Genomic DNA, 57,671 nt, shown 5'->3' with positions numbered 1-57,671 from the left:
GGCTGTTGGAGCAAGACGAGAATTTCTATTTTATCGCCGGATGTACGGATGGCGGCTTCCCGTATGGAATCACGTGGGAGGAATATGAGGCGGAACAACGCGTCGGATCAATTATGAAAGAGAGGGTAAAAGGAGGCCATATGAAAGAATTGAAATTGACCAAGCAGCAGTTTCAGGAGATTGTGGATGCATACGACATGTACGTAGAAGGAATAGAGTCCTTCCTGAATATCGAAACTGGAGATGTTGTCACGTTGCGAACGTTTGACCGGGATGAAGAGGACGAAGAATTAAGCGAGGTCATTGAAGAAGGCTTTAATGAAATTTATTTTCGGTTACCGAAACGGGAGTCGGATGAAGGATATACCGACATGGTTGATTTTGCGGAAACGGTTGAAGATAAAAAGCTGCAATCCACTTTGATGCACATATTGAGCGGCGGCAAGAAAATATTCCGAAGATTCAAGGATGCGTTATCTTCCGACAGCGAGCAGTTAGAGCGGTATTACCAGTTTGTTGAAGAGCAGAATCGCAAACGTGTTTCTGATTGGTTGGAATCCATTGAAGTGAAGTTGATTCTCGAGTAATAAAGAAATGTTTGGGCAGGGGATACCGGTGAAACGTTCTTCAAGACAGACGATGATTAAGCTGTATGCTCAAGCGGTCATTTCGGAACTTCAACAATTAGGTTATCCCAGTGATCAAGCTAAAGCAGTCTTTTTTCGACACTATCGAGACATGAAACGCTTATTTGGTCTTGAGCAGAATGTATGCGATTTTGCAAAGATGATTGATGAATTTGAACGTGCCATGCAGAAGAAGCATGACCCGAGTGATCCCAATTCAATTGCTGTTGGCCATCTAAACCACTTGGCTAAAACATACATCCTTAAGCATAAAAGCAACAAATGAGCAGGATTATTTTCCAATCGGTAACCGATATACGACCTGTGTCGCTGTCACCATTTCTAAAAGATGAACATGTCGACGCTGCGGCAGATCAACATATTTTCTTCTTCACCACTGAGCGATCTTATCAGGTGTTCATCGACTATTGGAATTCCAAGATGGAAAGAAGCATCCAAAGGGGGTGGTCCTCTTGAATTTATCCGATTTTTCCAGATACATAGATCCTGCAGTTGTACACAGAGGGAAGGAATACGCGTCCGAAGGACGGGTAATTTCCTTGAAGTCCATTGCCGATGAAAAGTACACTGCGGTTGTGCGCGGGTACGAGGATTATGAGGTTTATGTAAGGCTAGACAACGAGAACAACATAATGGAATCGGAATGCGATTGTCCGTACGATTTCGGGCCGGTATGCAAGCATCAAGTCGCCGTATTCCTCGAGCTTAAGAATAGAGAAGCAGACGGGGCATCTTCACCGGAGCCTTCTCTCCGGCAACTGTTGGAAGCAGAGAGCAAGGAGAAATTAATCGAATTGCTGCTCTCGATTGCATCGGATTCATATACCGCGGAAGAGCGCATTAGAATTCATTTGTCGAAAAGGGGCGCGGATCAGGAGTTGGACGCCTGCCGACGGTTGATTCGATCCTACATTGACACATATTCGGATGATCATGGCTTTGTGTCTTGGCGGAACGTAAGCCGCGCGGTGGAAGGTGCGGAGATCGTCGCTGAAAAGGCTCTCTCCGCCTTCGATGAAGAGGAATGGTTGCACGGGCTGGCGATTCTGTTTTGCATCATCGAAGAGATGATTGAATTATTGCAGTCCGCCGACGATTCGGACGGTGGAGTCGGGATCGTGATCGAAAGCTGTCTGGAATCGATCTTCAAGCTGGTTCAGGATCACCATCATATTCCGGCGGAAGAACGCTTGAAGATTTTCCGCCAGTTGTTGGAGGAGACACACCAGCCTTATTACGACGGGTGGTCGGATTGGCAGCTCGCGCTCCTCGAGGCGGCGGGCGCGCTGATCGAGTCGGAACAGATGCAACATCAATGGGATGATGCGGCGGATTCGCTCCTGGGTCATACGTCCGGAAGCAATTGGTCGCGGGAGTACACAGACGAGCGGGTAACTGTGCTCCGATATGGTCAAATTTTGGAACGTTCAGGTGAAGAACAGGCGAAAGCTTATTTGTATAAACATCTGCATTTCCCGGAAATTCGGGAGATTGCGATTCGAGCGGCGCTTGAGCAAGGCGATACCGAGGAAGCGATCCGATTGGCGGAGGCCGGGGAAGCTCAAGATCAGGGGCTGCCGGGGCTCGTCTATCGCTGGAAGAAATATCGGTATGAGGCATACCATCGCACAGGACAAGTCGAACAGCAGCGGAAACTCGGGATGGAGCTGATTGTGAACGGAGAGTATGCGTATTATCGCTCTGTGAAGGATACATTTTCCGATGAGGGAGAATGGACTTTGTATTTGCAAGATATGTTAGATCAATTAGAGCAGAGCCCGAGGGGAGAACATACGTATACCCAAATTCTGGTGGAAGAGGAGATGTTCGCACGGCTTTTGGAACATGTCCGCAAGGCACCTTACCGAATTGAATCGTTCTATGAGCAATTGCTTCCGCATTACCCGGAGGAGGTGAAGGCGCTTTTCGTGGCATATATCGAATTCCGGGCGGATCAATCCAGAGACAGTCGAGATTATGCCGATGTTTGCCGGATCATTCGAATGCTTCAACAGGTTGGCGGGCGGAAAGAAGCGTTCACCGTCACACAAAAATTGTTAACCAAATTTCCGCGAAAACCGGCTTTCCGGGAGGAGCTGGGGAAGATTCGTTTTTGAACTTTATGGGAATAAGAAGTAACGCGATTTGAGCATAGCTTGATTTTTGTGAGTGGGTGGACAAACTGGTATGCGAGGCCTGTAATTTTGATCTGAAACGAGTATGTTATAATAATGGCAAGATTAAGTCGGGTTGGATGGTGACCTATGATGGATCGTATTCAAGATTTGCAAAAACTGATCAAACTTACGGGCGATCGCGCGAAACTGGATGCAAAAGCGAACGGAACTTATATTGTCTATCAAACGGAAAAAGGCCAGATTGTCAAAGAATATGCAAACGGTGTGATCGAGCCAATCGACAATCCTGGGGTTCATCATGAATGAGTACTCCACAGTGATGGTTGTATTCGCCGGCAATAACGGCAGCGGCAAAAGCACCATTCGCAATTTGATAGTGGACAGGCTTGGTATCAGTGTCAATATAGATCCCGACGCTTTAGCTCGGAGCATTGATTCTGACCATCCGGATCGCCGCAAAGTATCCGCAGGCAAAGAAGCGATTAAACTTGCGAGAGATTGTATCCATCATAAACGCGATTTTTCTGTAGAAACGACTTTGGCCGGCGGTAATGCGATACGACTGATACGGGAAGCCAAGGCGAACGGCTTTGAAGTGACGATGTTTTATGTGGGTCTAAATGATGTTCGGCTCAATATCGAACGTGTTGCCGCCAGAGTTCGAAACGGCGGACATCATATACCGACTGAAGACATCATTCGGAGACAAACCACATCCATGCAAAATCTGCTAACTCATATCCATCTCATTGATCATTTGATTGTGATTGATAATAGCGAAGTTTCCGGTAAAATCGTTATGCAAGCTGAACATAGTATTTTAAAATATCAGGCCGAATCTCTTCCAAAATGGGTGCATAAGATCAAGGATCAGTTACATTGATTATGGAGAATCATATGAAGTTTGAAATTAGCAAATCTATGGAAAACAAAATTAATAATTGGGATAAATGTGAACCCAAAGATGTAACGGGAGCAAAGTTTGCGTACATATTTATACCAACAAGTCTAGGATTGGTTATCAAGGTCCAGTGTGATGTTTGTAAAAGGGAATTACTACTAACCGAAGATGATTAAATCTTGAATTTTACATTTTTCCCAATGTGAATAAGGACTTCTACGCGACTGGATTAGATCTGGTCGTTTTTTTGTGCAGAACATATATTCGCTGACAAAGTGTTGTCATGACTTAACTATAAAATAAAAATATACTAGGTGATTTTTAATCCATTACCGGTGGTGTTGAAATGCAAATTGATAAGAATGATGTGAGGGATTGTTTGTTAAACTTAATCGCAGGTTTGTCGCAGTGGGGAGAAGACTTCAGCGAGCCGCCGGCTCTATTGCGTCAAGGACATATGCAGTTTGTTCGACTCCTGATGTTGGAGGGAAAAAAAGCTCCAATTGATTTGCATTCACTTATTCAATTGTTGCAAAAACCGGCAGAAGAATGGGGAATTGTAGTAGCCGGTATCTATCCGGAGGAAGCGCCGCTCTTGATTCCGGACCTGGGCTTGTCACCAGACGCACGTGAATTTAAAATCATGTACGATTCGCCGGAAGAAGCTCAGACACAAGAAATAGTAGAGATATTGCGCTACTGCCGAGGGACAATGCCGATGCTAGAGGAGAAGTACCGAAAACTTCGAGAGTTCCTTATTACCAATCCGGTTGTATCTGCTTACCGTTTAATGGAGTTTGGGCTGGAGCTTAAGGATACAGAACTGATGAAAAAGCTTAGTCGCTGTTATGAAGAAATTTCGGACGATGTAGAACGATATCGCAAATGTCCACGATGCGGATGGACGCTGGAATTTCGTAACGATCACTGGCAATGCGGGGCAGAAGATCTTTGTGGGAAACTGGCCAGTCGCGGAGAGCTTAAGAAATGGGAAATCCATGAGCCCATGCATCGATTGCGTTATGGAATTTATCGGTACACGATGTTGCCAGGGTTGGCTGAACTTACAGCTAAAGATTGGCTAACGAAGAAAGGTTACAAAGTTCAACTCTTTCCGCAAGTAGACCGGTTTGATTTAGCCGTCGAATTGGATACGCATATCGTCTATCTGGATATGAAGGATTTTAAGCACCCCCTACACCTGGCTAACTTCTTCAATAAAATGCAACCCCACCAACTAGAGAAATATCGAGACCCACATGTATATATTGTCATTCCGCAATACCGAACGAAAATATACCCCGGTTACTCGAAGCTTGTTAAACAAGCACTTATGGCTCATGCGAGTCATCTGAAAGTCATAAATGAGCGGGATGTGCAGAAGCATCTGGCTGGGGAGGCAACGGAGAGATGAGAGTATCGTATTGGACCTATTTTGAGCAGTTCCTTCCGCGTCTCTTGCCATCTGGATTGCCGCGGCAAAACATTGAAACCATTTATACTGTGGAATTGTTCGTTACAGGATGTTTGATGGTTGATTCTTCTATGGATATCCGCGAAGGTTATACGATTTTATCAGGTTACGACTCACCTATTCTTCCCAAGCATGCTCGGAAGGAGATTGCACACCGTTTAAGAGTTTTATATAGTGCTTTGCGCTCAAGGATGACATGGGACAACTTATTCGAACGATATGAAGAAGTTTCGGTTGAATATAGATTATATGAAAACGACGGTAGTCATTGGAGACTCCGGACTCCTGCCTTGTTCGCCGATCGCAGGAAATGGTACGAGCAATTATTAGAACAAGCTGTTGCCCATCTGTCTAAAGACATACACTTTGCTACATCAGGCAAGTTCCACTATTACAAATATAATCAGGAACAAGAGTCCATTCGTTATGGCGGAGAAATTCCACCGCCGTTGGTTAATACGTCAACATTTCCGAGATATAGACCGAAGGGGAGATTTACACTTCATCTTGGAGACGAGCATACTTATCAGACAGAGGGGATGCGAGAAGCTTCGGCAGCCTTGGAATGGAAGGAACGGGCCGGAATTGGACTTAAACTAAAATCATTGACTAACCCCAGTATCCGACAGTTTGAGTATAAGGGCTTACAGCATATCGTAGGGGGACTGGGGTCGGGAAAATCCACATTTATGGTGTTGGAAACGGATCGATTAGTCCGAGCAGGAGCTCGTGTCGGATTCATTGAGAGCAGTGTCCCTCAAGTATTAAATCGAGTTAAGGAACTTCGTTTATTGGGAATTAACGCTGTTCCTGTAATTGGAAGATCGGGTCGCCGTAAACATCAGAAAGATTATATATCCGCCCGTCGCCATCAGATTCGGGATGTAACGGATTGGGGGCAGGATTCTTATCTGGAACTCCGACATGTATCCGATTTTTGCATCATCCATGCCCTTGCCAATGACCATGAAAATACGACAGATTATCCATGTCGTCAGTTAATACAGCAGGAGAAAAAGTGCGTATGCCCCTATGCAGCCAGTTGCGGAATCTATTGCGATTTCGCAGCCCTGGTCCAGGCGGAAGTATGGGTTACAACCTCAGCAAGCATATTGAAAACAAAACTACCTGTTATGCTGGACCCTTATGAGAGAACAGTCTATGAAGCGATGTATGACTTGTTAGACATCATTTTCGTTGATGAAGCCGATGCGGTTCAGAAGCAATTCGACGATTCCTTCGTCTCCGAGATTGCATTGTTTGGTAACTCTCAGCATCTCTTTGAGAAGACCCTGTTAGAATCATTTCGAAAAACGATAGGTTATTATGGTAAGTATGCACATGACGAGGTTGTACAAGACTGGATGGATGTTCTGAATCGCCTTGAAAGCACCATCCGCCGCGGTGTATATCGTACATTGAATTTAACGCCTGAATTCGCTCAGTTTTTGTACCGGAAGCTATTACGGCTCTCTACCGAAGCTTATCGCATCAGTGGTGCTTTCGCCAAGGACGAACAGAATCGGGAGAGAATTGAACAGGAATTACGCAACTATGCGGATCATCCGCTGGACCACCCTATCTATGCAGATGTAACGAAAATGCTGCAAGCTCGAACGAAGAAGGAGCGGGAACAAGCTCTAACTACCATTCTCCATAAGTTGGGCGGTGAGACAAACCCTGTTGGAAGATTGAAATTCCCGGTTCATTCGTTGGAATTATATTTATGTCTGGCACTTATCGATCATGATATACAAGTGTTCATGGATCTTTATCCGCTAGTTCAAGCCAAATTAGGAAAATTATCTGAATTCGAGGGACTTTACACGATTCAACGTGAGTTTTCAGCAATTATGAAAGATGCGATGACAGGACGTATGACCGGGTATCTGTATGAAGTAAAACCTGGGAATGACACAGGTACATTCAAAGCCGTTCAGTATTCAGGTGTCGGTCGACTTCTCCTTGAAGACTGGCAATCGATCTACGCTGGAATAGATGGATATGAAGGTCCTGCGGTTGTTCTGCTTTCAGGTACAAGTCTGGCTCCAGGATCAGCCCATTATCATATTGCATCGTTGCCTGGATGGCTGTTGGAATCCAATCTGGGTGTTCCAGTCATTCACCAGGAATATTATCCGATCTATGAGCACGGGAAGGAAACCCCTATCCAAATATCCGGTGAGATTGAGGATAGGAGAGAACGAAATCTACGTGCGCTAACCGCCAAGTTAATGTCCAAGATTGAACAAGAATTGCTGGAGTGGCGTTACTCGGGTGCAAATCGTAAAGTGCTGTTGATTGTCAACTCTTATGAGGACGTTGCTGATGTCGGAGCCGTATTTGCATCACATTCTTCTTGGAAAAATAGATACCGCCAGTTAACGAGGGACCCGGATCCTTTTCATGAAGCCGAGTTTTCAAGAGCAGAATTAGAGCGGTTTGCTAACGAAAACGCTGATGTGCTGATCGCCCCGTTACTTGCGATAAGTCGCGGTTATAACATTCTGGATGATACGAAAGGTTCATTATTCGGATCTGTGTTTTTTATGATACGGCCATATCCGATACCGCAGGACATGACCTATCTCATCCAACTTTTGCATGCCAAACTGCCTGACTTCATTGAACGTGCCGATTTTGAAGGCAAGCTTTATAGGCAGGCACTGGACCTCATTCGCAGCGAAAGTAATAGCTTGCTCCACCGGATGTACCGCAAACCAGACTATTGGTCCGTATTAAATCCTGCGGAGAGAAAGACCATAGCCTGGTATACGTTTATTCCAGTCTGGCAAACGATTGGAAGGCTTCTTCGCAAAGGCACACCGGCGAGAGTGTTCTACTGTGATGGTAAATTTCTAGCTCAGCCCATGCGCACGGATGTTGGGGAATCGATGTTGGATTACTGGCTGAAGATCATGGTGGATCATGAATCAAATCCAGCATTTCGCAGTTTATATGGACCATTTATAGACAGTATGAAAGTCATGATGGAAAGGAATGAGGCCCATGAGTCGGACTGGTAAATTGCTGCAGCTGTATGCTTTCGAGAGCGACCAAAATGCTTGGAATAATAAGCAGATCTATCTACTGGATATACCAACGGTTTGGAGAGAATTTATTCGTCAATTTTATAATGGCGTTAAGCTGCCCTTTGCGATTAAGCCATTAGGTAAAAAACTGCAAAGTATATTTCCACAGATCGTCTCGGTCAATAACCAATTTTATCTGGATGAAAACCGTCCGTGGCTCATTGCAACGCAGCCAGTCCCGGTTGGAATGACCCTATTACTGGCTAAGGGATGGATGAACCAAATAGCAACGAGGCAAGGCGTAGCTGCACCGGATGATTTGGATACGAGTACAATGGACTGGCGAAGCGAGGCGGTAGATTCCATTTTGCATCGTGATTCAAGGTTAAAATATGAATTGCTTCCTGCTCTAGTTGCACATCAATTTTGCTTGATTCCGAAACAACTACTGCTTGATAACCGGGATGAGCCTGTTGAGCTTATGTTCTCGCAGGTATATGCCACGCAAAAGGCAGAGTGCATGTCTGAGCCCATAACCACTAGATCTGGTACTTTTTCTTATGTCGTCCGATTTCGGTTACAATATAGGGCCGGTGAGCCGGAACGACTATTATTGATGGTTTCGGCTGGAATAAGACGGTTTATTACGAAACCACAGGAGACCAAATATCTGAAAGGCGGCATTAATAGCACGTTATTGGTTTCCATGGACAATCCTCTGATCAAAGATCAGGGAATGGGATTACGTTCGTACGCGAGTTTATCTTTTCGCAGAGAAGGTGGAACTGAGCCTTATACACGTTGGTCTGAAGGGCTCGACGAATTGTTTTGTGATGTCTTATGGGGCAATCCGTTATCGACTGAGGATATCTTAACAAATCCAGTCAAGTATCACTCAGATCGTTCCCCTAAGATATGGGTCGTTCATAATAACAGAGTCTTTAACCCCCTATATGTTGAAGCGGGAATCAGCATTCAGGAGAAAATGAGATTTTACGAGATGGTACGGGAGAATGTATCCGACTGGAGATCGCTTACGCCGTTGCCACTTGTGCCGAAGCCTAAGCTAGAAGGGACAAGGAGGCGAGTAAGAGAACCGATCCCACCCGTATACTGCGGTCATGATAAAGATTTTGTGCTTGAAGTGTGGGGACCGGACTCTCTTTATCAATGTGTCGTCGAAGCATTGAAGGCTAAAAAATATAAAGGAAAGTTGCTGGCTGAACATGTTGACGGAGAAGTTTTTAGGTTGAACTCTTCCTCTCGAAACCGCATCATTGTGGTCAAGTGTGACAGGAAGGACTATGTAGATGGCTTGGATCGCGGAGCACTTAAGGACCTGGCGGATGAACATCGAACCAACAAAATCCTCCGAAGCATCGAACATGTTAAAGGGAATCAAGCCATAACTTGCTCATTGATTGAAATATTACCTAAAGACGACTGGAAGAAGCTTGGCGAAGGAATAGATCCCAAGCAAGCCGTACGCAAAGGGTTTCAATTAACGGGGAGGATCACTCAATTCGTCTATCCCGAAAACGGGGCAAAGAAGTCTAAACGTAAGAAAGATAAACCGGAGTCAAGCTATATTCACAAAGTCTTCAACTGTATTTTGGATTTATTGGGGGATGCGGGAGTTATCGATTACAAGGCACATATGGATGTAAATGAACAACGCCCAATCATAGCCTATGATCTGGTTTCAGGTGATAAAGGAACTTATGCGATTCTTACGAAATTGGAAGACGGTGTATTAATGGTAAAAAGCCGGGGCAGTGAGGAATGGTTGAGTTTATCAGAAGCTGTGTTGAAAACAGATCAATTTGATCCGCTTCCCAAAGCCCCGGATGCGCTAAAGAAAGAGGTCGCTCGTTGGTTCGGTGAGCAGTTAAGAATGGAACGAATGAGTGGCAAGGAGCCGATCGTATTAGTTGAAGCGGAGCTTCGATATAAAGGGTTGGACGGCATTCAAAACAACAAAATTGGCCGTGGTAAGAATCCTGACTTACCTGGATGGATACAGAACGATCATGGGATGACCGTTATTCGTGTTAATTCCAATGATGACGTTCCAGCCTATGGTTTTCGCCCCATGTCATTCTCTATAGGTGTCTATTCTGATAACGAGTCAGGACTGTATTACGGTGTAGGAACCAAACCCAAGACCCAGAGGAACATTGCCAAATCTATGACCAAGTACGATAACCCTGAAACGGCATTTCAGCAACCCCGAGTTGTGGAATATATGCCATTAGGTCCGATGGATAGGCAAGACCGAGAGCGCTTAGCTTGGATGGTGCATCGCTTACGTGAAGTGTGCATCACCTTTGAATCGACTACGGCACAACCTTATCCCTTGAAAATGACGGGTACGTTAAAGAAATACTTACAATTCAAGGAATATGAGATCACTGAGGCAGAGGCAGAGTTTTTGGAGTTGTAGATGGGGGTGAAAAGAATGACTTTGATTAAAGATCTGAGTACGAATGATGAATTCGTCGGCTTCTATTTGCTGAAAGAGCTGGAGCTGAAGCAGACCAACACATCCCCGGCAAAGGATTACTTCGATTTGGTGCTGTGTGATGCCAGCGGCCAGCTCCCTGCAAAGTATTGGGATGTGAAGGAAACGGAAAAAGACGACTTTACTCCGATGACGCTTGTCAAGGTTCAGGGAATCGTTCAATTGTATCGGGAAAAGCCGCAGGTTAAGATCACCCGGATTCGCAATGTAAGCAATGAAGACGGTGTGTCTCTAACCGATTTTATTCGGGCGGCTCCAATTGAATCTGCGGAATTATTAGAGGTCATATACAGAGTAATCGAGAGTATTTCGGACCCGGTCATTCGTGATATTATAAGCTTTTGCGTCGATAAGGTGAGTGAGAAACTGGCTCATTATCCGGCAGCCAAAATGCACCATCATGCTTACTTTGCCGGACTGGCTTATCATATCGTTCGTATGCTGGAAATTGGTGAGTTCCTATGCAAGCAGCGGCCATTTCTGAATGCAGATATGATCAAAGCCGGGATTATCCTGCATGATATCGCGAAGCCCGAGGAGATGATCGCCCAGCTTGGGGTCGTGACAGACTATAGCGTACAAGGTAAGCTGATCGGTCATATCGCAATGGCAGCCGGTTGGATCACAGAAGCTGCATTGCGGCTGGAACTTCCGCTTGATTCGGAACAAGTAATCGGATTGCAGCACCTTATTCTCTCTCACCATAACCTCGGAGAATGGGGGAGCCCGGTACAGCCGCAAACGGCAGAAGCGGTAGCATTGCACTATATTGACGCACTGGATGCCAAACTCCAGATGGCGGAGGACGCACTAAGCGCCACTTCGGACAAGGAGTTGTGGACACAGCCGGTTCGAGGGCTGGAGAATAAAGCGTTGTACAGGATGTCATTGTAGAAATTAAAATATACGAAGAAAATGCAATGAAACAAAAATACTTTGCGGCAAAATAGCGGCAATGGTACAATGTTATTGAGGAAGGTGATGTTATGTTTACACCCAAATATTCAATAACGGACACCATAGCCCGCAGACTAATGGATATACAACGAGCCAGTGTTGTGGTGGATTTGCTTCCATTGCCCGCATCTATTCTGGATATGCTTAAGAAAGAATCCATGGAAAAGACGGTCATTCTTTCAACGAAAATTGAAGGAAACACGCTTGACGAGGCGACGAAGCGAAAAGTTTTGTACCAAACCAGCAATGACAATGAAGAGCAGGAAGTTTATAACTTAATGAAAGCTTTGGAATATCTGGATGAAGCCGAAAAAAGGCAGCTCCCGGTCACAGAGGAATTTATTAAAAAGCTGCATGCTATTATCCGAATATCACACGGACGAAGACCGCGTGTTAGCGAGTATCGCGAAGAACAGAATCAAGTAGGCAGCCGCAATGCCTCCGGTTTTTATTTGCCGCCGGAATGGAAAGATGTCCCGGTATTAATGGAGGATTTGGTTGCCTGGGTGAACTCGCCGGAAACCTATTCGGTTCCGGTTCCTATCAAGGCTGGCATATTCATGTGGCAGTTCCTAACGATTCATCCGTATTTGGACGGGAATGGCCGAACGGCCCGGATGATCACGACATATCTTTTACGACGCGGCGGATATGGCTTAAAGGGGTTATTTGTACTCGAGAATTTCTATGACCGCAACTTGGCTGAATATTATCGCCGACTCCAGTTGGGTCTCCATCACAATTATTATTTTGGGCGGAATGAAGCTGATTTGACGCCTTGGCTGGAATTCTTTATCGATGGTTTGGCGGAGGTTTTTCAAGAAGCCGCTGCCATCGTAACCGAGAAATCTGCTCAAATGACGAAAATCGAACCGGATCTAATTCGCAGGTTAGATCCCCAGCAAAGAATGGTGTTTGCTCAATTAACCTTTAAACAAGACACCCTAACGACAAGTGAAATGAGGGATCTGCTGCGCTTGTCGGATCGTTCAATAAGGGAAAAGGTTAGTCATTGGAGAGAAGAAGGATTCATTGAGCCGCGCGACCAAGACGCCAAAAGAGTTCGTTCGGTCAAATTATCCGCGGAATACGAGAAGTTGGCTCAAGACATTCGGAATGCGCCTGATCAGTTTGCCCATTTTCTTAAATGAATGCAGCACTGCAATCTCAAGTTGAGATGCCGCAGTGCTTTTTTTGTGCGCAGAACATATATTCGCTGACAATCTATGGTCGTTGCGATCCGTCATAATGAAGGAAAGACATGCGGGAGTGAGTACAGTGGATCAACCGATCTATATCGCCATCACAGGTACGCAGCATTACTACGGAGCAACATTTCTAAAGCCGGGTCAAATCGTTCACTTAATCAAAGACCCGAATAATCCGCATGACCATGAAGCGATGAAAGTAGAAATGACCCCAATAGGCAAGATCGGTTATGTCGCCAACAGTCCGCATACCGTACCGAAAGGATGCCGCAGCGCCGGCCGGATTTATGATACTTTCGAACATCATGTTTGCGGCATGGTTCGATTTGTTGTGAAGGATACAGCCATTGTTGAACTTACACCGGGTATAGAGGAAATGTACATCATCAAAACGACGGAGGACGTTGTGTTTTCTCCTTGTCTAGGCAGGAAGGACTAGGTAAAACGTAGAATCCCAAATATAATTGAATTTACATTATATATGCCAAGATGGGAGATATCGCATGACGGATAAAGTAATACGACTCTTTAAAATGCTTCTTGCCATTCAGGCTAATCCGGGGATTTCAGCCAAAGAGCTGGCAGATAAATGCGAGACAACGGATCGAACGATTTACAGAGACTTGAGGATATTGGATTTAATCGCACCGATCACGAACGAGGGGTATGGGAAAGGGTACCGTTTTGTCGGTAATTTCGCCATGTATCCACTGAATTTCACGGAGCAGGAAGCTTTGGTATTTTCTGTCCTGCCTTCCGTGTTGGACACCAGCAAACTGCCTCCAGGCTTTGAATCCGCTTACGACAAGGTGATGGCTACGCATGTGAAAGAAACCCGGAAGCGGTACGATACATTGGAAAATGTGGCGGACATGATCCAAATGGGCACCCCGGCTTATCGGGAGAACAGTGCCAACTTTTTGCTGCCCATCATGGAAGCGATTATCTTCAGCAAGACGATCAGGGCTGTTTACCATACCCAGAGCCGGAATGAATTGACGGAGCGCGAAATTGATCCGTACTACCTGGTTCCAAGGGATCAACGGTTCTACTTGATCGGTTATTGTCGTGCCAAGCGGGAGATTCGCACATTTCGAATCAGCCGTTTCCGGCATGTAGAGCTGACAGGAAATCATTTTGACAAGGGCGATTTCAGCATCGCGCAGTACATGAAGCACACTTGGTCCATAGAACGCGGGGATTCCTTAATCACCTTCAAGATTAAATTCCATCCCGATGTCGCCCGCTATGTAAAGGAAGAAGAATTGTTCGTGAGACCGAAGATGACCGATCTGCCAGACGGCAGCTTATTATTTGAAGTAACCGTCAACCACGAGCGCGAATTTATGAACTGGGTGGTTCAGTACGGACCTTCGGCGGAGATCCTAGAACCTGCATCTGTGCGGGAAAAGTTTAAGGAACAGCTGCAGCGTTGGGGACAGTTGTATGGGCAGTAAGTGCAAAAGTGCGTTTAACCGAAAGGAAGGTGTCCCTTGTGAAAGTAGAAGGCACATTTCTAGAACGTTTATATGATGCAATCCGTAAAGAGCCTTTTCGCCGCAAGATTGTGATCGCTCCTTCCTACATGGAAGGACAGTCTTGGTTGATGCGAATATGTCGGGAATTAGGACCGGTAATGAACACGGAGATCCATACGGTTCAATCCTTTGTTAGAAGCGAAGTAGAGTTCTCCCTGTATAAACAAGGGGTGACCTTAATCGGGGATCAGCGGTCCTTTTGGATTGTACATCATATTATGGAACAAATTGCTTCCGATGTGGATACTTACATCTCCATGGATCAAGTAAAGCCTGGTATTGTGATGCATGTTCACCAAGCCATTATGGATTTACGCCGTGCCGGGGTAAAAGCAGAAGAACTGCGTAGGGATCAACTTTTGAGCCAGCAGAAAGGCATCTATGTCAAAAAGGTGCTGTCAGCGTATGAGCGCTTTCTGAATCAGCGGCGCTGGACCGATTTCCCCGGCCTTTTGTCGTATATATCAACCCAATTGCCGGAAAACGTGGAGCTTTTTCTGCCAGACCCTATGCCGCTTCCACCGGTTTCCGCCCGGATGATGGAGCGGTTGTCAAACGAACGGATGACAAGGATTGTAGCGGATTCTTCCTTCACTGACGTCCAATCCACATTGCTGTTCGGAGAGGTTCAGTTCTATCATGCGACCGGAAGGATGGCGGAGGTTCGCGAAGCATTGAGACGAATTATTCAGGGCCGGATGCCATTGGATGAAGTGGAGATGATCGTCCCGGATGAAGAATATACGCTGGCCATTTCGACCATGTGTGCTTCTCTGGGTCTTGCTTGTTCCTTCGCAGACGGGCTGCCTGCGATTACATCCGGAATGGGAAGAGCCGCCCATTTCCTGCTGAACTGGCTGGAGTCCGGTTATCAGGTGCGGCCGCTCGTATCGATGCTGCAGCAGCAATTGATTACGTTCTCCGAACGTGAGCAAGGAATAACGAATGCGGATTGTATTCGAGCTCTGGAGAAAAATGGAATCGGCTGGGGGAAAGAACGGTATATTAAGTTGCTAGAGTCAGAAGTTGTCCGGTTCCAAGGGGATTCAAATGAAAGACCCGAAGAACGGCAGCGGACGGAACAACAACAACGGGATGACGAGATCAAGAAGCATCTGACAAACCTCCTTGGAGAATTGTTTCCAGACGAAGAGGCGCTCTCCTCTCCTAAGGGAATCTGGGGATGGCTCGTGAACGTCTTGGATCGAGTTGGTGTCTCTGGAACGGAAGAAGATGCGATTGTCCTGCAAGAAATGAGAGGTATCGCTAATGAACTGCAGGAATGTCCTGTTCCGGACTTGATGCCATTTCAGCAAATGCTCTTGTATGCCCGAGACATGCTGCAGGAACTTCGAGTCGGGGTGCAGCGGTTACCCAAGCCCGGATCCCTGTACATATCGAGTTTGCCGAACGGGGGGATCAGCGGGAGGAAACAGACGTTTCTTCTCGGGATGGATGAACATTCGTGGTCCGGGAATATCAGGCAAAATCCCATGCTTCTCGATGAAGAGTGCAGACGGATCGGTGCCGGGCTTCAAACAGCCGTGCAGAGACAAAGAGATCGGCAACGCCTTCGTGATGGTCGGCTTGGGATGATTAGCGGCAACATCACATGCAGCTTCTCGTCGTATGACTTGGCAGAAGGAGCGACAGCAAGCCCGGCTTTTCAACTTCTACAGGTCTTCCGGAAAGTATCCGGAGAACCGAATGCGGACTATGAGATGCTGCACCGGAGCTTAGGCGAACCTGTCGGGTATTTGGATGTAGAACAGCCATCCTCTACTGAGCAAAATGGATTACCCTTAGACGGTTCTCATTGCGTCTTCCGACAAATCCGTACGAATGTAAACCTTATGAAGGACCGGCAATCCTTCATCGAATCGGTCTATCCTTCGCTTCGTCAAGGCAGACTTGCACTCGAAGCGCGTGGCAGCTCGCAAGTGACGGAGCATGACGGATATATAGCGGGGGATGAATGGGCTGATTATTGGAAAGGCCGAGACGAACGGACGCTTAGCGCAAGTCAATTGGAGAAGTACGCGGAATGTCCGATGCGGTACTTTTTCCAATATGTGCTCAGGATTCGCGTGAAAGATCAGGTGACTTTTGATCGTACCTCCTGGTTGAAGCCGAATGAAAGAGGCTCGCTGCTGCACGAGGTTTATCGTCGTTATATGACGGAAGTCAGCGCAAATAAAATCATGCCTATTACACACGATCATGCCCTTTTGCTACGTATTGCGGAGGAGACGATTCTCTTATATGCCGAGCGGATTCCGGCACCGAGCCCTCATGTGTTTGAGAGGGAGCGGCAAGCGATGCTCCGGGATATTGAAGTATTCTATCGCATGGAATTGCAGGCTAATACGGCCCCCCGGTTTTTCGAACAAGAGCTCATCGTAGACGGCAAGCCGTTGCATCTTGAGCTTGGCGAGGACATGGCGATTACGCTGCGCGGAATCGTTGACCGGATCGATCAAGTTGCGCCGCATCAATATCGAATTATTGACTATAAGACCGGCAGTCCTCGGCCTTACAAGGAAAATGGCATGTTCGCAGGCGGCACGCAGCTGCAACACGCTCTATACGCGATGGGGACGGAGTCTTGGATGCGGCAAACGGGTGTGGATTCTGATGCAAAAGTGCTTGAAGCGTCTTACGTCTTTCCAAGCGAACGGGGGCACGGACAAGTGATTGGGCGCTCGCAAACCGAACGCCATCGAGTCGTCGAGGTGATTCGAGGAATCCTCTCGTCGATGGAACAGGGTCTGTTTATTCCAGCTTCAAATCCCGCGATCTGCCGGTATTGCGACTACGCGGCTGTATGCGGAGAGCACGCAGAACTGATGGCTGATAAGCGAAAGGACGAAGTGAATTCGGAGCTGCTGCACACGCTGCTGGAGGTGGAGAACATTGAATGAAGCATCCGATCAACAAGCTAGAAAGAGGATATTAGAGGAACTGAGCACGACCTTTCTGGTAGAAGCCGGTGCAGGATCAGGCAAGACAACCAGCTTGGTCGGCCGATTGCTGGCGCTCATCGAGACCGGAACGGCTAAGATCGAGCAGATTGCGGCGATCACCTTTACGAATAAAGCGGCGGATGAGATGAAGGAGCGTTTCCGTATTGCTTTGGAGCGGAAAGCGGCTGATGCTGAAGGCGAAACTAGAGGACGATTGGAAGAAGCTTTGGCCAATTTGGACCAAATCTTCATCGGAACGATCCATGCGTTCTGTTCCTCCATGCTTCGGGAGCGTCCGATTGAGGCCGGATTGGACCCTTCTTTCGAAGAAATGGATGATGAAATGAATCGTGCGTTCCACGATCAATGCTGGGACGAATATCTGATTCGGCTGCAGGCGGGAGATCCTGAAGCCCTAGCATCCTTTGGCGAGGTGGACATTGATGTAAGTATTCTTAAGAATGTCTATGATCGGGTATCCCTTTTTACGGACCTCCAAATCCCTTGCGAACCGGTCCAACGTCCTGAATTCAACCTGATCCGTCTCTCGTTGCTTCCCATGATGGAAGAAGCAAGCCGATTTATTCCGACAGTTGAACCGGAGAAGGGTTGGGATAATCTTCAGGCCAAACTGCGTGCTGCTAATCGTATGCTGCGGTTGTCGGATGAGCAGGACGATATGCTGATGCTAACACTTGCGAAGATGTTTGACTTCAAACTGGATGTGAAGCAATACAAATGGACGGATAAGAAGCAAGCCAAAGCCATCTCCGAACGATTTCATGAATGGCAGATCACGGTCCTGTTCCCCTTTCTTCAATCGTGGCGGGAATATCTGTATCCGAAGGTCATTCAATTTGTCTTGCCTGCATTGGAGTATTGCAGAGAACGGCGATTGCAGGAAGGGAAGCTGAACTTTCAGGATCTTCTGATAAATGCATGCCGTCTGCTGCGTGATTACCCGGAGGTTCGAGCGTTTTTCGCCGGGCGCTACCAACGGGTAATGGTCGACGAATTTCAGGACACCGACCCGGTCCAAGCGGAAATGATGTTTCTCTTAACAGGGGCCGGGGATGATCCGAATGAACGGAATTGGCGGAAGCTTACTCCAAAGCCGGGTTCCTTGTTCCTCGTAGGAGACCCGAAACAGTCCATCTATCGTTTCCGCCGCGCGGATATTTCCATTTATAACGAGGTGAAATCGAGGATTCACGCATGTGGAGATGTTCTTCACTTGACCAGCAATTTCCGATCCGTCGATGCGATCGGCGATTTTGTGAATGGGCAATTTGTCGGCAAGCTTCCCGTCCGAGAAACTGATGTTCAAGCGGCGTATGTCCGGATGGAAACGAATATACCCAATCCCAAAGTAAGCAAGAAAGCGAACCATGGGATCTATGCGCTTACGTATCCGAAAATTCCGGGAGGCAAGGATGCAGTAGCAGCGGTTGACGCAGAGCGTATAGCCACAACTATTGCGTGGGCTTGTCGAGATGGGAATATGCACATTCAGGAGCGGGATGGCGCAGCTTGGGTGTATAGAGAGGCGCGGCCCAGTGATTTTCTGATTTTGACAAGAACAAGGCATTATTTGCACCTATACGCGGAGGAGTTGGAGAAGAGGGGCGTAGCCGCGGAAACGGTCGGAAGCTCCGCCTTATATCCCGAGCTTCATACACTTGGACAATTAGCTCTCTATCTGGCCGATCCGTCTGACCAAGTGGCGATGCTGAGCGTCTTGCGCGGGCCTCTATTCGGTATTAGCGACAAGGAACTGATAGCGTATCGTGCTCAAGGAAATGCATGGTCAATCTATCGGGTGCCGGAGGAAACAGAAGAACGGGGTTATCCAGTTACCGCTGCATTATGGAAATTGCGGGAATATGCCGGCTGGGTCAAGGAAATGCCTGCATGGGCAGCCCTACACCACATTATAGAGGACAGCGGTCTTTTACCTTATTCTAGTGTACAAGAAGCTGGTGCCAATCGTTCTGGAACTCTTCTCAAGATGCTGGAGCTCTTGCAGCGTGGCGCCTTGCTTGCATCGGATTGGCATGAACTGGCGAAGGCGATATCGGCCATTCGGGAGAGCAAAGGAATGGAAACTGCGAGTCTCTATACGGGCAAAGGTCAAGCGGTACGGATCATGAACGTCCATAAGGCAAAAGGCCTGGAAGCGCCAGTCGTGTTTCTCGCTTGTCCTTGCGGGGACAAGGATCATGACGCTGACCAGTTTGTTGATCGTTCGGAGATAGAGGCCGCGGGCTATTTCCTGATCCAACAATCAAAAGGGTTTCAGAAAGAAACGATTGCCCAGCCGGTAGGTTGGGAATCGATGAGCGTGCGGGAACGAGCCTTCATACAGGCGGAGCGGGATCGTCTTCTCTATGTCGCGGCGACACGAGCAAAACAAATGTTGGTTATCAGCCTCTACCCTGAGCAGCCGGCGAAATGCCCGTGGAGCTCGCTAGTGGGGGGGATGGATTATATCCGGGAGATAGATGTTCCGGAAACGGATGTAGGGACTGAAGAATGTGATGAGGAATTGGAACGAGATATCGCATCTATTGATTTGGGGGCATACTTGGCTCAGAGGGAGCAGGTGTTCCATCAGCTGCGCCAGCCTACTTACGCGGAAGCAACCGTTACCGGGCTGACGAAGAACTTGGCCGACAAGCCGGAATGGTCAGCCAATGGGAGAGGCCAATCATTCGGTAGCGTAATCCATAAGGGACTTGAAGCCGTTGGAAAAGGTCTTCCGATGAACGAATTGCCTGAGTTTGTTCAATACCTCTGCCAGGTCGAAGGGGTTGCAGAGAAGGACGCGACTGATGCCCTGCCTATTATTCATGAAATTCTAAACAGTGAACTCTGGCAGCGTAGTCTGAGAGCGAAGCGTCGATTGTTTGAAATCCCGATAATGATGGTTATGAGCAAGACAATGTCTTATCCCGCAACCGAGCAAACGATGTCGGAAACAGCTGCCGTGGCATTGACGCATCAATCCAATAACGGCGGCAATCTCTTGGTGAAGGGTGTAATAGATTTCGCTTTCGAAGAGGATGATGGCTGGGTGATCGTCGACTTCAAAACGGATCAATTGGATGAGAGTAAATTAGAGCAGTTTGTCGGGTTTTATGCGCCGCAAGTGCAGGCTTATGCCAAGGCCTGGTCTGATACGTTTGGGTACAAAACGATGGAAGCGGGACTTTATTTTGTTAGTTTACAAAGATTTGTTTCTGTAAGGTAGGGGGGCTAACGTGTTAGATATCGAGACTGTTTGGGCAAATGTGTTAGCGCATGAAGGAGAAGTATTCCGCCAAATACGCGGCGGCGAATTTACATATCGATTGAAGGGAAATATGATTTTTCCAGATAGGACGAATGTTCAGATTTCCAAAAATCTACTACAAGAAGCCTTAGCCTTCTTTCCGTTATCCAATACTATAAAAATTCAGCATTTAAGAGGACCATCCTATATTTACGCGATCCTCATGGATAAGCGGATTCATCATAATCCATAACTTCTGAAGGGAAATTGCTCGAAAAGTCGAATTTATAATACTAACGGACTATTTGGGCATAAAATTACCAATACTAGGTTTACTGGTGGAGAAGATACGAATGAACTACGGAACATGCACCATACCCATATTCGGGGGTAGCGTCAAGAAGTTTGTGTAATGGGTAGGAATATCCATCTGAGTGATGAAGAAAGATAGTGTGTGAATGTTCAGACGATTGTGGCGAGCATAGCTCAAGCGAAGGCGCGGGAGTTGGTTTTTTATTCCTCCGTCTTTTCATCAATGGAAGGGTACCGTTCCTCGAAGAGCTTATTGAGATGCTTCTTAACCTCAGTGATGCCAAACCCCGGAGTCACGCGATCTGCGTACTGATCATTGTACTCCTGGCTGTCGAGATAGATGATCTTCTCTGCCGCATCCAGATTCGTTAGACTATTCATTGGCTTCAGACGCTTGCGGAATGTTCATGCGCTCTATTGCATTGGATGTGTAGATGGCCTTCTTAAGAGAAGCTGGATACTTGTAGAACGTGAGCAATGTATCCAGTTGCTCTTCCCAGGATCGGACTTCACGCGGGTACCGCTTGCCCCACTTGGCTTTGAGGGTGTCAAAGGCAGCAAGCGCCAGATCGTGATCAAGCGCATTGTAGATGGTCTTCAGATCATTGATGAAGTCTGTTTTGTCCACCACGCGGATCTTAGGGAATGTCGCTCGCACTTTATGAACAACGCAGTGCTGTACATCTGCCCTGGGGTAAGTCTCCCTGAATGCATCGTCTAAGCCAGGGAGGCCATCAAATACACCGAGCAGCACTTCCAGAGCTCCACGCTTGTAGAGATCCTTCAGGACATCTCGCCAACCGTTAGCACTTTCTTGACCGCCTACGTAGAAGCCAAGAATCTGCCTGTGACCTTCCTCGTCGATGCCCATGGCAAAGTAGATTACTTCACCTTTGACTGTGCTTCGCTTGAGCTTGATATACATGCCGTCTAGGTAGATGATTGCGTAACGCTTCTGCAAAGGCCTGGCTCTCCATTGCTCGATATCCTCCAGCACCGTAGCCGTGATGTTACTGACCGTGGTGGGTGAATAGTGGCTGCCAAACATACTCTCAATGAAGCGAGCCACATCACGGGTTCCCATGCCGGATTTGTACATCTGGATCACAGCTTCTTCAAGCCAGCCATCGCGCCTTTGATACGGTTCAAACAGTTGCGTTTGGTACTCACTATTCCGATCCCGAGGAACTTGTAGTTCTTCGATTAGACCGTACTTCGTATGGAGCGTACGTGGATAGTATCCGTTGCGACTATTGGGTTTCTCTTTATCTTCTCGATTCTCCATGAAGTGTTTGATCTCGGCCTTCATGATGGATTCCAAATTGTCTTTCACAAACTTAGTAACAAGATTTTCAAATAGATCTGACATCATACTTTGTTGTATAGTTTCCATGAGTAGGGTTCCTTTCTTGGTGACTTCAGCAATTCCGAGAATACCCTACTTTTTTGTTGCCTAGCTAGGCCCAATTACTGGTTACACAAACTATTTTACACCGCCTATTCGGGCAACGATTGGCTATATTTTAGCCCTTATGGGGAAAGGAATTCTGAGATTTAAGAGAATTTCTTTATTGAAGTGGTATACTTAGACCTGTAATTATCATTATGTAATCTTAATCTCTATATTCTATATTAAAATATTCAAGGGTTCTTCAGTTAACGGAACAATATAACTGCTTTGATAAACGAGGTGTGATAAATGATAGATTACGCTCCAGGCATGCGCGTTATTATCCGCGATGAAGAGTGGATGATAAAAAAGGTTGAAACCAATAGTTTGGACAGAAAAACGATTTACTGTGTAGGAATATCTAAGTTGGTAAAGGACAAGGAAGCGATATTTCTTACCGATATCGAAACAATAGAACAGGTTGATCCTGCAAAAACCAGGCTAGTCGTTGACGATTCTCCGTTTTTCAAAAAATCCCGACTGTTTGTGGAAAGCAAATGGCGTCAAAAAATTCCGACAAACTCCATGCTTCACGTCGGTGGAAAAGCAGCGATGGATTTAATGAATTTCCAACTTGAACCGGCTCAAGTTGCTCTTCGGCGTCCACGCCAAAGAGTACTCATAGCAGATACCGTGGGCCTTGGCAAAACGCTTGAAGCGGGTATTTTGATGGCTGAATTGATAGCCAGGGGAAAAGGAAAGAGGATTCTTGTCGTAACAGTAAAAAGTATGATGACGCAATTTCAGAAGGAGCTGTGGAACAGATTTACAATTCCATTAGTGCGTCTTGATTCGAATCATATCGCTAAGATTCGTTCGGAGCTACCTTCTAATTATAACCCCTTTTTTTATTATGATAAAACCATTGTTTCGATAGACACCTTGAAACGAGACCTCGAATACAGAACGCACCTGGAGAATGCATGGTGGGATATTATTGTGATTGATGAAGCCCATAATGTGGCTGAAAGGGGAGGACGGCAGGCACAGAGGGCAAAGCTTGCAAAATTGCTATCAGAGCGCTCCGATACGTTGATCATGCTCTCGGCTACTCCCCATGACGGACGAAGTGAAAGTTTCGCCTCCTTGATGAATATGCTTGATCCAACTGCGATAGCCAATCCTCACGATTATTCCAAGGAGGATATTAAGGGGCTTTGTATTCGACGGTTTAAAAAGGATGTAAAAGATCAGATTAAAGGTTCTTTTAAAGAAAGAAAGGTTAGCATTGAAAAGTGTGATGCATCCCCTGAGGAAGAAAGTGCTTTCCAGGTGTTTGCTGAAATGCAGCTTGAAATGGATACCACAAGCACTCGTATCGCCGGACAATTATTTAAGACAAGCCTTGAAAAGGCTATGTTTTCTAGCCCCGCAGCTTGTATAAAAAGTATTGATGAACGATTAAAGAAGCTTCATAAAAAATACGGTGCAAGCCCTATAGGTGATATTGCGAAGCTTGAAAAGCTCAAAAGTGCCTTACTCCGAATAGAACCGTCATCCTTTTCACGCTACCAGAAACTATTGGACTTGTTGCAGGATAAGAACTATGGATGGAACGTTAAAAGGAAAGACGACCGGATTGTGATATTTACTGAAAGAATTGAAACAATGCGCTACCTTGCAGCCCAGCTTCGCAAAGATCTTGGATTGAATGAAAATATCATTAAAGAAATGTATGGTGGCATGAGTGATGCCGATCAGCAGAAAATTGTTGAAGATTTTGGGCGCGAGGAATCCCCGATCCGGATTCTAGTCGCTTCAGATGTGGCTTCAGAGGGAATCAATCTGCACTATCTAAGTCATCGATTAATCCATTTTGATATTCCGTGGTCACTCATGGTATTTCAACAAAGAAATGGGCGTATCGATCGCTATGGTCAGAAAGAGCAGCCTGATATTCGCTATTTTCTTATTAACAGCAAGAATGAAAAGATCCGCGGCGACATGAGAATAATGGAGATTCTTGTTGCCAAGGAGGAACAGGCCTATAAAAACATTGGGGACCCAACCTTGTTGATGGGAACATTCAATGTCGAAGAAGAAGAACTCATTACGGCAACTGCTATTGAACAGGGGATAAGCGCTGATGAATTCAGCAAACAAATTGATGAGACGGCAGATGATTTCGACCCGTTTGAACTATTAATGCAAGGTGCATCGTCTGATGAAGAGCCTCCAACTGTGGTAAATGAGGAGACTCTCTACGGGGATAAGGATTATTTACAAAACGCGCTCCTCTATTTCTCGCAGACTGAACAAAATCCGGTGCAAGAGCTGCAAACAGTTACGGGACTTGAAATAACCGTTACCCCCGAATTAAATCGAAGATTAAAAGCTGTACTCCCGGTAGAAGCACTGCCGAAAGCCGACTTCATGCGTTTAAGTCCAGACAAACAGTTCTGTATGGATGAGATGAAACGCAGCATGCAGAACAATATGGAAGATACAGCCTGGCCCCAGACTCAATATTTGTGGCCGCTCCATCCTATTTTTGAATGGGTCAATGACAAGGCCGGACTCCTCTACGGCAGAGGAGAAGCCCCCATAGTTGGCCTGTCCGGCAAATTATCTGAGAATGAATTTCTCTATATTGTGGCCGGAACCATACCAAATCGAAAATCAACTCCGGTTGTAGATGAATGGTTTGGTCTTCGATACGTCGACGGGCGTTTTACGGAAGAACTGACGATGGAGCAACTAATTGCCATGTCCGGCTTTGGGAGAAGTGATACTCCTAACAGGAATAGGCTTTCTGAAGCAAGCAGGGAAACTGCTCAAGCCCTGCTGCCATCTGTTGTGTTCCAAGCACAAAAAGTGCTGAAACGATATAGCGAAGAGTACCGTAACCGAATTAATCCAGAGATTAGTGCGGAAATCGATAAGCTGTCTGCGCTCGAGGAGCGGCATAAGGATTACCAGCTATCGTTATTTGAAGACGACCGAAGGAAAAGCGCCAAGGAACGTGAAGTAGAGCGAATATTTAATGAGTTTACGGAATGGGTACGAGATACGCTGGAAATAAAGGACAATCCATATCTGCGGATTATTGCAGTTCTTACGGGAGTGAACTGATATGGCAATTGATTTAACTGGAATCAGGAATGTGAACGAGTATTATACCAACCATTATTTGAATTCGATCTTTGAAGAGAATGCGGCTGAATCGATCAGCACTTGGCGGACAACGGCAAAGGAAAACGAAAACATTCGGACTCCTTGGTCGTTGCTACGCGAGTCTGGACAACACTATTATGTCATGCGCGATAGAAGCTCCCGCGCACGTTCGTCACAAAGGTATCTTCTTATTCGGGATATGGCCGATATATATATGGCTGCACTTGGCTATGAAAAATCGGAATCCTTTACAATACCACTAGATGATGGGCAGAATCATGCCCACATCTATTCGGAAATAAAAAAGCACAACGGAGCACCGTTGCTCTGGATCATGCTGTCACATTCAGATTCAGATGAAGACACCGCGTTGTTGCATGAATATTGTTTTGATGCAACTTCGGTTGAAGGTCATGAAGGGAATAAGTCATATTTTACTAACGAAGATATGGCGACCAAACTGTTCTTTTCCCTGCCGGAGCCCCCCCGGTGGTTGATTGTGATTGGCGAAAATGCAATCGCACTCCTTGATCGGAACAAGTGGAATGAGAAAAGATACTTAGAATTCGACATCGAGGAGATATTCCGCCGCCGTGAAGAGAGTACGTTGCAGGCGATGAGTGTCTTATTGCACAGGGAAAGTCTGTGTCCTGAAGAAGGGAATCCACTGTTGGATGCCCTTGAAGAAAACAGCCATAAGCACGCTAGTGGGGTTTCCCAGGACTTAAAATATGCATTGCGAGAATCGATCGAACTGCTTGGCAACGAAGTTCTTTATGATCGGACCCATCGACTAGGGATAGACCTTAGGGAAAATCCCGTTGATGCTGGAGATTTATCTATTCAATGCCTGCGTTTTATGTATCGGATGTTGTTTATGCTTTTTATCGAAGCTCGACCTGAACTCGGTTATGCTCCGATGAAATCGCAAGCTTATGTGCAGGGGTATTCCCTTGAGAGCCTAAGGGACATTGCAGATTCTGTTCGAGAAGAAACTAGCGAAGTCGGAGAGGGATATTTCCTGCAGGAAACCCTTTCGCAGCTGTTCGATTTAATATACAACGGTTACCCCAAGACTGAGGAAGAATTGAAGGAATTGTCTTCTTCGGAGTCCTTACATCACCTGTTTGTAATTGAGCCTCTAAAGGCACATATATTCGACCCGGAATATACACCTCTTCTTACGATTGCCAAATTGAGAAATCGCGTGATGCTTAAGATAATTGATCTAATGAGCATCACTCGTCCCACAGGGAGAAGAAACGACCGTCGCGGTCGTATTTCCTATGCGGCTCTAGGCATCAACCAGATGGGGGCTATATACGAAGCCTTGTTGTCGTATCGTGGGTTTATTGCGCAGGAAACCTTATTTGAAGTCAAGCGAGCGCGTGATGAAATTGATGAACTGGATGTAGGGTATTTTGTCCCGGAGCATGAACTCGAGAATTATACAGAGGACGAACGTGCCCGTCATTCGGATGGAAAGCTGCGCAAATATGAGAAGGGCGCATTTATTTATCGTCTTGCCGGACGTGAACGCGAAAAATCCGCTTCCTACTACACGCCTGAAGTTCTCACGAAATGTCTGGTTAAGTATGCTCTAAAAGAATTGCTTGAAGGAAAAACGGCCGACGAAATTCTAAATCTCACCATCTGTGAGCCCGCCATGGGCAGTGCTGCATTCTTGAATGAAGCCATCAATCAGCTGGCAGAGACTTATCTAGACAAGAAGCAGAAGGAGCTTGGGGAATCGATCTCTCATGAGGAGCGATTCAATCAGCTGCAGAAAGTCAAGATGTATATAGCAGATCATAATGTATACGGCATTGACTTGAACCCGATTGCCGTAGAGCTCGCGGAGGTTTCGTTATGGCTGAATACCATCCATAAGGGCGGTTACGTGCCATGGTTCGGAACGCAGCTGGTATGCGGCAACTCTTTGATTGGAGCGAGAAGACAGTGCTATCGGATCGAACAGCTGCAAACCGCTTCCAGAGGTATACGCTGGTACGATAATGCACCGGATCGTGTTCCCATGGACCATAAACGGATGTCCAGAAAGCAGGTGTATCATTTCCTGACGGGCGATCCCGGTATGGCAAGCTATACGGATAAAGTCATTAAAGAACTTGCGCCTAATGAATTGAAATCGATAAAAGATTGGAACAAGAAGTTTACCCGGCCATATGATGAGGACGATATCCAAAACCTATTGCGCTTGTCCGGAATTATTGATGAATTGTGGGAAAAGCAGGTTAAGTTGCGTAATGAAGTGAATGATAAAACATTTGATGCCATTACAGTTTATGGTCAGAAGGCAGAAATGGAATCGTCTCGTACGACAATCCGCGAGAAGGACTTGATCTATAAAACGCTCTATAAATCAGAGGAGCAGATCAATGCAGGGCCCTATGCAAGGCTCAAATTTGCAATGGACTATTGGTGTTCGCTTTGGTTCTGGCCTATCGACAAAGCGGATCTTATGCCCTCGAGAAGCGAATTTATCGCGGATATGTATTTGATACTGGAAGGCACAATTCAAACCTATAAGGGTGTTAGTGAAACTGTAAAAATGGGTCAGCTTTCCTTGTTCCCAACCGAACATGAACAACTGGTTATAGATATTAATGAATTGTATTCAGGCATGGGCATAGTGGATATTCCCAAACTGTGCCAGCAGCAACCTCGTCTTGCGTTAGTAAAGGAAATTGCAGACAAGCAGAAGTTTTTGCACTGGGAGTTGGAGTTTGCAAACTTGTTTGCCGAGCGAGGTGGGTTTGATCTGATAATCGGAAATCCGCCATGGATTAAGTTGGAATGGAATGAACAGGGTATACTTTCCGATCAACAGCCTATGTTTGCAATTAAAAACCTATCAGCGACGCAAATAACATATAATAGGGCGGAAGCTCTTAAAAATGTTACTACAAAAGAGTTGTATTTAAGTGAATATGAGAGCATTTTGGGCACACAGAACTTTTTGAATGCCATTCAGAATTATTCCGATCTTAAAGGGCAACAACCTAATCTTTATAAATGTTTTCTACCTCAATCTTGGGATTTTTGTAGGGGAATGGGTGTTTCTGCTTTTATACACCCTGATGGTGTTTATGACGATCCTAATGGTGGAACTTTAAGGGAAAAGTTATATCGTAAAGTTAGAAAGCATTTTCAATTTATTAATGAAAAACTACTTTTTACAGACATTGGCCATCCTACCGTGTTTAGCTTAAATATTTATATAAATACTAATTCAAAAAAAGTCGGTTTCGATATGATTTCCAATCTCTTTGATCCTTTAACTATTGATTTATGTTACCAATCTAATGGTGAAGGGGTAGCAGAAGGAATTAAAAACAAAAATAACGAATGGAACGTTGCAGGGCATAAGGATCGTATTATCTCCATTCATGAAGAAGATTTATATACATTTGCATGCATATTTGGTGAGGAAGCAAATTACTTGCAGACCAGAGTAATGGCACTACATACAATTCAGCTCCTTCAAACAGTTAGATGTTTTGCAAATACTGATGATCATGAAGTACATGTAAGAGATAGGGATGTATTTCCTAGTGAATTGTGGCATGAAACATACTCTCAAAATGATGGAACTATAGATAGAAACACCAAATTTCCAGACGATAATCTTGGACTTATATGCTCAGGTCCACATATTGCAGTAAGTAATCCTTATGCGAAAACACCACGTCGTATTTGTATACAAAAGGCTGATTATGAAACAATAGACCTTTCTTCGATTGACAGTCAGTATATACAAAGAACAAATTATTCTCCGATTTGCTCTATTGAAGAGTATGCGAAAAGGAGTCCAGTGACACCATGGGGAGAAAAATATCTTTTAAGTTATCGACTAGTTTGTAGGAAAATGCTCAATCTAAAACAAGAGAGAACAATGAACTGTGCTATAATTCCACCCAATGTTGGACATATTCATGGTTTGATTGGGTTTGTGTTTAGGAATTTAGAAGACATGATTTTGTCATGTGGATTATGGTCGTCAATTCCATATGATTTTATTATTAAGGTTATGGGGAAGTCTAATTGTAATATAGATAGCATCGCCGGTTTGCCAATCGTATTATCAGAATTTAATCAAGAATTGATTCTGCGAACTTTGTTACTAAATTGTATAACTGAATATTATAGTGAGTTATGGAAAAAACAATTCAATAGTAAGTTTATTAGCATATCATGGTCTAAATCGGACCCTCGTTTACGACCCGAAAAGTTTACATCCCTCAATCCTGAATGGACATGGGGAACACCATTACGCACTGACTATGAACGCAGACAAGCACTTGTAGAGATTGATGTTCTAACCGCAATGGCATTGGGGATGACACTGGAACAACTGAAAACCATATATCGCATCCAATTCCCTGTATTACAGCAATACGAAGCGGATACATGGTACGATCAAAATGGTAGAATCGTATTTACTAACAACCGCAGTTTAACAGGGGTAGGGTTCAGCCGTGCAGAGTTTGAACCGATTAAGCATGGACAAGCGGGTGAAAAGTTCTATCGCACAATTACCGATGATACGATGCCCGGTGGCCCTGTAGAGCGCACCATTGAATATGTGGCCCCCTTTGATCGATGTGATCGGGAACAGGATTACGAGACAGCGTGGGCATTCTTTGAGAAAAAATATAAATAATAGTATTTTCTACGTCGTTACTAAGGGGGAGATTGTACTTGATACCTTCAGTGCTTGCAAGGCAATTGCAGGGAGGGTTATGCGATTATATCGAAACGACCTTCCCAATGTCGAATTACGCATTCAAAGGTACTTTGTCGAAGATGCTGGATACGAAGAACGCCGTATTCCGCGATCCGTATGTCGCCGTGCGTCTGCCGTTCAGGGTAGCGGAGGAGGAGTCCGTTCAATTTGATGCGATCCATCCCAAACACAAACCCTATTTGCATCAACAACGGGCATTCGAACGGCTAACAGGGGAAGACGGGCGATCCACTTTGATTGCGACAGGGACGGGTAGCGGTAAGACGGAATGTTTCCTCTATCCTATCTTGGAGTATTGTTACCGTCACCGCGGCGAACCTGGTATTAAGGCACTGATCATCTATCCGATGAACGCCCTCGCTTCTGACCAAGCGAAACGCATTGCAGAGCTTATCGATGAAAGTCCGGAATTACGCGGAAATGTTAGCGCCGGTATGTACGTAGGAGGGTATGAGGCGAAGGCCTCTCGTACGATGAGCAAGGATCGGATTATTACCGATCATGAAACGTTGTTGGCAAATCCTCCGGATATCCTGTTGACCAATTACAAAATGCTTGATTATTTATTAGTACGTCCGAAAGACGCGTCGTTATGGGCAGCCAATCGTCCTGACACTTTGAAATATATAGCTGTTGATGAACTTCATACCTTTGACGGAGCACAGGGTACGGATTTAGCTTGCTTATTGAGACGTCTAAAAGCTCGACTATATACGCAGCAAGGTTATTTGTGCTGTGTGGGAACATCAGCAACGATGGGGTCTAAAGAAAGTGCACGATATATCAGAGACTATGCCAGCAGCATCTTTGGCGAGGCCTTCGAGGAAAACGCGGTTATTACAGAAGATCGATTGACTGCTTCGGAATTTTTCTCGGGGCATGAGATGGAAGACTTCTCTTTTCCTTCGGAAGAACAATGCCAGAAGCTGGTGTCGCTTATCAACGAAGGAGAGTTGGAGGCCTATCTGCAAGGCGCGGCTGAATGCTGGTTTGAAGATCGATTTGACAAATCGAATATCATGAATGCCGATGCAAGGCTTAGAATGGGCCGGCAATTAATGAAGCACAGCTTCATGCAGGATATGCTGGGGCTCATGGAAAACAACTATGTTCATGTAGAATATATCTGCGAGCAACTCAAAGAGAGATTTCCTCATATTTCGAGGTTGAGCAATCCCTCAATCGCACTTGATGCATTATTTGCTTTGATTTCTCATGCAAGAATCGGAACAGAAGGAAGTTTGCGCAAATTAGTGGATGTTCAGGTGCAGTTTTGGATGAGGGAACTCAGGCGATTACTTGCCAAAGTCAGTGAAGATCATATTGAGTATGCACTTGCAACAGACTTGAATGAACATCAGGCGAAACAATATTTGCCTGTCGTTAACTGTCGGGATTGCGGGGAGACCGGTTGGGTTGGTATCCTGAATGAAAGAAATAATATGGCAATGGTTAACTTGGACACCTTCTATAATTTGTATTTTAGCCAAGATAGTAAAGTGAAAATGGTCTACCCTTCCAATGAAAAAGCCAAACCACCGGGTATGATTCCAGCCCGTCTATGTACGGATTGTCTACAGCTTGACCTGGGGGAGGGAGGCAAGCACTGTTCTTCTTGTGGGAATAGAAGCATTTCGGTTCTATTGCCGCTAAACAATATTGTAGGTAAAGGTGAAAACAAGCAATTTTTTTGTCCGTTTTGCAACAGTAGGCATGGATTGTCCCTAATGGGTTTGAGGAGTGCCACGGCTATTAGTGCGGAAGTTACTCAACTATACTCTTCAAAATTCAATGACGATAAGAAACTGCTTGCTTTCTCTGATAATGTCCAGGATGCTGCACACAGAGCGGGATTTTTTAATTCCCGTACGTGGAAATTTGGTTTACGCGGTGCCATTCAACGGTTTGCCCTTCGTGAAGGAAAAGGATTATCCCTGGATCAATTTCAAATGCGGTTTATTGAATACTGGCACAAGAACCTGACGAATGAAGAATTCGTTAGTTTTTTCATTGCGCCTAATATGACTTGGATGAGCGCCTATGAAAGAATGAAAACAGCAGGAGTTCTTGGGCATGGCGTTGAGGCAAATCGCCTCATGGAAGGAATAGAAAAACGAATCAAATATGAGATTATGCTGGAATATGGAATGAGTTCCCGCATCGGCAGAACACTGGAAAAGTCTGGCTGTTCCGTATTAAGCTTCGATGGGGACAAAATCGGAGAATTAGCGGATCGGATAAGGGAAAGAACCATAAATGAGCTGGGCGCGCTAACCAAGAGTCAGCCTGAACTCTTCCAACGTATGGTTGTTGGGTTTTTACATATCATGCGGTCAAATGGAGCTTTTCATGATTCCGTCTTTAATACATTTACCATGAATGAGGGGAAAGCTTATCTACTCTCAAATGACAAAACAAAATGGATGCCGGGTACAGCGGCAGGACGAAATATCCCCCGTTTTATTTATAAGCTGAATGAAGGTTCGAAACGGCTTTGGAGCTTTGATGCGCTTAAGGGGAATTCTAAATACGCCTACTGGATCGATGCTTGCATTGACGAACCCTTAATAGGTGAAGATGTTGCGGAACATATTGCAGAAATTATATTGAGTGAACTTATCAGGGGAGGTATTGTTGAAACGCTCCCGTCACCGCCCGCTTACGCAGTTTATGCCATTAATAAATCTGCCGTTCGTATTTCAATAGATGTGAGCCAGTTGGTTTGTGATCAATGTGGCACAGGTGTCTCAGCTTCAGAAGAGAATAGGACCTCGTGGGTCGGAGCACCTTGTATTCGCCATACTTGTGGTGGCCATTTGGTTGAAGACGAAGAACAGGAGCTTGGCTACTATGGAAAACTATACTGTAATGGCGATTTGATTCGTGTTAATGCGCGGGAGCATACGGGCTTATTAGAGCGGGATAATCGTGAAGAGCTGGAACGCATATTTAAACGAAACATTGACGAACGGAAGCCATGGGATGCCAATTTACTTTCCTGTACCCCCACATTGGAGATGGGGATTGACATTGGCGACTTGTCTACCGTAGTGTTGTGCAGTATGCCCCCTGCGCAGGCCCAATTCTTGCAAAGAACTGGCCGTGCGGGACGTAAAGATGGCAATGCGTTGACGATTGTAGTATCGAATGCAAGACCTCATGATCTTTACTTTTATGCTGAACCGATGGAGATGATTCAGGGTACGGTTCAACCGCCCAAAATCTATCTTCGTGCTTCCGCAGTGCTGGAGCGTCAATTCGTTGCCTATTGCATGGACAGTTGGATCAAACGGGGGGTGCCGGATAAGGCAATTCCGGATCGTGTGGGAATCTGCTTGAACAAGTTGACGCAACGCTCCCCCGATATATATCCTTTTAACTTTCTGCAATTTGTACAGAGCAACCTTTCAAGCCTCATTCGAACCTTCATACAACTATTTGATCGCTCAAATGATGGACTGGATGAGGATTCGATTCGGGAACTTGAACGTTTTGCTAAGGGCAATGGTCTGGAAGAAAGTCCGATGCATATGAAAATTCTGGAGGCGTTCGAATCCCTACTATCGCAAAGAGATTCATTATATACGAATATAAAGCAATTGAAAGAATTAACTAAAATTATTGAGAATAGGCCGAAAGACTCGTCGTACGAGGAAGAAATCAAAGAGTTGAAGAGCGAATTATATGCTCTCAGTAATGTAGTCAAGAGTCTCAACAACAAGAACGTGTATAATTTCATGTCAGATGAGGGACTTCTGCCAAACTATGCTTTTCCGGAAGCGGGAATCGTCTTGAAGGCTGTACTCTTTCGAAAAGAAGAGCCTGCGGGCAACGAAGAGGAGAATAAGAATCGCAAATACGAAAAGATGGTCTTTGAATATAGCAGAAGTGCCTCATCCGCACTGAGTGAATTTGCACCAGCCAATAACTTTTATGTGGATGGAAAGAAGCTGCAAATTAATCAGATTGACACGACGACGGCTCAGCCGACGAAATGGCGGCTTTGTCCGAACTGTTCACACGCCGAGGAGAATACACACCTTACGCATGCTGCCGCATGCCCGAGATGTGGTAGCCCTGGATGGGCAGATGCTGGTCAGGTTAGAACGATGCTTAAAGTCAAGATGGTATACTCCAATATGCCGTATGACAAAGCCCAAATCGGCGATGAAAGTGATGATCGCAGCTCGGTATTCTACTGTAAGCAATTGCTTGTGGATGTCGACGAGGATCAAGATATAGTCAAAGCATACCGCATGGATAATGATGAATTTAAATTTGGATACGAGTTCGTAAAGAAAGCTACTCTGAGGGAAATTAACTTCGGCGAAAGTGACGTGCAGGGGGAGAAACTTACGGTTTCCGGAGTAGAAGAGGTAAGAAAAGGGTTCAGGATCTGTAAATACTGCGGCCGTATACAAACGAATAATGGTGCTCCAGATCATACGTTTACATGCCGTGCCAAGAATCCGCAACCGGGAGATCATGAACCCTATGAGGAGTATCTGTTCTTATACCGGGAATTTACAACTGAAGTGTTGAGAATTCTTGTTCCTGCAACAACCCTCGATTTTACAAAGACAAGGCAAGAATCCTTCATTGCAGCGTTCATGCTTGGGATGAAAGAGTACTTCGGAAATGTCGATCATCTGCGAGCGACACTAACGGAAGTTCCAGTACAGGATGCAGGTTATCGCAAACAATACCTCGTACTATTTGATTCAGTACCTGGCGGAACGGGTTACTTGAAGCAATTACTGCAACAAGATCACGCTTTAATTGAAATCTTCGAAAAAGCCCTCACGGTACTTGAAAATTGCAACTGTAAAGAAGATTTGCAGAAGGATGGTTGTTACCGTTGCTTATTTGCTTATCGTCAGAGTCAGAATATAGGCGAAATCTCTAGAAAGACCGCCATTCATTTATTGCGCCAAATACTTAGCGGCAAAGATAATATTGAACAAATTGACAAATTGGGGAACGTTCCCGTGAATTCGCTCTTTGAAAGCGAGCTCGAGCGTCAATTTATCCAAGCTCTTGAGATGATGGGGAATGAGAATAGAACTGTAAAAATTGATAAAGCTCTTATTAATCTTAAGGAAGGCTATTCCTTGAAAGTCGGAGAATGCGCATGGGACATCGAGCCTCAAGTCCTCCTTGACGAGCGATATGGCGTATCCGTAAAATCTCGTGCAGATTTTGTATTATGGCCGAGAAGAAAATTCAGTGGGCAACGGCCGGTTGCAATCTATACGGATGGCTTCTTATTTCATAAGGATAACTGTGCAGATGATACCCTGAAGAGGGAGGCCATTAGAAGAAGCAATCAGTTTCGTGTATGGACTCTAAGCTGGAGAGATATTCAAAGTGCGTTCAATAATCAGGGGGATTACGCCACGTTGACCTTGCTGCCGGAAAATATGCCTTCGGGTTCGTCAATGTACAAGCGAACAGTTGAACACGGTGGTGCGGAAGCATTGCGGCCAGATAAAGCAACTCCAATGGAGCTGCTAATGCACTATTTGGAAATGTCAGAACCGGAGAAGCTGTTTAAGGTTCATGCCAAGGCGGTATCCCTATCCTTATTAGATGCACGTAAAGCTACGGATCGGATTGCTTATGATGAATGGTATGGAAAGATCAAAGAACTACTTGAAGATTTCCAGGGACTTGATTCCGATTTTATATTGAACGAATGTATATTTGGAACTTGGACTCCCCGAATGTCAAACGCTAATCTCAAGATTTTCTCAGGGATCAAGACTTCTGAGATGAAAGAGAAAAAGGGTGATGCACTTCCTATCGTGTGTGCTTTGTTGCAGGATATAAGCGAATCGAGAACTGACAAGTATGAAGCAGATTGGAACGGATTTTGGCAATTTTATAATCTCATGCAGTTTTCGGATAACTTCGTGGGTGTCACGACAGACGGCATTCAACAGTTGATTTACAGCAAATTGCTTAATCTACATAGTCCCGCGAATGATTATGTTGATGAACTGTTATCGTCTGCCCCTGATGAATGGTCGGAAATCAAGCAGAACCTATTTGACGATGAAGCTTCAGAACTAGCCATTAAGTTGCAATCCAAGAATGTAAGAGTTCCTTCATCTGTCGGATATGAGCTAACGGATGTGAAAGATGCTGTTATTGCCGAATGCGAAATGGCTTGGGAATCAGAGAAGGTTGCCGCATTGTTGATGGAGCAAATTGACAGTAAGGATGTATTTGAAAATGCCGGATGGACCGTGTTTACCTTGAATGATGATATTCCATCCGTCATTAAAGGAGGTAAAAGTTAATGGGGAAAGCGGTTGTCGCGATATCCTCGGATTTCCTAACTGCATTTGCGGTGTTGCCAAGACAAATTCAGGGTAAAGTTACCGAATTCATCAATAAATTTAGAAACAATCCACAGTCGCCAGGTATTAACTATGAAAGAATCAAGAATGCGAGTGACAATAAGATTTGCTCTGTTCGTATCGATGATACGTATAGAGGAATTGTTGTTCGACAAGAGGAAACAGGTGTTTATCTTCTCTTATGGGTTGACCATCATGATGACGCATATGCGTGGGCTCAGAGGAAAAAATGTACGATCAATCCAACCACGGGTAACGTGCAAGTATTCGATATAACGATGGAGACCCCAACTGGTTCAATAGAGGAAGACCATCTATTTGTTGGAGTTTCCGATAAAGAACTCTTATCGCTAGGGGTTCCTAAAGAACAACTTCCGTTGGTCCGATCCATCGTGTCCGAGGAAATGCTATTCTCACTGAAACAATCATTCCCGGAAGATGCTTATGAATCTTTAGAATGGCTTGCTAATGGATTTACTGTAGAGGAAGTGTCCCAACTCTTTGAGGACGGGTCTGACGAGACGGGTAAAGATAACAATTTTGCAACGGCCTTAGATCATGCAAGAAGCCAGAAAAACTTTGTCATCATTGAAGGTGAAGACGAACTTCGCCGGATCATGGCAGAACCGTTGGAAAAATGGAGGGTCTTTCTACATCCAACGCAAAAGAAAATTGCAAAAAAAGATTATTCCGGACCTGCCAGTGTCATAGGTGGTGCAGGTACTGGAAAAACTGTCGTAGCCATGCATCGCGCAAAGTATCTAGCCTCACAAATAGATGGTAAAGGGAAAATATTGTTTACCACCTATACTACAAATCTTGCCGGGGATATAAAAGAAAATCTCCGAAAGATTTGTACTGTTGATGAACTGCGACGTATAGAAGTGATTAATCTCGATGCTTGGGTTATGCAGTTTATGCGGGATCAAGGGTTTACATACTCGATCGCATACGATGAACAGCTAAGCGGAATTTGGGATGAGGCCATAATACTTGCAGGTGATTCTTCAGGTCTTACTTCACAATTCTATATGGAGGAATGGACAAAGGTTGTTTCTGTGCAAGAAGCATATACCAAAGAAACCTACATGAAAGCTTCTCGCATTGGTAGAGGTACTCGCCTGGATCGAAAATTGCGAATCCAAGTCTGGAGTGTAATCGAAGAGTTTCAAGCCTTAATGAAAGACAGACAGATCAGAGATTTGGAAACGGCTATGTATGAGTGTAGATTGATGATTCTTAAGAATCCCGGAGTTTTACAATACTCCGCAGTAATTGTAGACGAAGCACAGGACTTAAGTATAAATGCGTTTCGCTTGTTACGTTCAATCGCAGGAGAACAACATAAAAATGATATGTTTATTGTTGGCGATGCCCATCAACGAATTTATAAAAATAAAGTTATCTTATCTAAATGTGGAATAAACGTACGTGGAAGAAGCAGTCGCTTAAGGATTAATTATCGTACCACTGAAGAGATTAGAAAGTATGCGTTTGGACTTTTACGAGGAGTCCCTTTTGATGACCTCGATACTGATAGTGATAGCGGTGATAGTTGCCGATCATTGACCCACGGGATTAAACCTGTAGTAAAAAGCTTTAATTCTGCATTAGAAGAACTGGGCTTTATCATAGATGAGATCAAAAGGCTACATTCATTAGGGACGGATTTCAAGAACATATGTATAGTTGCACGTACGCATAAACTGCTTGATGATTATATTTCCGGTTTATCAGCTATTGGAATCAGAACATATGAAATCAAGCGTAATAAAATTGATGATAGAAATATAGAGGGAGTTCGTGTGGCAACCATGCATCGTGTTAAGGGACTTGAGTTCAAACATGTATTTGTTGCCGCGGTGAACAAACGCATTGTTCCGCTGCATACTGCTATTGATACGACCGATTCCGTGACAGAAGAAGAATCCGTAACAGCAGAAAAATGTTTGTTGTATGTTGCGCTAACCCGTGCACAAGAAACAGCCTATATTACGAGTTATGGACTGCAATCGGAATTGATAATCTAAAAATTCGAATGGTTAATGGTTAACTAACATTTTTTGGTGTTTGGAGTTGAACCTGGTACTTGAAGGCTAATAGTAAAATACTAGTGGTTTTTAGTATGGTCATTAAAGATCCTAAACACGAAAGTAGCTGAGGGATGCTGTGATTAATGCACTATTAGTTGAGTGAATGAGCATAACAATTTTTTGTCGAATTTTAGTTTGCCAAATCTATGAAACTATGATATTATTATTTTGCCTTGCAGACCTGCTGTAAGGGGTGGAGATTGAAGTCAAGGGTCTGGCGAGCAGTAGCACGCACAAGACACACTGACACAGTTCACTGGTGGACACGAACTCACACATCAACCAACAAGCACTCCACATTGAACACGCCTCCTCAACTATCATAGCATAGTTGTTCATGCGTAATGTACGGGTGGCTGCAATACAATTACATCATACCTGCCAACTTAGGGATGCTACCCCCCCGTGTTGGCAGGTATTGCACTTTATGGGGGACTATATGACTGTGGATGAGTGGAAGAAAAAGGTGAAATTCCGTGGCTATGCCCATTTCGATAGAAAAATAACCATAAATGAAGCATGGGATTATATCTCTGATCCACTAAAAATAAAAACTCATGGATTTCTTCCTTTTATCCACCATACATTGAAAATTACGAAGTATAGTAAATCCAAAGGTAAGACTACCAAAGACCGTGAAATTTGTTATTCCGCACACATGGATCGGTATATCTATCAGTACTACGCTTATCTATTAAATGAAGAATATAATAAAAGAGTAACTATTGACGGTCTTGATCAATGCTCGATTGCGTACCGCAACAATCTGCACATGAATAATATTCATTTTGCTAAACAGGCTTTTGACAAAATAAAAGAACTTAAAGAATGCTATGTCGTCATCGGGGACTTTAAAAGCTTTTTCGACAGCCTTGACCATCAATACTTAAAAAAGCGAATGTGTGAGCTGCTTCAAAAAGACAAGCTTCCTAACGATTATTATGCGGTATTTAAAAACATCACTAAATATTCAACATGGGAATTATCCGACCTTTTGAAAGAAAATGGGCATTTGTTAAATCTTTCTGGAATTAAGCGACTAAACAAACAAGAATTGGCGATACCTTGGAGTAAATTTAAGGCCTTAAAGAAGGACATGGTTACTCCTAACAAAAAATCAGTTGGAATTCCACAGGGTTCGGCAATTAGTGCTGTATTGTCAAATATATATATGCTTGAGTTTGATGCAAAGATAAACTCGTATGTTTCTTCTAAAGACGGTATGTATATGAGGTATAGCGATGATTTTATTGTTATACTTCCGAAAGATAAGGCACTGCTACTTAATCAAGAACTTGCATTTTTATTGTCAATTATACAAGCAACTCCTTCACTGGTATTGGAACCTAATAAGACCCAACTTTTCGAATATAGTCAAGGTAACATAGATTCATTTGAAATCCGAGATGATTTAATATGCAAGACAGAAAAAAAGAGAATTGATTACTTAGGTTTTTCCTTCGACGGGACTGCTGTAACTATTAGGGATAAGACAATTTCCAAGTATTATAATAAGTTAAATCGGAATATAAAGAAGGTTCTGAAAAGCAAAGATGATTCAAAAACAAAAGTAATAATAAAAAGCATGCGTCTCTATCGGAAGTTTGGATATCATGAGGTTAGCAAGGATTTGAAAAATAGAAACTTCCTTAGTTATGTCGATAGGGCTGAACGAATATTTGGACCTTTGGAACGGGTTAACGTAGTAAAGTCAAGACACATACAGAAGATTAGAAAGAAATTGAAAAACCATGAAAGTTGACGATCATAGTGGTCGTCTTTTTTTGTGTTAATTCACATAAACAAGGACTAACTGCCTATATTGTCGAATTAGCAGCAAGGGGGTTTTATTCCATGAGAACGTATATTCTATGACAACATGTTGTCTAATCAGTATGTTCTAATATGATCAGCAGACATTAGCGTTGGAGGGATTAGGAATGGCATTTCTGAAATGTTCCGAATGCACGAGTATGCTGAAGGCGATTCAAATTTCTAATAAGATCAGTCAAGTCGGGGAGCAACGACTGCTTGAATATTCGCCAACCGGGATCAAATGCTTAGACTGGACTCCTGTAATTGAAAACCTCCGAGGATACGAAGAGGGAATTTACTGCCCTTCTTGTTTTGCTATCGTTCCTTTAGAGAAAGAAGAATTTATTCTATGTGAAGATAACCGAATTCCCGGCGTAGTAAGTCATGAATTTTCATCAGAAGATGTACTGGATAAGCTGAAGGAGTTGGCAGAGGAAGAGGCCGCCGAGATTTATGTACATACACTTCCTGCGAAAGAAGCTACTTTTGCGGATATTCCTGAATCTACACCGGAGCCCATCAAGGACGCCTTACATCGAATGGGAATTACACAGTTATATACTCACCAAGCACAAACAGCCGATGCAGTCCATTCTGGTTCGAATGTTGTCTTGGTCACTTCAACATCATCTGGAAAGACGTTGTCCTATAACCTGCCGATTCTTAGCCGGTTGTATAATCATCCTGAAGAACGGGCATTGTACATATTTCCTACCAAGGCATTAGCTAATGATCAACTAGATCAAATCAGACGTTTTGGTACGGATGAAACGAAGGATCAATCATCCTTGGATGAGTGGTTTGAAACTCAATTGCACTTAGGAGATCGCCTGATTCATATCGGCCGGCTGGATGGGGATACCGAGAATGGGCCGCGGCAGCGAATCATGGAAAAAGCACAGGTATGGATGACGAATCCGGATATGATTCATTACTCCATTCTCGGGCAAGTTCAGAAGGTGAAGTATGCGACCGCACATCACATTCGAAATTATCTTCGGAACCTCAAATTTATAGTGCTTGATGAGATGCATATGTACCGAGGTACATTCGGAAGTCATGTCGCATTGGTACTCAGACGCCTGCTTAAGGTTTGTCGAGAACTTGGTAATACTCACAATATCCAGATTATTACGAGCTCAGCAACGATTGAAAATCCTATTAGATTAGCAGAGGATCTTACAGGTCTTAGCGGATTCACCCTCATCAATACAGATGGTTCCGCCCATCAGAAAAAGGGGATCGTCCTCTGGAATCCCGGTATGTCAGCCGATGAACAAGTCCGCCGCGCGCCTTCTACCGATGCCATTACGATGGCGAAACAGATCATGACTGTTGATCAGAAAGTGATTAAGAGCATCATTTTTCAACCTTCTCGCAGCCAGACTATGGTATTTACCCGTTATATCAAAGACGTCTTGCGCCAGCCTCTCCGACTACCAAAAGAGAAAGTGGAAGGAGAAAAACTCGCGGCATTTTATACCGGAATACTGCCGAATGATACTCGGAAACGGATTATTGAGAGACTCAAGTCCCACGACATTCATGTCATTATTACTACCAATGCCCTTGAAGTCGGGATTGATATCGGTGATTTGAGTCTTGCCGTTCTTGTTGGTTATCCCGGATCGAAAGCGGCATTCTCCCAACAGATCGGACGTGTTGGCCGCAAAGGCGAGGGTGTTGCCATACTGATCTGGCAGGATGAACCGCTTCAGCAGTATTACATGCGTAACCCGCTTGAATTTATCCATAAAGCTCCCGAGGTAGTTAGGATTAATCCAACAAATTACAAGTTGTTAGCCATGCACATCCCGTTACTAAGAGAAGAGCTCGGGAGAGAAGTCACGAAGGAAGACTTGCAGGACATGTTTCCTGGATTACTCGAAGATTATATTGAGACTGTACTGCAAGTAGCTGCAACAGCTAACGATGAGGCGATCGTTGATGACAAGTTTAGTCTTCGATCAATGTCTGGTAAAAATTACAGCGTAACCATTCGGGGACAAAATCAAACGATAGTAGACAGTTTGGATGAGTGGAGTGCTCTTCGTGATTTTTATGAAGGCGCGATCTATTGGACTCCTGGAGAGAAAGGCTATCGAGTAGACTCTATCAATCGCAGAAAAGGTGAAATTATTGTATTGCCTATTCAGGAACTAACCTATTACACTCAATCTACTTATCGCGATATCATCGATATTATGCAGACTTATCAGAAGCAACACATCGAAGGAATCGATATGGCTTATGGTGAACTGGAGATTAAGCGGAGTGTCTTCGGTTATAAAAAAGTTTACTTCGGACAGAAGCATGAGTCTGAGCAGGTTCAATTGGATCATCCGTCCGTCACCCGATTCACTCCGGAAGGAATGTGGGTTACACTAACGGATTCTCAATGGAGCCAATTGAAAAATGGCATCCAGGAGTTAGCGGATGAGGGCAGATCCATCGACTTATTGGCTGAAGCTTCCCTTCACGCTGCAGGTCACGCTATGACTTCGGTTATTCCTGACCTCATCATTTGTGACGCTAATGACTTTACAGGCTTTTCGGCGAGTGGGATGACGGCTTTTGCTAATAGACCTGTTATCGGCTTCTATGGTGAGAACGGGTCCGGCCTCGGAACCATTGAGGCGATCTATGAGAAACTTCCGCAAGTGCTTCGAAAAGCTCTTGAACTTATTGAGAGCTGCCCTTGTGCCGAAGGATGTCCTAGCTGCGTGCAGCTCCCAGGTAAAGGGAATATTGAATTGTTCAAACCTGGAGCCAAAATGCTGCTGAAGATTTTGATAGAAGGGATCGATTAAGAATGCCTGTAATCTGCTCCGCCTGCGGAGGCCAAAGACCTTACGGGGACTTCGTTCAAATCAGCTATAAGGCAGATCCGGAGGGCTATTACCGTAAGATTCATCAACGTGCAAACGGGATTCGAGTTTCACAGTGGCGCTCCCTTGAACCCGATATGGAGTCCTATATAAACAAACCATCCGGCGTTTATTGTTCTCATGATGGATGTTCAATCTTGGATGACATGTTGACACCGGAAGAAACGGAATTGCTCATAGATCGAAGACTTCCTGTTCAACATAAATTCGATAGCGAAAAACTCGTCCAGAATTTGCTCGAACTCGGAACTCGCATTCGAAGTGACGTCCACGTGCATCAAATTGACGCTAATCAAGGCGCTTATGCTGAACAAATTCTTATGCCCAGTTGGCTGCAGCGGAAGCTTCATTCTCTGGGGATCAATAAGCTTTATGAGCATCAAGGGGAAGCTATACAGAACATCCGTGAAGGACGCAATGTCGTTCTCTGTACGAAAACCGCATCGGGAAAATCATTGGCTTACAATGTTCCCATCATGGAAAAATTGGTTGCTGATCCGAATGCTTGTGCGCTATATTTGGCTCCGTTCAAGGCATTGGTCGAGGATCAGTTTGCCCACCTGAAAAAATGGGCTGATGATGTAGAAGCACAAGGGAATCATTTCTCACTAAATGGATTTTCCCGATTCTCTGTAAATGGGCAACAAATATCTGTTGGGGTTCTCCACGGGCAACGTAACGTTCCAGAGCATATGAGAAAAGATCAGGCATCTAGCTTCGTGTTCTCTGAGGGGCGCTATTGGCTGACCAACGTACACTATCTGCATTTAATTCTTCAAGGTGCAGGTTCGCCTAAGGGAAAAGGCCCCCAACTGTTGCGCTTTCTGCAAAATCTTCGGTTTGTCGTCATTGATGAGCTGCATCAATACTCAGGCTTGTTAGGTTCAAAGGTTTCTTTGGTCCTTCGCAGATTAAGAATGTTATGTGACAGGTTGGGAAATAAAAACGTCCAGTTTATTGCCTGCTCGGCTACAATTGCTAATCCAAAGTATCTAGCTGAAGAATTAACAGGAATGCGTGGAATGAAAGGATTTCATGAAATATCGGGAGTACAAGCGCCAGTAAAGAAGAAAGCGATTTTGATGTGGAATCCGGGCTTATCAGACGATGAGCAAAAGAAAAGGGCCGTTGTTTCCGATCTCTATGAGATTCTGCGCACGATCTACAAGGATGGAAGATGGCCGAGAAGTATCATTTTCACAAGCAACCGCCAGCAAGCCCAGCTATTAAGTCGTGAGCTAAACATCATTATGCGAAGCCACCTTCAAGATCATGGCGGACTTTCGTCAGAAGAATCATATGAACTTTTTTTACCGTATCATGCTTATCTGACACAAGAAGTTAAGGAGCAAACCATACAGAAACTCGAACAAGGTGAGATCCTTGGAGTGGTCACAACCAGCGCTCTAGAGGTTGGAATTGATGTGAAGTGTCTAGACGTATGCATTTTGCTTGGATATCCAGGTTCTCAGGCATCCTTCTGGCAGCAGGCTGGCCGTGTGGGGCGTAGTAGAGACGGTGTGGTAATCATGATGGTTCAGGAAGAGCCATTGCAGCAATACTTCGCCCGCAACCCTGAAGAATTCTTTAAGCTCCCGCCTGAATCAGCAGCGATTAATACAGCGAATCCAAAGCTGTTGAAGGAGCATCTCGCATATGCAGCTCACGAACTGGGAGGAACGTTGACCAATGCTATGAATTATGTTCGCTCTTCGGCGCTTCGCAAAGTGGTTGCGGAAGCAAGCGACCAGTGGCAGCAGATAGAAGGAAAACTCCTCTATCATGGTGAAACGCCAAGATATCAAACTTTGTTTACAATGGGGGCTACTTATACGGTTGTAACCAAGAACGGCTGGAATGAGGACATCTTGTTTCAAAGTGTAGATGAGCGTTCCTTAATAAGAGATTATCACGTGGATGCAGTATTTCTGGGACCAGACAATCGTACCTTCTATAAGGTCAAGTGGGTTAACGGTAAGCAACGCAAAGTGGTTGTGGAGCCGGTAAGAACGGATTATCATACCCGCGGAATTGTTCGCGATAGCATTGAAATCCATGATATCACCAATCCACTGAGAAGTGACGCGGCGATCAAATCCAATCTTGGAAACATCATCGTAAAACGAAGCACATTTGGCTACAAAAAAATCTACAATCACGGCGCAACGCCTCCCGAAACCGTGCAATTGACAAACACATATCCTGTCAGTTTCCAAACCGAGGCGTTTTGGCTGATGTGGGATCACCAAGGAAGGGATGAACTTAAAGGTCTGCTCAATGATGTACTGGATCGCGATACCATTGACTTGGAGACCATGGCTGAGGGAAGCCTTCATGCGGTTGAACATGCCATAGCTTCGGCGATACCGGCCGTTGTAAGGTGCAGTATGGCTGATTTTCAGCACACCTCTTTTTATTCTGGCTCAGCATTGTTTGGAATGCCCGGAATGTTCTTCTACGACAGCCAAGCAGGAGGCGGTTCAGGTATAGTCGAGGTCGTTGCGGAAAAATTCGGGGTTCTCTTGGAGAAAGCCCAACAGATCATTAGCAGCTGTGGTTGTTCGGACGGCTGCCCATCCTGCATTCAGCTGTTTCATTGTGAGAAGCAGAATGAGCCGCTGCATAAGGCTGGGGCTTTGCTGGTTCTTAATCACCTGCAAAAATATCCGGTTCGCAACCATTCATGAGAAACTGATCTTTGAAATTGAAGGGAGGAAACCGTGTCTATGACTTTAATCGATAAGGCAATTGAGTTTGCTGCCGTTGCACATCGGGAACAGCGCCGAAAAGGCACAGAGATACCATACATTAGTCATCCTTATGCTGTGGGCATGATTTTGCAGCGGGCAGGTTGTTCGGAGGAAGTTGTCGCGGCTGGAATTTTGCATGACACGTTGGAAGATACCGATACAACGGAGGAGGATTTACTGGCCTTCTTCGGTCCTAAAGTATTGGAAATCGTAAAAGGCTGCTCAGAACCGGACAAAGGTGCATCATGGGAGGAAAGAAAGCAGCATACGCTCGATGAACTTAAACATGCAACCGTTGCTATTCGGCAGACGTCCTGTGCAGACAAACTACACAATATTCGTTCGATTAAGAGGGACTTGAAGCAGTACGGTGAGGAGGCATGGTCTCGTTTCAAACGAGGACGTGACAGTCAGGAATGGTACTATAAGGGGCTGGTGGAAAGCCTCGGGTACAAATCACGGTTTAAGTTGCTTGAAGAGTTGGAAGACGAAGTGGAAGAAGTTTTCGGCCCCTCACTGGATAATGCGGAGTGGAGAAAACTACGGCGAAACCGCAAGTTTTTCGATCTTGCTTTTGAGACTGTCTTTGGAAACCAAGAACAGCTGGAGGAGAGAGGAGCACATTTTGAACGAATAGGCGCTTGGGAGCTAATAAAGAAAGTTCATCAGAGGGCTTATCCGATTCATCCGGAATATGAGGCAGACTTCGATCGTCTAGCTAACTATTTGGTGGAACGCGGGATCGAGTTACATTCGAATAGTGAAGGGCCAATCATCCTGATCGGCTTCTGCACAGCGCTGATGCAGCTATTGAACTTATATCCGCATGAGATTTATCATCATTTCAAAAGAAATTTAAAACGTGGTATCTTGTAACGATACACCTGTGACAAAGAAAATAGTGGATAAATGAAATCGAGGAGATCCAATATGAGCAAAGTATATTTCGGCAAGTTTGACAGTAGAAGACCGCATCAAATCCAAGAGAAGTATTACGCCGCCGGCGCCAAGGAGAGTACCTGGTACGGGGGGATCGAACCTGGGGATTTCGTGTTTGTGGTGACCAATGCCAACGTAATTGCGTTATGGAAAGTGAGGGAATATGGGCATAAGGTAAATCCTATTAATCCGTCAGATACAGGTGTTGTTTTTTTCGAAGAAATCAAGCGGTTTCCGCATCCTGTACCCGTCGTGCAATTTATTAAAAGTCCATATTTCAATTTGGATCTCAACTTGCTTAATAAAATTAACAAAGCTACTCCAGGTCACGGATTCTTTCCCATTGAGACGACCTCGGCGTTTCCCATGGAAAACTGGGACCAGCTTTCTTTTGCTTCGGTTCGTCGTTATTACGTCACACTAAGTTCTCAACTCCCGTCGGTTGCGGAAAATGACATCATGGTTGTAATCGACAATCTCGTAACATCAAGAATAGTCGGGATATTGGAATGGAAGAATGGACAATCCCAACCTTATGCCAGTTTGCAGAAACTGTACGAGGACAAAAATTCCGTCAATGAACGGTATACATTGCTACAGTTGCTTGAATTTGCCGAAGAGGAAGCGCCGAATAAACGTAACTATTTGAAAAGCGTCCTGAATGAATTGGAAAAGCAAGGTTATTTTGTAGTGGATAATCCTATTCGCCTTTATGACAACGTCTTGGTTGGCCGCCGCAAGACACCGATCAGCAAACCGAATATGGAAGTTGGAACTGAAGGGAAAACACCAATTACGCATACGGTAGAATCTTCGGATATCGAGGACGCGCCGGAATTGTTTGAACAATACCGTGCGTATGCTGAGTTGCTGGATTTCAACCCCAATTTGATTTTATACGGACCGCCGGGAACAGGGAAGACGTTCGCTACGAAGAACATCATTGAAGCGTTTGAGTATACATTCCGTAAACGATATATCCCGTTCGTCCAAGTTGAACGGGAAGAACGGGTACGTTTCATCACTTTCCACCAGTCATACTCGTATGAGGAATTTATTGAGGGCATTCGCCCCCAATTGGAAGAAGACATGAAGCAAGACGAAGCAGGTGGTGAGATTCGGTACCGTGTGGAGCCTGGCGTTCTGAAAAAGATGGTGGAAGACGCGTCAGCACAAATTATCAAAGCGGAATCTGAGTCCTCCGGTATTTCGGGAGCCGAGTTCATACATTCGGGATCCCGGGTCTGGAAAGTATCGCTCGGCCGCCGCAACAGCGATCACATTTACAACCAATGTAAAGCGGGCAAACAAATAGCGGTCGATTTTCTCGATCACATCGACCTTACAGACAAATCATATGACGAAATTTATTCCTTGCTTGAGAATGAGCGGGATGATGGGGCTCAAAAGCCTACAATGGATGCCAATACGCTAGATACTCTCATTAACCAAATGGAACGAGGTGATATCGTATTTGTCTATGATGGCCCTCGGACGATTCGGGATATTGGTGTGATAACAGGGGATTATGCTTACAGAAAGGGACATGTAGCGCCACATGTCCGGCCGGTTGCGTGGTTGAAAGAATTTACGGACCCCGCGGATATTTACGATATGAACGGCGGAGTAAGTCTTACTCTCAAAACGATTTACGAGCTTCCCCGAATTCAAATGTCCGACGTTCAGAAATTGATCGGTATTTCCAGCGATATAAATAAAACGGTTAAGACACAGCAGCATCAGCAAAAACCATACTATTTGATCATCGATGAAATCAACCGAGGTAACATCTCTAAAATCTTTGGCGAACTGATAACATTGATTGAAAAGGACAAAAGGCAAACGGTCAGCACGATCTTGCCCTATTCCAAAAAGCCTTTCTCGTTGCCTAGGAACCTGTATATTATCGGTACGATGAATACTTCCGATCGATCGATCGCGATGCTGGATACCGCGCTAAGAAGACGGTTCGTATTCGCGGAAATGGAACCAGATTATGGGGTTTTCGAACAAAATACAGCAAAAGTGGGCTCGGTGGAACTTGCAAGTCTTTTGCGCAGCCTTAACGAAAAAATATCGGAGAAGCTGGATCGAGACCATCGGATCGGCCACGCCTATTTGATGGATGTTTTAACGATCGATGATCTTTTTAAGAGCTGGTATTATAAAATTTTGCCATTAATCGCTGAATACTTCTACAACGATGTCGCTGCTATTCAGTCGGTTGTTGGAACCAAGTTCTTCGAGAAATCCGGAAGCATGCGGTTCTTAAGCACGCAGCCTTCCGATAAAGATACGGTTTCCGACTTCGAGAAGGCCTTGTTGACCCTCTATAAAGGAATAGAAGACTGATGCCGAAACTCATCACCGTCTTTGAAGACAGGTATTCGTTGGAACCAATCTCGAATGAACATAGGATGGAATTATCTTCGTTGGAGTCCATTTGGGGAAGGCAAAATATTAGCTTCAGTGTAGATAACCGAGTGCTGCTAAGGAAGTATGTTGGATTTATCGCCACTCCTTCCTTGCAGCTACAGATTCTGCCCAAACTTTATGAAGATGCGGCATCCGCTGAAGACTTCGAAGAGGAAAAACGTTCGTCCGTTCGGATGCTGTTCCGTTTGCTGGCATCTAGCGGGTTCCTTTCAGTCAAAGATATTCCGGAACCTCAACTTATAGCGGCTATGAACGGAGATTTGCTGGAGATTTTCATTCACATTTTCAATAAGAGGTTCTTGGAACTCTTTCAGAAGCAAATTCATCGTCAATATGAAGATTTTGAGGGCAACCTGGCCTTCATTAGAGGAAGGATCCTTTTTCAGCGGCAGTTGCTCAGGAATGGGGGATTTAAGCATAAGCATTATGTTAGTTATCAGGAATTCACGGAAGACAATCTGCTTAACCAAATCATTAAAGCCACAATGATTTCACTTAGAACATTGACGAAAAACGAGGAAAACAAAACTAGTTTGAGCCATGCGCTTTTGCTTTTAGAGGATATCTGTCCCATCCGGCTTACCGAATCGATGTTCCAAAGAGTACGATTCAATCGGTTAAACGAAGACTATCGGCCGGTGTTTGAACTCGCTAAGATGTTTTACCTTAACCGTCAACCTGGGGTCCATGCGGGCGACGAGCGTACCTTTACCTTTTTGATCCCATTGAATCAATTATTTGAGTTCTCGTTATATCAATGGTTGGATAAAGGGTTATCTTCGGATGATTGGGTGGTCCGTTATCAGACGCCACAACGTTACTTGGATGCTGAAAAAGAGGTTTTTCTGCTCAGACCCGATATTACAATCGCATGCAGCCGAGCAGGATCAGACACGCCAATCGAAATGATTGTAGATGCGAAATATAAAAATCCCATTTCTGAAGAGAATACTCGACTTTCGGAGTCGGATGTTTACCAAATGTTGGCCTATGCAGTCCGTTATCAATGCAATCGGTTGTTTCTGGTATACCCAGTTTTCCGTGCGAATAAATATTTCCAGAATCCGCTAGCAACCTATTTGATACATAACGGAAATCAGGAGATCCGGATATCAGCTCTTCATATTGACATTGCTTCCGAAGACCTGGATCAAATACAAAAAGAGTTCATAAAGTTAATATGCCATTTTTTTGAGAGTTAAGAAGGGAGCATGAAATGAAAGTTCCGGAAGAGGCTAGTCCTTATGAGATACGAGAACTAGCCGAGCAACAGTGACCTTTGCTATTATTGATTTCAAAGCACATCCACTATATAATAAATTTGTTCCTTCCATCGCTTCTGTTCCCAACGGAAGCCTAATGAGTGGCCATCCTCTGGCCCAAATCATGTCCTCGCGGGACAGTTAATTGATACCATTTCCTCGAGCCAGGTGCTTTCGGTATCCAATTCCCTTTATGGTGATTAATTACAACACGGGAGTACTCTGTCCTTGTGTACTATAATTGTTCAAATAATGAACCCGAATGAAGCATGTTTTCTTTGCTTTCTTCGGGTTCTTTTTGTTGTTATTGAAGAAGATCGGAACACGCGTCATTCAGCAGCTTCGCAGCGTCAACTGGAGGAACATATCGCAAAGTTGTTGATAACTGCTTATGGCGTAGTTGTCGTTTTATAGCGATAATGTCAATCCCGCTGCTCTGCATCAAGTATGCCGTTGTATGTCGAAAACTATGGGCAGTGACTGTCTTTTGTATACCGGCCTCTAGGCAAAGATTCTTGATGATTCGGTTTAATCCTGCTTTTGTTAGTGGTCGATTGTTTTCAAAGAAAACCTCGGAATGTCCGGAATTCCGCCATTCTTCTACAACCGGATGATGCAAATAACGCTCCAACTCAACAACGAGGGAATCGGGCATATAAACGACTTCGGAGGAGGTTTTCTGCCCTTTGTTAACCAGAATAACCTTGCGCTCAAAATCAATCTGTTCGTACGTTAGCTGTATAATCTCCTTGTTTCGAAGAGCGGTCGTTGACATTAGCAATATGAGGATGTAGAACTTCCGGACAAATGGATCGGCTTTAAGCGCTGCTTGAAATAATCGTTGACATTCACCAATGGAGAGGGAACGATCTATTATTCGGCGTTCATAATACGGATTCGGAAAATTCTTCATGGGGTTTTGTTTAATCATCCCAAGACCGTGAAGTAACGTGAAAAAATGTTTCAGGTAAACAATGTTATTGAAGATAGTATTCTTGCTTGCCTGAAACCTCTTCTTGAGAAACTGGATATAACCGTCAATACATTCAGTATCGATCGGGCGATAAGTCTCGGATTCAGTATCATAATAAAATTTATCGAAATCCAGCTCTCCCTCAAAGTCTAAGCTCAGATATTGTTCAAATTTCATGAATTGGCGACTATAAGCGTAAATTGCAGAATCCTTGAGATGGGTATGTTTTTTCCAGTTGGCATAGTAAGGGGAATCCAATAACAAACGTTTCATTTGTTCTCCAACCTTTCTCTAATTTTTTGAATAATCTCTTGGGCAAATGGGTGTTTGTTAATGGCGTCACGAAGTTGATCATCGAAAAGCCGCAAGTACTTCATCGTGCTGTCGATCGACTCGTGACCTAGAAGTTTTGAGAGGGTGTATATATCGATCCCTGCTTCAAGGCCTTGAACGGCAAAAGAATGACGAAAAGAGTGAGGACCTAAACGATCTTTGTCTTCCTCTTTTATCGACCGAGACTCGCGAATAATACGTTTCATAAATTGCTGAATGGCTCTAGATGTGATGGGTTTATCCCCGGCAGTGCTTGAAAAGATATAGAGCCTTTGATAATCGGAATCTGGCATCACCTCGCGAGCGCGACTGTATTTTTTCTCTATAAAATCTGTGAGCATCATTAAGGCGAGCTCGTTGATTTTTCGGACTTTCTTGGTATTCTCAGCCCCTTTGGGTGTTACCTTGATTGTTTGAGTATCAGGAGTGATATCACCGATTCTTAGATGGCAGAGCTCGTTTATGCGAATTCCACTCCCAAGGAAAGTCCAGATAATTGCAGTGTAAAGGCTATCGTGGTTACGAGATTGAGCGATCTGCAAGATTTCCGCGATCTGCACTTTAGTAAAGGCTTTTGGTGCGTCATCGTTTGACCATCGAACGCGTAGTATAGTCTTCAAGTCCCCGAGATCCTGATGGCCATAAAATATTTTGTATGTGGTCTTTATGAAGGTTCGAAGAAAGGAAGACTTCTTGGCTTTTGTATTAGGATCCTCATTAAGCTTAATATAGTCGGACAAGAATTCGCCGTTTGTTACCTTTTCAAACTGCGGATCGTCGCCAAACTTTTCCTTGACATGTTGCTGGAAAAGTTTCATCTCTGACCGATACGTTGTTTGCGTGGTCCGGCTAAGTCCAGAAAACTTGCTGCTTTGATAGAAAGCATCAACGGCTTCGAGAAATGAAACGTTCCGCACTGCCAGGGGCATATTAGGTTTTGTCTGTGTCTGGACAGGCAAGGTTTCCATAACTTGCCGCATTTTCTCTGGACCATAAAGACATAACAGCTGATTCAGTTGTTCTTTAAGTTCGGTATACTTTGTATCGTTGATTACTTTAGGCATGGGAACCTCCTCAGTAATTGATTTTGTTTACAGCATTTGTTAATTGATTGGAGCTCCGGTGGACGTATCGTGCAGTATTTTCTGGCCGATCATGTCTTGCCAAGTACATAAGCAATTGTGACGGGCAATCTGTACGTTCCGACAACCTGCTGATGAAAGTGTGCCTCAGTAAATGGGGACCCCCCGGATATTTCCATCCCGAGACAAAAGAATAAAGTTTGTACTGTGCCCTTAATTTGCGAATAGTTGATTGGCTGTTGTTTCCAAACAGATGGATATCCTGACCTTTGTTGACAACAAGCTTTTGAAAGTAATTCTGTAGCGGATCAGGTAAGGGTAGAATGGCCGATTTCTCGTTTTTTCCGAAGACAGAGATGGTTCTATTCTCGACATTGATATCCTGATAGTGAATGTTAGCAACTTCATGAATTCGCAAACCGAGACAAAGCATCAACCCAAAGGCTGCCAGTTCCAATGTGGGATGATCAGAATAGAGTTGGATATTATGAAAAAAACACTGGAGTTCAGCATCTGTTGGTAACTCGCGATAATAGTATCTCTCGTACGGGATTCCTGTAACATCCATTGTTATGTCTTTAGCAAGCCAGCCCAATTTATAGAGGTTAGCCAGAAGGAATCGGATATCGTAAAAACAATTGCTAACCGTTTGCTTGATATAGATCCCTTTCTTTTCTAAACGGAGTAAATATTGCTTGAATTCGAGTAGATGCTCCTCAGTAACTAATGACAATGGTAATTCGTCGCATGAAGTGCTCTGGAACTGAACGTATGTTTTATTCAACCAGTTTAAAAATAGGGCGTAACTGATTTTATATTTACCGTTAACGCTTTTTTCCTTGACTCCTGAACGGTGTAAATCTTTAATATGCGCAGTGATAGCGGGATGATTTATATCTTGAGTCCTCTTTTTTGTAGAAATACCGTTTGTTGATTTCTTTAATTCGAACCCATTAGAGATTAATTTTCGAGCTATTGCTAGAATCATGTCACGTTGAACGAGATTGTAGGAAGAATGCTCAATGAAATTAATAAGTGCATCTTTATTTGCCAATTCTTTGTTTTGAATGGATCTAGCATCAAGCCCATAACGGGTTTTAAAAAAATCAATGAGCTCTAGTGCGTATTCCATCAAAGAAAAGTAGCTGGTGGATTTGATCGACTTTTTATTATCAAGGTAATCCAGTAGCACGGGGGCAAAGATTTTGCCTTGAATCTGGGTTGAAAAGATCCATTCATTTAATGCAAGAGAACCACTTTCTGGTGAACATATCTCGACGTCCTCTTCAGGCCAACGAAATGCATACATGGTATTCAAGAACGTGAGCACCTTCTCCCAACTAAGACTCTTAATATCATGATTGCCAGTTGGGACAGTTTGTAAACATTCTTGCGAAGTAGAGTTCTCATAAGAAGCAATCTCTGCAATAGTTTTCGCATTTTGCTTCCAATGATCCGAATACATGAATCCCAAAATATCGATATCTTTAATATTCTGATCGTTATCCATCTACATCTCTCCCTCAGATTCTGTTTCTTTGACCGTTCAGACAGCAGCTTTTGCTTAAGAAAGGAGGTGGGGCCCGATGGTCCACATCATTGATGTAAAGGTATCATTTGCTTTCGTTTTCTGTCCTGGTTGCTCCACAAATGGAGCAAAAGCTCGTTGGGTTTTCGGGTTATGCGAGGATTTCGGTCGAAAGAAACAAGAATCTGCTCCATTTGTGGAGAGTTGATGATGAGTGCTTTGATACGGGATTAAGCTGATGGAGTGTAAAGCTTAGGTTGAAGGAAGACCTTCTTCAACTAGCCTTAAAATTCATCCATGGTGAAATAGACGAAATCACTTATATCAGCAGGCATGATCGAGACTGGTATGAGGTGAAAGAACTGGCAGCTACTGACCCAATAACTTTTGGTATTCTGCTACGGAAACTATCCTTGCCTTATCGTCGAAAAGCATTGATACATGCCTTTAGTTTAAGGACAGCGGAGTTAAGAACACTCTTGCTGGGAGATTTTTCGGAATCTTCTTCTACAATTTTCGACTTAACGAACCCTTTGAAATCTAGGAGATTCAGCAATGAGCTACTGGCCCAATTTGGCATCATCCACCGTGTTCCTTTTGATTGGGCTTATAAGGATAGGCTTGTTATGGAGCGATGGAACTTTAAAAATTATGATTTTAGCGGGATAGCTTTAACTTGTATGGAAGACCTGATTCCGTTATTGAGAATGGCTGAAGATCGTAATAGAGATGTAAAAGGATATGTCATCCAGACAAACACGGATCAAGAATGTTATATCCGTCTAGAATCACGAACCGATGTGATCGTCGTTGATCTATATCAAAATGACCTATTAAGTTTGGACAAACTCATGTCCGCTCTAAAATCGAAGTCCTTAACATGGTCAGGATTCATTACCCAATCTGTTGTACCTGGGCACCGGTACTGGACATTCATTGGGGCGGATAATGAATCGGCTATTGCTCGAATCATGGAAACGGAGTTCAAGTATATCCAAAACACCATGCGCTTGTGATAGGACAAACCGCAGACGGAATAAGGTGTATTGAGGTGAAAAGTATGGAGCGAATGCCGACAATCAAAATCGTATATGTGCCTCATACTTTATGTAGTGATTCAGTTCAAGTCTCAAACACCTTATCCGCTGCAGAGGCCAAAAATGCCGTTATCGATTACATCCTAAAGCGTTTGATCTTGAAACCGACTGAATAAGCCGGTTTTTTTGTTTCTCTCTTTGTCCATACTGGAAAGTGATAGTGATAAGAAAGGAGAAGAGCGAACCTCCATGTATACGGCCATATATCCAAGGGTTTCTACAGGCATGCAAGCATCAGAGGGCACAAGCCTTGATGCACAAATTGAGATTTGCATGCGGAAAGCGAAAGACTTGGGAATTCCCGAATCCATGATCAAAGTTTATCGCGAAGAAGGATTCACAGGTGAAGATATCGATCGGCCCGCCATGAATGAATTCAGACAAGATGTTGCGCAAGGGCTGGTCCGTCGCTTGATTGTTACCCACCCCGACCGGTTGACCAGGGACTTGACGGATAAATTAATCCTTTGCCGTGAGCTGGAGCGGAGCAATATCGAGCTGGTGTTCGTGGACACGGAATACCGGAATACGCCGGAAGGGCAGCTTTTTTTCAACCTGATGAGTTCCATAGCACAATACGAGTTGTCTTTAATCAAGAAGCGGACGGTACGCGGAAGACTCAAAGCGGTGGAAAAAGATAAGAAGATCATGCCCATGCGTGTGGCTCCCTATGGATATGATCTTCATGAAAATACCTTGATTATCAATGCGCAGGAAGCCGAATTTGTCCAGAAGATATACCACTGGTATGTTCATGAGAACTATACGCTTCGTGAAATCGGGGATCGACTCTATTCATTAGGGGCAGTACCCAAACGAGGGGAAAGCAGGAACTGGAGCGCCAGTTCCATTAGAAGGGTTCTTACTTCTGAGGTGTACATCGGCAAGTTCTATTACAATCGTAGAGAAACCCGGAAGATTCGCGGGGAGAAAACCAAGAACGGCACACCGAAAAAAACATATGCCTTTCGCGAGGAAAAGGACTGGATCGAGGTTACCGTGCCAAGTATCATTGACCCGCAACTGTTTGAATTAGCCCAGGTGCAGAAAGAGAAAAACATGAAACGGTCAGGAAATGTAAAGTATGAGTATTTGTTAAAATCCATGATCCGGTGTGGACATTGCGGCAGAATGTGGCAAGCAACTACTTATACAGGCCGGGTAAATAAAGAAACGGGAGAAAAGATCCGTTACACCTGCTACAGATGTCCAAACCTCTTCCCAAAGAAGTATGGTGAAGGAGTTGAGAAGTGCCCAACTCAAACGTTGCGCGCCGATATGTTGGATCATTACGTCTGGCAGCTCATTTTGGAGACATTGTCTAATCCCGATGATTATATGGAGCGGCTGCAAAGCAAATCGAATGAGATTAACCTGGAACTTCAATCCGCCGCGGACCACATCAAACGTCAGCTGGAGCAGAAGGAGAAGGAAAAGGAAAAAATCAAAATCATGTTCAAGCGGGAGGTCATTGATGAGCAGGAGATGCTTACCGAAATGCAAAAGATTAATGCCGGACTAAAGTCGTTGGAGCAAGAGCTTGCCGGGTACGAAAAGCAGTTGTCAGAACAAGCGGAGAAGGAAATATCGGCCAATCGGATTGCCGAGGTCTCCAAGGCTGTCCGAAACTTTATCGAGAGCGCCGGCGACGAGCTTACCCTTGAGGAGAAGCGACATATCCTGGAGACCCTGGTTGATGAAGTTATTATTCGCTACGACGGGAACGAAGTACAGATTACTGCAGTCGGAGCACTAGATGAGTTAAAACGCCAACAATTTATTCAGCATGAGAATGACATCGGTTCGTGTTCACAACCTC

The 57,671-nt window shown here is 44.5% G+C and carries 30 protein-coding genes and 1 pseudogene (1 of these 31 running past the window's edge); 27 read left to right on the top strand and 4 right to left on the bottom strand.

The genetic code is table 11. From position 1 onward, the window contains the following. The 15 genes from PVA01S_RS17400 to PVA01S_RS17325 form a co-directional block, all read left to right on the top strand. Positions 1-587: the 3' portion of a UPF0158 family protein gene (locus tag PVA01S_RS17400; protein WP_127608669.1), read on the top strand. It extends 52 nt beyond the left edge of the window; only the last 587 of its 639 coding nucleotides appear in the window; its start codon lies off the left edge, out of view; the stop codon is at positions 585-587. A 28-nt stretch (positions 588-615) separates the two neighbouring features. After that, on the top strand, positions 616-912 hold the full coding sequence (locus PVA01S_RS17395) for a nucleotide exchange factor GrpE (RefSeq protein WP_127608668.1): 297 nt from the start codon (positions 616-618) through the stop codon (positions 910-912). A gap of 187 nt (positions 913-1,099) precedes the next feature. Further along, the gene (locus PVA01S_RS17390; RefSeq protein WP_127608667.1) at positions 1,100-2,764 is read left to right on the top strand and encodes an SWIM zinc finger family protein; all 1,665 of its coding nucleotides are present in this window, start codon (positions 1,100-1,102) and stop codon (positions 2,762-2,764) included. A gap of 147 nt (positions 2,765-2,911) precedes the next feature. Further along, positions 2,912-3,091 carry a hypothetical protein gene (locus PVA01S_RS17385; RefSeq protein ID WP_015253841.1) on the top strand — a complete coding sequence of 60 codons (180 nt, stop codon included), beginning with the start codon at positions 2,912-2,914 and terminating at the stop codon, positions 3,089-3,091. Then, entirely contained in the window at positions 3,084-3,668 is a 585-nt protein-coding gene (locus PVA01S_RS17380) for an ATPase (protein ID WP_164751880.1), read from the top strand. Before PVA01S_RS17385 ends, PVA01S_RS17380 begins: the two co-directional genes overlap by 8 nt. 364 nt (positions 3,669-4,032) lie before the next feature. Continuing rightward, positions 4,033-5,100 carry a restriction endonuclease-related protein gene (locus PVA01S_RS17375; RefSeq protein ID WP_127608666.1) on the top strand — a complete coding sequence of 356 codons (1,068 nt, stop codon included), beginning with the start codon at positions 4,033-4,035 and terminating at the stop codon, positions 5,098-5,100. Next, entirely contained in the window at positions 5,097-8,186 is a 3,090-nt protein-coding gene (locus tag PVA01S_RS17370; protein ID WP_127608665.1) for a pPIWI_RE_Z domain-containing protein, read from the top strand. Before PVA01S_RS17375 ends, PVA01S_RS17370 begins: the two co-directional genes overlap by 4 nt. Beyond that, a complete protein-coding gene (locus PVA01S_RS17365) occupies positions 8,170-10,635 on the top strand; it encodes a pPIWI_RE module domain-containing protein (protein WP_164751879.1) in 2,466 nt (821 codons plus the stop codon). The genes PVA01S_RS17370 and PVA01S_RS17365 overlap by 17 nt, the downstream gene beginning before the upstream one ends. 15 nt (positions 10,636-10,650) lie before the next feature. Continuing rightward, on the top strand, positions 10,651-11,607 hold the full coding sequence (locus PVA01S_RS17360; protein WP_127608663.1) for a 3'-5' exoribonuclease YhaM family protein: 957 nt from the start codon (positions 10,651-10,653) through the stop codon (positions 11,605-11,607). Positions 11,608-11,699: 92 nt separating this feature from the next. After that, complete coding sequence (locus PVA01S_RS17355) at positions 11,700-12,821, top strand: Fic family protein (protein ID WP_127608662.1); 1,122 nt, start codon at positions 11,700-11,702, stop codon at positions 12,819-12,821. Positions 12,822-12,948: 127 nt separating this feature from the next. After that, complete coding sequence (locus PVA01S_RS17350; RefSeq protein WP_218029645.1) at positions 12,949-13,317, top strand: HIRAN domain-containing protein; 369 nt, start codon at positions 12,949-12,951, stop codon at positions 13,315-13,317. A 64-nt stretch (positions 13,318-13,381) separates the two neighbouring features. Then, on the top strand, positions 13,382-14,335 hold the full coding sequence (locus PVA01S_RS17345) for a helix-turn-helix transcriptional regulator (protein ID WP_127608660.1): 954 nt from the start codon (positions 13,382-13,384) through the stop codon (positions 14,333-14,335). Between the two features lie 179 nt (positions 14,336-14,514). Then, a complete protein-coding gene (locus PVA01S_RS17340; protein ID WP_164751878.1) occupies positions 14,515-17,337 on the top strand; it encodes a PD-(D/E)XK nuclease family protein in 2,823 nt (940 codons plus the stop codon). Continuing rightward, the gene (locus tag PVA01S_RS17330) at positions 17,330-20,629 is read left to right on the top strand and encodes a UvrD-helicase domain-containing protein (protein WP_164751877.1); all 3,300 of its coding nucleotides are present in this window, start codon (positions 17,330-17,332) and stop codon (positions 20,627-20,629) included. The genes PVA01S_RS17340 and PVA01S_RS17330 overlap by 8 nt, the downstream gene beginning before the upstream one ends. A gap of 10 nt (positions 20,630-20,639) precedes the next feature. Further along, positions 20,640-20,903 (top strand): hypothetical protein, encoded by a 264-nt coding sequence (locus PVA01S_RS17325; protein WP_244932982.1) that lies wholly within the window; start codon positions 20,640-20,642, stop codon positions 20,901-20,903. Positions 20,904-21,163: 260 nt separating this feature from the next. Here the strand turns inward: PVA01S_RS17325 and PVA01S_RS17320 are convergent. After that, positions 21,164-22,355: pseudogene (locus PVA01S_RS17320) on the bottom strand (IS256 family transposase). A 306-nt stretch (positions 22,356-22,661) separates the two neighbouring features. Between PVA01S_RS17320 and PVA01S_RS17315 the strand changes: the two are divergent. The 10 genes from PVA01S_RS17315 to PVA01S_RS17270 all read left to right on the top strand — a co-directional run bounded on the left by PVA01S_RS17315 (position 22,662) and on the right by PVA01S_RS17270 (position 50,779). Next, positions 22,662-25,484, top strand: coding sequence for a DEAD/DEAH box helicase (locus tag PVA01S_RS17315; RefSeq protein WP_127608656.1), 2,823 nt, complete (start codon positions 22,662-22,664; stop codon positions 25,482-25,484). Position 25,485: 1 nt separating this feature from the next. Then, positions 25,486-30,210, top strand: coding sequence for an Eco57I restriction-modification methylase domain-containing protein (locus PVA01S_RS17310; protein ID WP_127608655.1), 4,725 nt, complete (start codon positions 25,486-25,488; stop codon positions 30,208-30,210). 38 nt (positions 30,211-30,248) lie between these two features. Further along, positions 30,249-36,596 carry a DEAD/DEAH box helicase gene (locus PVA01S_RS17305; RefSeq protein WP_127608654.1) on the top strand — a complete coding sequence of 2,116 codons (6,348 nt, stop codon included), beginning with the start codon at positions 30,249-30,251 and terminating at the stop codon, positions 36,594-36,596. After that, a complete protein-coding gene (locus PVA01S_RS17300) occupies positions 36,596-38,686 on the top strand; it encodes a UvrD-helicase domain-containing protein (protein WP_127608653.1) in 2,091 nt (696 codons plus the stop codon). The genes PVA01S_RS17305 and PVA01S_RS17300 overlap by 1 nt, the downstream gene beginning before the upstream one ends. A 508-nt stretch (positions 38,687-39,194) precedes the next feature. Continuing rightward, positions 39,195-40,511, top strand: a complete 1,317-nt coding sequence (locus tag PVA01S_RS17295) for a reverse transcriptase/maturase family protein (RefSeq protein WP_218029644.1) — start codon at positions 39,195-39,197, stop codon at positions 40,509-40,511. 178 nt (positions 40,512-40,689) lie between these two features. Then, positions 40,690-43,374: a DEAD/DEAH box helicase gene (locus tag PVA01S_RS17290; protein WP_127608651.1), complete on the top strand. Its 2,685-nt coding sequence runs from the start codon at positions 40,690-40,692 to the stop codon at positions 43,372-43,374. A 224-nt stretch (positions 43,375-43,598) separates the two neighbouring features. Next, positions 43,599-46,139 carry a DEAD/DEAH box helicase gene (locus PVA01S_RS17285; protein WP_244932983.1) on the top strand — a complete coding sequence of 847 codons (2,541 nt, stop codon included), beginning with the start codon at positions 43,599-43,601 and terminating at the stop codon, positions 46,137-46,139. A 39-nt stretch (positions 46,140-46,178) separates the two neighbouring features. Continuing rightward, complete coding sequence (locus tag PVA01S_RS27640) at positions 46,179-47,078, top strand: HD domain-containing protein (protein ID WP_127608649.1); 900 nt, start codon at positions 46,179-46,181, stop codon at positions 47,076-47,078. A 54-nt stretch (positions 47,079-47,132) separates the two neighbouring features. Next, positions 47,133-49,493 carry an AAA family ATPase gene (locus PVA01S_RS17275; protein ID WP_164751875.1) on the top strand — a complete coding sequence of 787 codons (2,361 nt, stop codon included), beginning with the start codon at positions 47,133-47,135 and terminating at the stop codon, positions 49,491-49,493. Further along, positions 49,493-50,779, top strand: a complete 1,287-nt coding sequence (locus PVA01S_RS17270) for an McrC family protein (RefSeq protein WP_127608647.1) — start codon at positions 49,493-49,495, stop codon at positions 50,777-50,779. The genes PVA01S_RS17275 and PVA01S_RS17270 overlap by 1 nt, the downstream gene beginning before the upstream one ends. Positions 50,780-51,143: 364 nt before the next feature. On the opposite strand, the gene PVA01S_RS17265 is transcribed toward PVA01S_RS17270, so the two are convergent. From PVA01S_RS17265 to PVA01S_RS17255, 3 genes are read right to left on the bottom strand one after another with little or no spacing between them, the layout of a single operon-like run. Next, a complete protein-coding gene (locus PVA01S_RS17265; RefSeq protein ID WP_127608646.1) occupies positions 51,144-52,085 on the bottom strand; it encodes a tyrosine-type recombinase/integrase in 942 nt (313 codons plus the stop codon). Beyond that, the gene (locus PVA01S_RS17260; protein WP_127608645.1) at positions 52,082-53,209 is read right to left on the bottom strand and encodes a tyrosine-type recombinase/integrase; all 1,128 of its coding nucleotides are present in this window, start codon (positions 53,207-53,209) and stop codon (positions 52,082-52,084) included. The genes PVA01S_RS17265 and PVA01S_RS17260 overlap by 4 nt, the downstream gene beginning before the upstream one ends. Before the next feature lie 10 nt (positions 53,210-53,219). Next, positions 53,220-54,737: a tyrosine-type recombinase/integrase gene (locus PVA01S_RS17255; RefSeq protein WP_127608644.1), complete on the bottom strand. Its 1,518-nt coding sequence runs from the start codon at positions 54,735-54,737 to the stop codon at positions 53,220-53,222. 275 nt (positions 54,738-55,012) lie between these two features. Between PVA01S_RS17255 and PVA01S_RS17250 the strand changes: the two genes are divergently transcribed. Together PVA01S_RS17250 and PVA01S_RS17245 are read left to right on the top strand one after the other, a co-directional pair. After that, complete coding sequence (locus tag PVA01S_RS17250; protein ID WP_127608643.1) at positions 55,013-55,771, top strand: hypothetical protein; 759 nt, start codon at positions 55,013-55,015, stop codon at positions 55,769-55,771. Positions 55,772-56,041: 270 nt separating this feature from the next. Next, on the top strand, positions 56,042-57,671 hold a 1,630-nt coding region (locus tag PVA01S_RS17245), incomplete at its 3' end, for a recombinase family protein (protein WP_164751874.1).

This window comes from Paenibacillus validus NBRC 15382 (assembly GCF_004000985.1).
Taxonomy (GTDB): Bacteria; Bacillota; Bacilli; order Paenibacillales; family NBRC-103111; genus Paenibacillus_G; species Paenibacillus_G validus.
This window is presented reverse-complemented; position numbering and strand designations above follow the sequence as displayed.

Excerpts from the sequence above, each read along its gene's own strand:
- PVA01S_RS17365 (WP_164751879.1), top strand. The coding sequence starts at position 8,170 with ATGAGTCGGACTGGTAAATTGCTGCAGCTGTATGCTTTCGAGAGCGAC.
- PVA01S_RS17340 (WP_164751878.1), top strand. The coding sequence starts at position 14,515 with ATGAACACGGAGATCCATACGGTTCAATCCTTTGTTAGAAGCGAAGTA.
- PVA01S_RS17380 (WP_164751880.1), top strand. The coding sequence starts at position 3,084 with ATGAATGAGTACTCCACAGTGATGGTTGTATTCGCCGGCAATAACGGC.
- PVA01S_RS17315 (WP_127608656.1), top strand. The coding sequence starts at position 22,662 with ATGATAGATTACGCTCCAGGCATGCGCGTTATTATCCGCGATGAAGAG.
- PVA01S_RS17345 (WP_127608660.1), top strand. The coding sequence starts at position 13,382 with ATGACGGATAAAGTAATACGACTCTTTAAAATGCTTCTTGCCATTCAG.
- PVA01S_RS17300 (WP_127608653.1), top strand. The coding sequence starts at position 36,596 with ATGGGGAAAGCGGTTGTCGCGATATCCTCGGATTTCCTAACTGCATTT.
- PVA01S_RS17275 (WP_164751875.1), top strand. The coding sequence starts at position 47,133 with ATGAGCAAAGTATATTTCGGCAAGTTTGACAGTAGAAGACCGCATCAA.
- PVA01S_RS17375 (WP_127608666.1), top strand. The coding sequence starts at position 4,033 with ATGCAAATTGATAAGAATGATGTGAGGGATTGTTTGTTAAACTTAATC.
- PVA01S_RS17285 (WP_244932983.1), top strand. The coding sequence starts at position 43,599 with ATGTTGACACCGGAAGAAACGGAATTGCTCATAGATCGAAGACTTCCT.
- PVA01S_RS17360 (WP_127608663.1), top strand. The coding sequence starts at position 10,651 with ATGACTTTGATTAAAGATCTGAGTACGAATGATGAATTCGTCGGCTTC.
- PVA01S_RS17260 (WP_127608645.1), bottom strand. The coding sequence starts at position 53,209 with ATGCCTAAAGTAATCAACGATACAAAGTATACCGAACTTAAAGAACAA.
- PVA01S_RS17255 (WP_127608644.1), bottom strand. The coding sequence starts at position 54,737 with ATGGATAACGATCAGAATATTAAAGATATCGATATTTTGGGATTCATG.
- PVA01S_RS17265 (WP_127608646.1), bottom strand. The coding sequence starts at position 52,085 with ATGAAACGTTTGTTATTGGATTCCCCTTACTATGCCAACTGGAAAAAA.
- PVA01S_RS17370 (WP_127608665.1), top strand. The coding sequence starts at position 5,097 with ATGAGAGTATCGTATTGGACCTATTTTGAGCAGTTCCTTCCGCGTCTC.
- PVA01S_RS17310 (WP_127608655.1), top strand. The coding sequence starts at position 25,486 with ATGGCAATTGATTTAACTGGAATCAGGAATGTGAACGAGTATTATACC.
- PVA01S_RS17290 (WP_127608651.1), top strand. The coding sequence starts at position 40,690 with ATGGCATTTCTGAAATGTTCCGAATGCACGAGTATGCTGAAGGCGATT.
- PVA01S_RS17270 (WP_127608647.1), top strand. The coding sequence starts at position 49,493 with ATGCCGAAACTCATCACCGTCTTTGAAGACAGGTATTCGTTGGAACCA.
- PVA01S_RS17385 (WP_015253841.1), top strand. The coding sequence starts at position 2,912 with ATGATGGATCGTATTCAAGATTTGCAAAAACTGATCAAACTTACGGGC.
- PVA01S_RS17355 (WP_127608662.1), top strand. The coding sequence starts at position 11,700 with ATGTTTACACCCAAATATTCAATAACGGACACCATAGCCCGCAGACTA.
- PVA01S_RS27640 (WP_127608649.1), top strand. The coding sequence starts at position 46,179 with ATGACTTTAATCGATAAGGCAATTGAGTTTGCTGCCGTTGCACATCGG.